Raw genomic sequence first — 57,671 nt, forward strand, 5'->3', positions numbered from 1 at the left:
GTTTTTGTGTGCTAAAGTTGAATAATCAACAACAGAATTACGGTTAATAAGGATTGAATTTAATATATTACTACTTTATTATAAATAGAGGAACTTTTCCCAATTCTTAAAGTGACCATACTGGAGAGGAGTATGTGATGCAAGGAGATATTTCTATTTGGCTTACAATTGTAGGCCTTGTGATAATTTTTTCGATTGTAGGGCTGTTAATTTCTAACAAAGTCAGCCCGATTGTAGGGATGATCATTATCCCGATTATAGGTGCCCTGATAGCAGGTTTCGGTTTTCAAGAAATAGCAGTTTTTTTGGAAAAAGGCTCTGCGCAAGTAATGGGCGTCGTTATTATGTTTATTTTTGCTATTCTTTATTTTGGCATTATGCAAGATATCGGGTTATTTAATCCTTTTATTCGGTTTATGATTGTCATTACACGTGGTAATGTAGTCATTGTTGCCATTGCTACTGCGCTTATTGGGATGATTGCCCAATTAGATGGAGCTGGTGCTTCCACCTTCCTTCTATGTATTCCTGCGCTGCTACCCTTGTATAAAGAGTTACATATGAGTCGTTATTTATTGCTTTTACTCGTCGCACTCAGTGCTGGAGTAATTAATATGATCCCATGGGGCGGGCCAACTGCTCGTGCTGCAACCGTTATCGAAGCAGATTTAATCGAGTATTATCTGCCGTTGATCCCGGTTCAGGCGATTGGGGCAGGGTTAATTATTTTGTTAGCAGTTCTGCTTGGCTTTCGTGAAAAGCGCCGGATCGCCAAACGAGCAGCGGCTGGTGAGATTCAATTAAGTAACAATGTCAATATCCACGCAATTGCTGATCAATTTATGCTCAGACAAAATGAAGAACGAGCACAAGCTAAGGAACAGCCACGATCTTATAAAGGTTTGAGCTGGATGAACTTAATCCTGACGATTGCTGTTCTAAGTACGATGATGTCTGGACTGCTTGCACCGCAATATGCCTTTATGATTGGAGTTGCTATCGCTCTTCCTTTAAACTATAAAGGGGTAGACAGTCAAATGGAACGAGTAAAGGCACATGCACCAAATGCCTTAATGATGGCAGCGGTTATTCTAGCGGCTGGTGTCTTCCTTGGCGTACTGAATGAATCGGATATGCTAAAACAAATTGCCTTAGCTGCTATTGCGATTATGCCTGGTTTTGTTGTTCCATATGTACATATTATTGTCGGAATATTCGGTGTACCGATGGATCTATTAACAAGTACCGATGCTTATTACTTTGCCTTACTGCCAATTGTAGAACAAATTGCCACTACACAAGGGGTTGCGGCTACTTCTACAGCATATGCCATGATGATTGGTAATATTATCGGAACATTTGTCAGTCCTTTTTCTCCCGCTCTTTGGTTAGGTATTGGACTAGCTTCTGCCAACATGGGGAAACATATCAAATACTCTTTCTTTTGGCTATGGGGATTCAGTATTGTATTGTTAGGGTTTGCTATTTTAATTGGTGTTATTTAAAAGATTCCATCAACTAGATAAAATAAACTTACGAAAAAGCCTCGGAGAGCAGACCTATCAATAGGTCTGCTCCCGAGGCTTTTCCGCTAGAATCCAAAGTTAAAGGTTATTCTTCTATCTTCAGAAACAATTATTTTTTGAACATCCTCTATAATGCAATATCTTTATTGATCGTCTGTTTGTCATGATAAGCCTTCACATTTAATTTTTTCATAAATTTCGATGTTAAGGTACCTGATACAATCGAGCCATTTACATTTAATGCAGTACGTCCCATGTCGATTAACGGTTCAACAGTGATCAGCAAACCAGCTAAGGCAACAGGCAGATTCATGGACGATAAAACAATCAATGCTGCGAAAGTAGCACCGCCGCCAACACCGGCAACACCAAAGGAACTAATCCCAATAATAACGACAAGGGATAATAGGAACCCTGGCGATAATGGATCAATACCTTGGGTAGGTGCAATCATCACAGCTAACATCGCTGGATAAATACCAGCACAGCCGTTTTGACCAATTGTGGCACCGAATGAAGCCGCCATATTCGCTGTACCATTATGCACCCCTAAGCTGTCACGTTGTACTTGAATCGTTAATGGGATCGTTCCTGCACTGGAACGTGATGTAAAGGCAAAACTTAATACCGGTAATACCTTCTGTACAAAGATAAACGGGTTTAGTTTAAACACAGCCAATAACAGCAAATGAATGATAAACATAACAATTAACGCCACATAAGAGGCACCGACAAATTTACCGAGTTCCACAATACCCGCAATATTTGTTTGTGCCACCGTATTTGCCATTAAAGCCAGAATACCATATGGTGCAATGCGCAGGATTAAGGTCACCAAACGCATAATAACGGTATAAAACGTATTGACGATATCAATAAATTTCTCTGCTTGCTCTGGCTGCTTTCGCTTCACCCCCAGTACTGCGATACCGACTAGAATAGAGAACAGCACGACAGCGATAACCGATGTAGCCCGTTCACCTGTCATATCTAAGAAAATATTAGACGGAATAAATTCCAATATCTGCTGAGGCATACTCATATCTTCGACAGTGCCTAGTCTATCTTCTAAATCAAGGGCTCGCTGTTGCTCAGCCTCCCCCATTTCAATCTGATCGGCATTTAAGTTAAAGACCGTCGCACTGGTTACTCCAACCAAGGCCGACACCATGGCAGTCGCCACGAGGATACCAATAATCCATGCCGACATTTTCCCCAGTTCAGCAGATTTCTCCAAATTAATAATAGATTGAATAATTGACACCATTACTAATGGGATAACAATCATCATAAGTAAACGAATATACCCGCTTCCGGCAATACTGTACCAATCCGTGGTAGAACTTACCACTTCTGAATCAGCGGAATAGGCTATTTGGAGAAAGGCACCCAGCAAAATACCTAACCCTAACCCTGCAAACACACGTTTACTAAAAGATACATGTTTTCGTTGCATTACGATTAAAATCCCAATAAATATAAGCATAATTGCCACATTAATAATAATAAACAAAGTATCCATTATACTCCTCCTTTTATAAAAAGTATTGGTTTATCATGACGCAAATTGTCTGAATTTCTAGTTTTTAGAATATCAAGGAAATAAAATGGCTGGCACATGTTAATGTCTTGATAGATTTAAAACGCTGGGGAAAATATCTCGTAAACATGATTTTCCATAGAGCCATTTCTTATCCCAAAATACAAGTATGCACATGACAATCCCGATAAAATCACTATGATTTATAGTACTACTATTCCATCTTACTGTCAATTATATGATTTGGATATCAAAAAGATAACGGTCTAATCCAGAACAGGCTTGATTTGTTTTCTTCAGCCAACCATTACGAGTGATAACTTAACTTTAGAATAAATTAAAAAAGAGCATCTATACGTAATAGATACCCTTTTCCCTACATTTCATACATGTTTTTTTACGGTACTAAGTCAGAAGCTTTTTAGGCGTCCTCTTCCCTGGCAATAGAAAGGTTAGCTTCTAACTCAATGTTTACGTTTCCCCTTAACGCCCTTGAAATCATACATGAAGCCTCTGCTTGATTGATAATTTTCTCTAATTGTCGTAATTGTCTAGTGGTTGCCTCTTGTTTCAAAATAACGACTGGTTGATGAATAATACGCTTATAGGTGAAGACACCTTTTGTTACATCCACTTCGCCAATCGAACGTAAGGAAATATGCTGTAATGGCAGATCTGCTCTTTCTATCATAGCAGCAGCCGAAATTAAGTAACAGGTTGCCGCAGCTCCCAGTAACATTTCATCAGGATTTGTCCCAATACCAGGTCCATCCATTTCAGGAGGGATAGAAATTGCTGTTTGCAGATTACTTGCTGTGATCGTGCCAACTTCATTTCTGCCGCCGGGCCAATCGGCCTCTAATGTGAATTGATGCAATGCCATTATTATCATCCTTTCTGTTTCTAATTATAACGGCCGCACCAATCAAATTAAACTGGATTCTCTTGTTTCTTTTTTGTTTTTCCTGACAGGAACCAGCCTGCTACAGCGATACCTACCAGCACGATATAGAAAGTAAGTTTCCAAGGTAAGGAATGAACAAATCCATGAGAAATGATTTGCAGATCTTCATGTCCTAACACACTCATAACTAATTTGACCCCTACCCAACCAACAATAACAAAGGCCGCTACTTCCAAACCTGGACGATCATGCAGCAAATTCACAAATACATTGGCTGCAAATCGCATAATAATCAATCCAATCATTCCTCCAGCTAAAACGACGAGAAATTGTCCCGTGTCCAAACTTCCAATTGTCCCAATTCCTGTTGCCGGAAGTGCTACTGCTAAGGCAACGGCTGCTAGAATCGAATCCACCGCAAAGGCTAAGTCTGCTAGTTCTACTTTAAGAACGGTCATCCAGAAGCCGCTTCCTTGCTTCTCTTCCGCCTTTTTAGCAGCATCTTTCTGTTTCTTTTTACTAAAGGTATCATACAAGTGTTTGATCGAAATAAACAACAAGTACGCAGCTCCAATTGCCTGCACTTGCCAAACATCGACCAAGAAGGAAATCACAAACAAGGAAGCAAATCGTAAGACAAATGCCCCGGCCAGTCCATAGAACAATGCCCTCTTCCGCTTCTCTTCCGGCAAATGCTTTACCATAATCGCCAATACGAGCGCATTGTCAGCAGCCAAAATCCCCTCTAAACCAATTAAAACAAGTAATACCCAACCATACTCTAAGAGTAACTCCACTTTGTCCCATCTCCTTTTTTGAGAAAAAAAAATGATCTCCACCATCACTGGTAAAGATCACAAAAAACGAGACCTTTACCATCAACAGTGGTAAAGGTCTCGCTAACAACGTCGAGTTGCCAATAATGCCGGAGATGTCTCTCGAAATGACGACATTTATTGTACAGCTACTCCCCTTTATTTATGTTCTAAATATAGTCCCTTTTGTGCCAGTTGTCAACAAAAATTTTCAAAAAGGGCTTTCCTCTAACCACCATTTATTAATATTCCAGCTGTAAAATACCGTAGGACTAGCTATTTATAACTTTTTTCAAACTTTAAAAAAATAATTGCCGCTTTTCTGTTTTCAAAGAAGAAAGGATGACCCAGTCTTCTTGTGGTCATCCTTAGTTTGGCAAGATTTACTTTTTTTATTCTCTATCAGCTGTTATTTGGTCATACCACGCCAGGGCATCGCTCTTCATTTGTTCCGCTAGCTCTGGCTGCTGGGCTGCCAAATTGATTCGCTCACCCGGATCCTGTTCCAAATCACTTAAAAAGATCGTGTCTTCCGCTACCTCTTCAAAGTCGAGCTTTCCATTTAAAACAAGTTTCCATTTCCCTTGCCTGACGGCTAGCTGATCATTATACTCCCAAAAAACTTGTTCATGGGGGCTCTCCGCTTGAGGGTTTGTCACCAGCTCGACCACACTCTCACCATCTATTTGCTGATTCGCAGGCGTCATATCAGCCAATTCGATAAAGGTTGGCAAGATATCCATCATCACTCCGACTTGATCGGAAACTTGTCCGGCAGGAATCTTCGCAGGATAACTCAAAATAGCTGGCTCACGGATTCCTCCTTCAAAAAGACTTCCCTTATGCCCGGTAAAAATCCCCGCATCTCCTCCATAATACTTATCAGCCGTACCATCCAGCCAGTTTCTGACCTCCACAGATGGCCCATTATCACTGGAGAAGAAAATCACGGTGTCTTGGTATTGTTCCGTACGTTTTAAGGCATTGATAATCTCGCCTACTCCATCATCTACTGCCGAGATCATGGCTGCCATCACCTGGCGATCCCAAGGCAGATGGCTAAAACGCTCCATATATTTCGCTGGCGCATGCATAGGATAATGAGGTGCATTATACGGCACATATAAGAAAAATGGCTGGTCGTCATCTTGACCTTGCTTTTGAATAAATTGGACCGCTTTTTCCGTAATTAATTCGGTCATATATTTGCCATTATTCCAGACTTCTTCTTCATTTTCCCATAAATCGTGGACTGGAAGGCCTTCCCAATAAAAGATATGCGAGAAATAATCAATACAGCCTGCATGAAAGCCAAAGAATTCATCAAGACCATGTGCATTTGGCCTTGTTTCTGGTGTTGTCCCTAAATGCCATTTCCCGAACATAGCTGTCCGATAACCATTCTCTTTCGCAATGGATGGTAAACTCTGATGATCACTGGATAACCCAGCCGCTCCCCTTTGTCCGCTTAAGATTTGGTCAACCTCTGTCCGCATCGGATATTTTCCAGTCAGCAAGGCAGCTCTAGATGGAGAACAAACTGGAGAGTTAGAATACCAATTGGTAAACCTTACTCCATCTGAAGCCAATTGATCAATGTTCGGTGTCTTTATCTCATCAGAACCATAGCAACCTAAGTCACCATAACCAAGATCATCACAATAAAAAATAATAAAATTTGGTTTCGGCAAATCATCCACTCCCTTTTATATGCTATTGTTATGCATTTATGCGTAAATCTTGATATTGCTCTAATGCATTATCTTTATGCTTTTCCATCCATTCCGCCAATAATACACGCAATTCTGCCAATGTCTGCTGATAGTCTGGATTGTCTACTTCATTGCTTAATTCATACGGATCTTGGGCCAAATCATATAATTCATCCGTATCCCCGCAGTTAAAGATATATTTAAATTGGCCATGACGAATCATCCGTTGTGTATAGAGAATACCTGCCAAGCCGTTACCTTCTGTTACGGCATATTCCGGCCAGTCCTGCACTGGCTGCTGATTGACAAGCGGTACAAATGAGCGGCCATCTCCTGTAATTTCCTGTTCCGGTATTCCAGCCCAATGTAACAAACTGGCATAGATATCACAAGTTCCGACGAAATTTGATTCACGTCTAGAATTAGCTAGTTGGCTTTGTGGTTTAACAATCAATGGTATATGACAGGTTTCCTCATACATGAAGAAGTTCTTGTCACACAAACCGCCATGAATGCCTAAAGATTCTCCATGATCTGCTGAGAAAATAATAATGGTATTATCATATAAGTCATGCTCTTTTAAATAATCAAATAATCGTCCGATTTGCTCATCAATCAAGCTGGTACTTGCAAAGTAATGTTTTATATAAGGTTCGAAGGTCTCCCAGTCTTGATGTTCCGCACGTTTGACATCATGAATGGCAGGTTTATTAGTAGATGGATCAACGAAATTCTCCCATGGCTCTAGTTTTAAATCCCGATACAAATCTAAATGTTTGGTGGTCGCCACATATGGTTCATGAGGTCCCCAGAAGTTCAACTGGAAATAGAACGGATTGTCCGCTTGACGAAATGTATCGATATATTGAATCGCCTGTTCTGTCAAAAAGTACTCCACAGTTGTCTCTACTGGAGAAGTTACTTCTGCTGCGTAATGTCCCTTGTAATGACCACTGATCTTGTTGGCATACGTGACTTCCAAATTATTATCCTTTAAATATTGATGATATTGCTCATACCCATGTCCGCCAGCACCATGGCCTGGGAAATCATCTCCTTGATAGCCCACTTCCGTAGGTCCCCACCCCAGATGCCATTTACCGGTATAACCAATGTTGTACTGTTGCTCCTTCAGTCGGTTACTAAGTAGTGTGTCTTTGTTTGGCAAGGCATCATACTTACAGCCAGGTTCCGATGTATTATTTCGCATTTCATGGTTATGCGGAAACAGGCCTGTCTGTATCGAAGCCCTTGCCGGTGTACAGACCGGACAGCTAGCATAAGCATTATCAAAAACGACACTTTCTTCTGTCAACTGATCGATATGAGGCGTTTGGCAAACGATTCCGCCATAGGCCTTCAGTGTATCAATACGCTGTTGATCTGTTAAAATAAAAAGTATGTTTGGTTGTTTCGTTGACATTATGTATTCCCCCTATTATATATACACCAGGAACAGGGCAATCGCCTTGCCTGTTCCTTTGTGTTTACTAACTAATTGGCCGCCCAACGATCGTAAGCTGCTTGATGAACCTCTACATATTTCCCAATATTCATATTCTCAATCGTTTCTACATAAGCATCCCATTTTGATAATGGTTCCACTCCCGTAATAAATTTTGCTTCCATTTGTTCTACATAGGATTGTAAGTCCACTTCAATGGAATTAATCTCTGCTTGTTCCTCGTTAGATAAATAGACTAAAGGAAAAGGCACTTCTGCATATGGTTCTACTTTTTCTGCTGTTTCTGCTTTAATAAATTTGTCAAAATCTGAATCCTCTTTTCCTGTTATTGGAACAACTAGGCCGGGAGCAGAAATACCATAGTTTGGTGTCAATGTACCACGATAGTCCTCCGTTGTTTCGTATCCTTCTGGTGCCTCGAACCATGTCTTGGTACCTTCTTCCTCATTATCCCATTCCCAGAGATAGCCCTCTGGTCCCTGTGCTAGAAAATCAAATCCTTCCTGCGAGTAAAAATAATCTATCCAACGAATGGCAGCCTCTGGGTTAGGATTGTCCTTCGTAATAGAGAAGGTCCCTCTGCCTATTGTCGTGTTACGTGGAATAACTGGTTCATCCGTTAAATCACTTACCAGCGGTTGGAACATCGGGTTATTCATGGCCTCTGCTTCGGATTGACCAGTTGTAAAGAAAGAGAACCAAGCTTGAAATACACCGACTTGATTATTTTGACCTTTGGCAGTTTTTTGCTCATTCGTTTGTGCAAAAGTTTCTGGATCTAATAATCCCTCATCATATAACTTATGCATATAAGCAAGATATTCACGGTAATTTTCGGTAATTGGAGTATATCTTACAGTGCCGTCTACTTCTTCAATTCCCCATTCCTTCAATCCAAAGGCTCCCATTAACCATAGACGTGTATGACGTTCTTGGGTATCTATTAATGGAATTTCATCGGCTTCTCCATTGCCATTCGGATCTTCCTCTTTAAAACGCTTTAATAATTCATAAAATTCATCTGTCGTTTTTGGCAATTCTTTCACACCTAAGGCATCTAACCACTCTCCATTGTACCACATTGGTCCCAGTGCCCATGCTGCAGTTGGTCCTCTGGAAACCCGGGGCAAAGAATAAATATGGCCATCAAGAGTTGTCACAGATTTCTTCACATCAGGATCCTCTTCAAACAGTTTCTGAATATTTGGTGCATGCTCCTCAATTAAATCCTCTAAAGGAAGCAATATACCCTGCTCGCCATAATCGACTTCCATTCCAGGTGTCAGGTTATCAGAACCAGCACCATAGATCACATCCTTCACATCACCACTGGCAAATGCCAAATTCAATTTTGTTTGAAAATCACTTAAAGGCGGTGTGTCAAATGTAAAATGAATATTAGTCATTTCCTGATATTCCTGCAGCACAGCCATGTCAGCCCATTCTGCCAAACCTGTACCTGGTCCCATCATCGTCATATCTAATGGTTCATCTACAATTGGAAAACCTGTTTCATTAATCGCTATATCTGATTCATCAGCTGAACCGGCTGATTCTTGATTATCACTATCCGCATTACAAGCAGTTAAAAAAATGATTCCTATTAAAATGATCCACACACTTGTGCTGATCTTTCTCTTCATCTCAACCTCTCCCTTATGAACATTCTAAATGAAAGCGCTTTTCACTTAATCCTCATTTTAGGAATAAGTTTGCTTGTAAGCAATATGTAAAATTTAATATAGGGAGCTTGTTTCCTTAAACAATCTACTGTATTCCTTATTCTTTTCTTGTGATCAGCTATGTGATATTTAATCAAGATATGTAGATTTTTATAGAACAGCTGTATTATAAACAACCTGCCTGCAGCAGTACGTTTTCCATTTATTGTTTGTTCAACTTCACTCACTTACAAATAGCACCATGCTCCTTCCGCTATATTTCAAATCTGCCGTTTCCCCATCTCGTTTTTAGTATTCGATTTTCATATCTCTTGAGATGAGGGGTTATGAACAATTAGTACCAATTCCATAACAGACAGATGTCCATTTACGTGCGTGTTCAATAAGTTAGATAAAAAGGACCATCATCGGTTAAGTTCGCAACATCGTGTTGCAACACCGATACTAGCACATCCTGTACATTGAAAGTTCAAGGCGGCGTACTTTGAGCAGACGATCTTACACGCCAGAAAAGCGACCTTCTTTTCCAAGGAACGAAGCGTATGCTTTTCATACGTGAGTAACGGACTTGCACAGGACGTGTTGACTTCTGCGTTGTCCACATGATGTGGACGTTCTTAGTAGAAGTTCCTCTACCGCCAACGCAGACATTCGATGCATCATTTTTATTGTACTTTTTGAACAACCTCTTTACTTTGTTAATTTTCGATATTGACCAGGAGTTGTTTGCTCTATTTGTTTAAACCTTCTGGTGAAATTCGCAACATCTTTATAGCCAATTTGTTCGACCATCGCTTTAATTGGCTGATTTGTATCTCTTAACAGTTTCTTCGCCTCCTTCATTCGTAAGTTCAAGACATATTGTGTGAAGGTTTCCCTTGTCTGTTCTTTAATAAATTTACTAAGGTACGGTACTGACAAATGAAAATGATCTGCCAAACGTTCTAAACTTAGATCAAACTCCTTATAATGCTGATGGATAAAAGCCAAAATTTCTTTGCGTAAATGCTCGCTGCGACTCTCCTTTTTTTCCTCAACTCGATGGCACATTTTTAAAATAATAGGCTGGAGTGAGTTTTTGAGCGATCCTATCGAGTCAAATTCACCTATTTCTCGGAAAATATCCATGTTATTGGTAACACCTAATTCCATGGCTGTTTTTATTACACTATTAATAATATCAAAACAAATATATCGCAACGCTTGTACAGACAGGTCTAACTGCAAGAGATTATCCAAAATAGTATCTAATGTTTCCATCGCCACAATAGCGTCGCCTTCTTTGATACTTTGAGCTAGCTTCAGCTGATCTTCTTGGGGATAACCAGATGCTCCTTGATGTACAGAACCCAACTCTTCAAAATAAAGAAGACTGCCTGGCGATACGGTCATTTTATACTCTAAGGCTGTAAGTGCCTCAATAAAGGATCGATTAATATACCTTTTTTCCTCACAATAATTACCGATGGCCATTACTTTTAGCGGCATAGCCAGTTCTTCCATCAATTTATGCTTAACATGAACAGCTATATCTCTGCGCTGCTGCTGTCTGTCCCCCTCTTCTTCCAAACTGATAATAAGAGCAAACATATCCGGTTCTAGTAATTCTACTTCGTTTATCGTCACATTGGTAATAAAGAATCCAAAAGGGAAGACATCCATGGATCTCGATCAGGTACATCTGACATCCATTCTATAATCATCACAAAATGAGGCCCTTGGTGCATCGACATATGCAGTGCCGCTAACAATTCATCAATGGTATCTTCATTAGAAAAATTCCCTTTCAACATATTATGTAACAGTTGGCCTTTGGCATAAGGCTCTTGTAAATCAATCGTCTCTGATAACTGTTGACGGTCTTCCATCATGTCGGCTATCGTTTGATGAATCGTCTCGATTTCATTCCTGTCACTCCAGTTAGCAGCAGGCTGATTATTTTTGGTAAGTTTTGCTAACCGTTCAATTGGCCGGTATTGATTCTGAGCCATCAGCACGGCAACCGTCACACCAATAATCAGCAAGATCATACACAATACACCCCATAACGTTTCCTGCTGTATAACTCGATCGGTAAATTGATCGGTATCCATAATGGTCACAAAGGTCCAGCCGCTGACTTCTGAGGTAACAGATGATATGGAATATTCTTTGTTGTCTAATTGGAGTGTATGGACACCTTTTTGCTGTAATACATCTTGTGCTAAATGCTCCCAAGCTAACCCGTCTCCATTGACAGCGGATACAATCGGCTGCTGATTTTCGTCTAAGATGTATGTACTTCCTTGAAAATCATTTAAAATATTTTCAATCAGATTGGTGAGCAAAGATTCCTGCACAAAAAACATAACCGCCCCATAAGGGTTCGGATTTCCAGGGGCAATGGGATAAATAAATGCCATTACCTGCTCTTGTGTCCCATTTCTAAAAGTAACTTTATCGGGTAATAAGACATTAGGTATCTTCTCATGCAGGGACTTTTTTAACATTTCTGCTGTCAGTGTCTCAAATTGATAGCTGTGTTGTAACAAGCTTTGGAACGTATATGGACCATTTGAAGAATATAGAAATGGATCCTGATCATAATAATAAACAAATACCTCACCAATAATCGAACTATTCTCTTTAAATGTCCGAAGTTCTTTTGTTGCCTCGCCTCCATAGTAACCATGCTTAACCATATATGGAGACAATCCTGGCGTATAAGCAATGCTTGAGGCCATCTTTTCCAGTTCATTAATTCGTTCATTTGTGATTGTTTCTACTTGTTCCAGTTTATTAACATTGGACTGCTCAATTTCTTTCTGGAGACTTGAAGCTGATTGATAGTAGATAAACAGGCTTAGACAAATGAAAGGAATTAAGAATACAAAGATGTAAGAAATAATATAGCGATACACGAGACGTGATCGAAACAGTTTACCCAAAATCATATGACTCTTCCTTTCTTTCTATTTCACCCAGAAAACCAACCACTGCGAGGACCACAGCGGTTATACCTATAATAAGCGTGCTTATCAGCTGCTGAATATTTCTAGTTTACCATGCTTTTATCCATGTTGGTCAAAAGTTATTTGAGAACGTATAACGAAAAGCGCAAAGCGCCCTTTTAAAAACGTAGAGATTGGAGCGTCACAACGGAGATAAAGGAAACACAACAACAGAAGAAGCCAATGTTCACTTATGGTAGGTCGTAACGTGAAATCTATAAAGTTTGGCGCTTGGAGCTGGACATGGCTATTCTTGAATATGAATGAACTCATGAAAAATTATATCCTTTCTGATCTTATTAAAAAGGACAAAGCTCCCCATAGATGAGCTTTGCCCTGATATGCACAGAATAATGACTACTTGATAATGGCCTCTATCCTTGCAGTCACTTCTGCTTGAATTTGTTCTAACAGCTGATTGCTCGCTTCCCGGCTGTCTGTTTTCACGCCAAAATAACTCTTCATCTTCGGCTCTGTTCCCGACGGCCGGAAACATACCCAAGTATCCTGCTCCAGCAGAAATTTAACTACATTTGCTGTTGGTAAATCGATGTGCTCCTCTTCACCAGCAGCAATTAACTGACGCTTACCGCTTTGAAAATCTTCTATTGCCAAAACAGCCAATCCGCCTAACTGTTGAAAAGGATGCTCACGAATATCTTCCAGAATCTTAGTAATCTGCGCTGCGCCTTCTTTTCCTTTCAATGTCAGTGAATCTAACCGCTCCATATAAAACCCATGGCGTTGATATAACTTTTCCAGTACAGTTAACAGTGTTTCTCCTTTTCTTTTCCAGAAATTCGCCATTTCACAGACTGCTACAGCAATCTGAACGGCGTCCTTGTCACGAACAAAATCACCAATTAAATAACCATAGCTCTCTTCATAACCTAATAGAAAATGTCGTTTCTCAGTCTCAAATTGTTTGATTTTTTCTCCGATATACTTAAAACCTGTAAGTGTATTCATTGTTTCTACTCGATAATAATCGGCAATGGCTCTGCCCAATTCTGTTGTTACGATTGTTTTGATAAATACACCATCTTTTCGCTGATCTTCACTGATTTGAGACAACGTATAATCCAAGAGCAAAGCACCTAACTGGTTACCTGATAAGATAGAAAACGAACCATCAGCTTGTCTTACCGCTACTCCCAGACGGTCAGCATCTGGATCTGTTCCAATCAGAATATCGGCACCAATAGCTGTACCTTGTTCTATCGCCAGCTCAAATGCTTGATGCTCCTCTGGATTTGGCGATACAACTGTTGAGAAATCCGGGTCAGGCTCTGCTTGTTCCTTTACCACATGGACCTGATCTATCCCCAGCTGTGTTAATCCTGCCAGCACTAAATCATGTGCTGTCCCATGAAGTGGTGTAAAGACAACTTGAAGCTGGTTGTCTTGTACTTGCTTTCTAATAGTGGTTACTTCCTTTAGATACGCTTGATCTACTTCCTGACCAATCCATTCTAATAATCTTGCTTGTTCTGCCTGCTGCTGGCTTAGCACAGGTATGGCCAACTCATCTTTGACTAGACTGACCTCATGGACAAGAGCAGCAGCCTCCTCTGATAGCATTTGGCCTCCATCTGCATTATAAACCTTAAAACCATTATATTCAGGCGGATTATGACTTGCTGTAATCATAATACCTGCCGCAGTATGTAAATAACGAACAGCGAATGATAGTAATGGTGTAGGACGTAATGATTCGAAAATATAGGTTTTAATCTGATGTACACCAAGCACGCGTGCTGCCTCGATCGCAAATTCTTGGGACATATAACGAGAATCATAGGCAATAACCACTCCAGCCTTTTGAGCTTTTTCTCCTTTTTTCTTGATATGGTTAGCCAATCCCTCCACAGCCTTGCGAACAGTATAGATATTCATCCGATTGGTCCCCGGACCTAATACCCCGCGCATTCCTGCCGTTCCAAACGATAAATTTGTGTAAAACGCATCTTCCAAGGTTGCTTCCTTATCTGCCATTTGCGCAAGTTCTTGTTGTAATGCTGGCTCTAAATCAGCAAATGTGTTCCATCTCCTCCAATTATCTTGCCAATTCATGCTGTATCCTCCTTCAACTTATTTCACTGTTAATAGTAGCATACTCTTGCCACCCTAGGAAACATACTCTATGTTACAATGTGCATATACTATCAGAAAGGCTGTGATAAGGTGTTTCAAAACAAGTGGAATAGGATGATATTTTCTCTTATTTTAATCTTTGCGTTAATTTATTTGATGTACTTAACTAAATTTATCTTCGAACCGATTGTAGACTATGTTACTGCCATTGCCGTTCCTATTATCGGGGCCGGGATTATTTATTACATAACCAATCCCGTCGTAAACTGGCTTGAGAAAAAGAAGATCACACGAATAGGTGGCACAGTCATCGTCTTCCTTATTATTATTGGAGCGATCACGATTAGCTTCATATTCATTGCACCAACCGTCCAAGTACAGTTCTCCAATATGATTGACAATATTCCAAAAATGGTTGATAATGCCCAAGGATTATGGCAGGATAATCAAAATATTATTCCAGAACAGTTCGAGGATACTATTGAAAACATCACCAACAACTTAGGTTCTTATGCAGAAAGTATTGCGACAAGCATTATAAGCACGCTTGGAACTGTGTTTAGTTTTATTTTTTCCTTCTTCTTGATTCCATTCTTCTTGTTCTTTATGTTAAAAGACGGGCATAAGTTTGTACCTTTTATTACTCAATTTATGAACTCTCATCGTGCGAAAAGCTTCAACAAGCTGACCGCAAGTGTAAATGCCACATTGGCTTCCTTTATTCAAGGTCAATTTATCGTAAGTGTCTGTGTAGGTGCCATGCTCTATCTTGGTTACGTACTTATTGGCTTGGATTACTCCCTTTCCTTGGCATTGTTCGGTTTGGTGATGAATTTCATCCCGTTTATCGGCCCTTTTTTATCAGCGGTACCCGCTGTTGTTGTTGGTTTCTTTCAAGAACCGATCATGGCCATTTGGGCAACACTGGTTATGGTTATTGCACAGCAAATTGAGAGCAGTGTCATCTCCCCAAATATAATGGGTAAAAAATTATCTATGCACCCATTAACGATTATCACGTTGATTTTGGCCGCAGGGGCAGTAATTGGTTTTCTCGGTGTACTCTTTGTTATTCCTGCCTATGCTGTTGTCAAAACAATGATTGCGCATTTTTATCATGAATGGAAAATAAAACACCCGGAAGAGGATCCGGATTTATTATAGAATGTAGAAGGTAAGGCTACTATGGCTTTTCGCCACCAGTTGGCGAAAGCCTAAGTTACCTTATTTACTAAAAAAGGAGTAGTCGAAGCAGCAGGATAAAAGGAATCATTGGACTTATATCCGATGAACATTTATTCTCCAGCCTCGTTTCATTTATTTCTGTTTGAAAGAAGCGTTATTTTAATTCTTTCACCATTACATAATTAGTTTGCTCTTCATCCCCAATGTAAATAGAATATGTGCCCCTTGCTTCAAATCCCATTTTTTTGTGAAAATCAATCGCATTCTTGTTCTTGCGCCATATACCCAGCCAGATCTCGTTTTTGTCACGCTCTTTCGCTAGTTCAATTCCGGTTTCTAATAAGCCCTTTCCTAAGCCGCGTCCATGGAAAAGACTTCTGACATAAATCCGCTCCACTTCCATTGCGCCATCACCTACATTGTATGTCTGTGCATCGCCTTCGTTTAGTTTCAAATAACCGGCTAAGACATCATCCACATATTGGAATATGAACGTAGAAGATGGATTAGATAATTCTTTCGTAAGCTGCTCTATGTTGAAGGCTTGTTCTAAATATTCATTCATATTTTCTGGTGTATTTAAATGGCTATACGTTTCATTGTACGTTTCCGTTCCGATTTGTTGAAGCAATTGCAAATCATCTAACGTACATTTCCTAATCGTCGTCTTCACTGCATCATCTCCTCCAAAAAAAATGTGATACTTCCTTCATTTTAGTATATTAATAGAATAGTAATTAGTCAATGAAAACGAATTCAGCTGTTGTCAAAGCTGGCAATGTTCGTATCATCTAGTGCTATGATAGTTTTTAAGCTGAGGTTCAGCAACATTCTCTGCATACGCAAGATAATTACCAATTGCAGCTGTATTTAGAACCACAAAAATAATTAGCAGCGTAATACGCAGTAACACCCACTTTGAGATATCTGAAAAGTGGGTGTTACTACATTTATTCTCCGGCAATATCGGCAATTTCTTGCTGGAGCTTATCAAAGATTTCCGGGTCAATACCTGATACTTCCTCGCGATAATATTGGTGTACCGGTTCTGCAACCTCTGTAAATTCTGCAATTTGGTCATCTGTTAACTCAATAACCTCAATTGGGTTGCGGTCATCATTTTCCATTGCTTCCAGTGCCGCTTGATTCTGTGTCAGCTGTTCGTCAAATACCCAATCTTGCATCTCTTCTACCGTTTCATCCAGTACTGCTTTTACATTGTCATCAAGATCATTATACCAACTTGTATTAACAGTTGTCATTGCTACATAGTTGTTATGATTTGAAATAGTAATCGTATCTTGTACTTCGTTAAAGCTTGCAGACTCAATATAAAATAGTGGGTTCTCCTGTGCATCAACGGTTCCGCGGTCTAATGCCGTATAGAGTTCACCTTGACTCATCGATTGCACAGTAGCACCATATGCTGCATATGACTCACGCATTAACGGTGATTCCTGCACCCTCATATTTAGTCCATTCCAGTCAGAAGGGGACTCAATACCAATATTACTCGTCCATGCCATCGCACCTTCTGTCCAGAAAGAAAGTGGTGTAATATTATGCTCTTCATATTTGGCACGCATATCCTGATTCAGTGCTTCACTTTCTGTTAATACCTGTTGTACCAGCTCTTGATCTGAAGGGAAGAAATAGTGCAGTGAGAAAATTTGCCCATCTGATACCTGTCCGCCTGTAAAACCAGGAGACATAACTGCCAATTCCACACCACCTTGCTGTAACAATTGTGACTGGTCTACCTCACTGCCTAGCGCACCAAATTCAAGCGGCTCAATAGTGATTGCACCATCTGTTTTCTCACTTATACGGTCAGCAAATTCTGCGGCATACTCATACTGTACTTCTCCTTGAACCTCTTCTGTTATAAATTGCCATGATTCTTCTGGGAAACTGCCGTCTCCAGAATCTCCACCATTATCTGATTCTGCATTACCGCCGTTGTCTCCACCACAGGCAGCTAGAATCAATGTCAATACCATTACAGCAACAAACATCCAACCAAACTTTTTACTAATAATAATAAATCCCCCCTATTTTTTACTACGATGCTAATCGTCCGTAAGCCTCGCCTCAAAAGCAAAGACATGGAGAAGCTGACGGCTGTTAACACCTTGATAGTTTCGCTCTCCACCAGCATAAGACTCTAATTTCCTGGCGACAGAAGCTTTACTTTATATAAAATGACTGCTAAGTCATTTTATTTAATTGATTAGTACTAACGATAGCTGCGGGAAGAAAATCAACAATACCCCGATAACTAGTAAAATTAAAATATATGGCGGTGTACTTCGGATTACTTCTAAATACGGTTTGTTAAATACAGCACTAGCTGTAAATATATCGACCCCAAACGGCGGTGTCGCTGACCCTAATGCAACCTGGAAGGTAATAATAACCCCTAAATGAATCAGGTCAACTCCTGCTGCTTCTGCTGCCGGAGCAAAAATCGGCGTTAAAATCAGAATAACAACAATCGGATCGACAAAAGAGCAACCGATAAAAAAGAAAATACTTACGATAATCAATACATAAATTGCACTTGGATCTGTCCCTAGTACAGCATCTGAGATTTGCTGTGGAATCCTCGCATAACCAATGACCCATGAGAATAACTGCCCGCCAGCAACCAATACGAATACGGCAGATGTAACTAAACCAGTGGACAAGGCAATACTTGGTAGTTTTTTCCACGGAATAGATCTAAAGATAAACATTTCGAGGATTAATGCATATAAAACAGAGATACCCGAAGCTTCAACAGGTGTGAACCATCCTAGATAAATACCACCAATAATTAATACAGGAAAGCCTAATGGTAATAAAGCCTTACGGAAATATTTAAATCTATCAGCCCAGCCAACTCGCTCAGCTAATGGAATATTTTTCGCCTTGGCATAAATAACACTATAAATGGAAAATGCAACAAAAATCATTAATCCTGGGATAATCCCAGCAATAAAAAGGTCTCCGATCGATACACCTGATCCTGCTGCTAAACCATAAATGATCATCCCGATACTAGGCGGAATCATCATTGCGATATCACTCGAGTTAATAATTAAAGCAATGGCACTAGAATCTTTATAGCCTGCTTTTAACATTCGTTCCCTCATTGGACGCCCTACTGCTACAACCGTTGCTTGTGTGGAACCAGAAATAGAGCCGAACAAAGAACAAGCTGCCGCAGTTGTCACTCCATATCCTCCCCGAATGTGACCAACAAAGGAACCAACAAAGTCTAGCAATCTTTGTGATGTCTTACCTGATGTCATAATATCTGCTGCAAAAATAAACAAAGGCACACACAGTAATACTGGTGACTCAATTCCCGTAATCAGCTGTTTCATTAATAGGTCCATGCTTAAGTTGGGATTGAATACGAGCATGACTACTAATGGAGCTAATATTAAAGGAATCATCATTGGAAAATTTAACAGCAATAAAATAATCATGATGGACAATAACGTTACAATCATTGTTTTATCCTTTCCCTACATTTTTTATGATACGAATTGTTATATTTTCATATCCTCTAATTTAACTTCTGTCTTTTCCTTGTCGTTATAATCTACGGCATCAATACCTAAATATACCTTATCCCTTGCTTTAGCGGTGAAATTGATATACGTATTACGTAAGTATTGAATGCCTGCAGTAAGGAATCCCAATGGCAAGAATACAGCCATGATATACCTAGGCATTTCTAGCGAAGTCGTAATCGCCCCCGTGTTATACTCAAACAAAACAAAGTGATAGGAGTAATACGCCATAACAAATAGTACAACTGCCGTGGCAAAGTTAATCACGATCATCATTACTTTACGCACCTTAAAAGGAGCAAAGTCATAAAAAGCCGACATACTGATATGCCTTCCTTTTCTTGCTGCATACGCAATCCCCATAAAGGTAGCTATCACGATAGCAAATTGGCTCACTTCATAGGCAAAGTAAAACATACCTGAGTGAAAGATTTCTCTTGCAATAACATTTCCAATAATCATGATTGAGATGATAATAATGGCAGAGCATAAGATAAACTCTTCCAACTTCATAACAGCTTTATCAATCAAACGAAAAAATTTCAATCTATTTTTCCTCCTCTATAAGGACTTATCTTGCTAAGTCATAATAAACATATTACAGAAATGTGTCATTGCACTCAAATGGACTATGACTTGATTAACTATTAATAAAAGACATATAATCGCATATACCAAAAATGACTGGAAGAGACTGCTATATCATATAAAATCCTCACAAATAATCTAAAATCCTCGCGAATTGCTAAGACACTCTGAAAAATAAAATAGCAAAACAGCTTTTTTGTTACTTGCTAAAAAAATTAGTTTCTATTACGCTTATAGTAATGAAAAACCTCCACCCCATATAAAGAGGCTTTCCTTTTATAAACGGTGTGATTAATCTATTGGAGTGATGGATAATGAACCGACGCGAAATAGAGTTAGAAATAGAAGATTTGAAGGCAGATCATGCCAGGTTATCAGCTGATTTAGAAAAATTGGTCTATGTTGGAGCTGGTACAAAAGGCAATGAAGAGGAGTTAGAACGAATCGAAGAACAAATTAAGAAACTTCGGCAGCAATTGCAGTCTGAGAATAAATAAAGAGCCACTTTCGCACCTCGAAAAACGGCATAGTGTCCATAGACACAAGTATTTGTAGTTACTTCCATTGACTTCTTGACAAAGAAAGCAACGCATGTTTCGCTACCGTACTTCATGTTAAGTTGTTTTAACGTATGGCAGGTATCGAGAGCAAAGCAACCGCTGCGGCTGACCGTTTCGCTTTCCGACGTACAGGACGTACTAGTGCAGGTGTTGCGGCAGGACGCCGCGGTTTTAACCTGCCGAGGGGCATGCTCTTCAGCTAACTTTTGCCAAGAAGATCACTTGACAAAAGTGGATCTTCAGATCATGTGAATCCCTCCGGAGTCGAAACGGTCGGCCTCCGCTACGGTTTGCTTTTACAACGCTGGGAGTCTTAACATGTCAGTACACCCTCTGCCAGTTCATATAGAAATGATAAGTAGATAACAGATGTTTGAAAAGTGGCAGGATGTGGATGGGGCTGTCAAGAGGCTTATTCTTTTAGGAATAACTAGGGAGCGTTGATTATAAAGTTTCCTCATCATTGGGGGCATAAGGGTGAAAAGCAACTTGAGTGTGATGTTGTCCTATTTTCTTTCATAAGAAGTCATCAGGTAAGCTGTTCTAGGGATCATACAATCATGATGCTATTTCTTGCATGAATTGTAGAACTATTTCCTAGCGGAGGTCAACCACGCAGACTTCTGTGGGAACAGCACGGGTTGAAGATCCGCTTGAAAAAGTGTTCTTCTTTTCAAGTTAGCTGAGACCGTGCCCACGAAAAGCGAAGTGGTTGACCGGAGCGAGTTTTTACATGCTTATTCAGTCAAAATAATGATAAGAGAGAATAGGTTTACGCTAATGATAGTAAGGTGCGCGCCTGTTTATATGTGCGAAAGTTGAATTATAATGAAGAAGCGTGGATCAGTAGTTTTTTGTATAGAACTATCTCTATAGGCTGTTCAGTAGATACTGTAACGGCCTTTGTTTTATTTCCATTCATAAGAAGTCAATAAGGAGTGATTATATATGAACCCATTACAGCTGCTGCAAACATATTATGGTTATGATCAATTTCGTGATGGGCAGAAACAGATTGTCGAGAACCTGTTACATAACCAATCGACATTAGCCATTATGCCGACCGGCGGCGGAAAATCCATTTGTTATCAAATACCGGGACTGGCGAAAAAGGGAACAGCCATTGTTATCTCTCCATTGATCTCTTTAATGAAAGATCAAGTTGACGCTCTGCTGGCCATCGGTGTTGAAGCTACCTATATTAACAGTTCGTTGACGCCAGAAGAACAAGCAACTCGTTTGGCAGCTATTCGTCGTGGACGTTATACATTTGTCTATGTGGCACCAGAGCGATTTGACTCCCCTTCCTTTTTTCGCGTAATTAATCAAATCGACCTCTCCTTGATCGCCTTTGACGAGGCACATTGTATTTCTCAATGGGGGCACGACTTTCGGCCGAGTTATCGTACAGTAATCGAGGCTGTCCAGCAGCTAGATCATGTCCCTGTACTAGTTGGTTTAACGGCAACAGCAACTTCCGCTGTCATTGAGGATTTACAACAGCTCTTGTCTGTCCCATCCGAATATGTCGTTAACACCGGCTTTGCCAGAAAAAACCTGACCTTTGAAATTATTAAAGGACAAGACCGGGAACACTATATTACGGATTTCTTAAACGTTCATAAAGAGGAGACCGGGATTATTTATGCAATCACTCGTAAACAAGTGGATCAGCTTTACGACTTTTTGACGAAAAAGGGGTTTTCTGTTAGCAAGTATCATGCCGGGCTTTCAGAAGAAACACGCAAACAAGCACAAAATGACTTTATCCATGATAACACTAAAATAATGATTGCCACGAATGCTTTTGGCATGGGGATTGATAAATCCAATGTTCGTTACGTCATCCACTACGCCCTGCCAAAGAATCTGGAAGGCTATTATCAAGAAGCTGGACGTGCTGGAAGGGATGGGGAGCCAAGTCAATGTGTGTTACTGTTCTCTGGTCAGGATATCCAGCTGCAGAAATATTTGATTGAACAATCAGACATGGAGGAAGCGAAACAGAATGAGGAATACCATAAACTTCAAGCGATGATTAATTACTGTCATACCGAACAGTGTCTGCAGCAGTATATCTTGCACTATTTTGATGATCGCGTATCAGCAACAGGACCATGCGGCCGTTGCTCTAACTGCAAGCAAGATACAGAGAAAGTAGATCGAACGAAAGAGGCACAGATGGTCTTGTCCTGTGTCAAACGCATGGATCAACGGTTTGGTGCCAGTATTGTAGCTAAAGTGTTAAAAGGCTCCAATGACAAAAAAGTAAAACAATTCCGATTCGATTCGTTAACAACATACGGTTTATTGAGCAGCTGGACCGAAAAACAGGTGACGTCATTCATCCAATTCTTAGTGGCAGAGAATTTCTTAAGTTCCATAGGCGGAAAATATCCGATTCTTAAATTAAACCAACAGGCTGTATCAGTTTTAACCGGCGAACAGCAGGTATTTGTTTATGAGGCAAAAGTAAAATCAGCAGAACGACAGGACTATGACCTCAGCCTGTTTGAACAACTGCGGAAACTTCGTAAACAGCTGGCCGACCAGCAAGGTGTCCCTCCTTATGTGGTCTTTTCTGATAAAAGCCTGCGAGAAATGGCAGCCGTGCAGCCAGCTTCCAAGTCAGAAATGCTTCAAATTCACGGCGTCGGGGAACGGAAATTCGAACAATTTGGAGAACGCTTTTTGGCCGAAATTAATACTTGAAGCAAAAATCCGATCTTCAGCAGAAGATCGGATTTTTCCATATGTTATCCTTCAAATGAAATAGCCCATGCACCTTGGCGGAAAACAGGTTCCAGCTGACCGTCCTCTGTTTCGCCGTCAATGTCTAAATCGGCTGAACCGATCATAAAATCAACATGTATTAGGCTGTCATTGACACCGTGCTTGTCTAATGCCTCATCATCCATCTCAGAACCGCCTTCCAAATTGGTTGGATAAGCTTTTCCTAAGGCAACATGACAAGAAGCATTCTCATCAAATAAAGTGCTGTAGAAAATTAAGCCTGACTGTGAAATAGGAGAGGCATGTGGTACAAGTGCCAGCTCCCCTAATCTTACCGCACCTTCATCCGTATCTAACAAATGCTTCAAGGTTTCATAGCCTTGCTCTGCTTCAAAATCTATGACCTTCCCTTCTTTAAAGGTTAAATGAAAGCCATCAATCATGTTTCCTCCATAAACAAGTGGTTTGGTGGCCGTTACCTTTCCATCCACTTGATATTTATCTGGTACTGTAAAAACTTCCTCAGTTGGCATATTTGGATTGAAGTGATTACCGTCAGGTGTTTTGGCTCCGCCACCTTTCCAAATATGCCCCTTCGGCAAACCAAAACGGATGTTGGTACCTTCTGATTTAAACACTAACGCTTGATACGCTTTTTTGTTTAAGTATTCACACGCCTGATTCAACGTTTGATTATGTTTTTCCCATGCGGCAATTGGATCCTCTTGATCGACCCGTACTATTCGGAAAATTTGCTCCCATAACTCTTCTACTGCTTCATCGGCTTGCTTATCTTGGAAAACCTTCTCCGCCCATACCTGACTTGGTATCGAAATAATCGACCATGGAATACGATCGTTCATAATATATTTGCGAAATTCCTTCATTGCTTCTCCACTAGCCTTGTTCGCTTTAGCAATTCTCGCTGGATCGACATCTTTTAATAAATCTGGGTTGGCTGAGGTAATCGATAATAAGGCAGCCCCATCTTCAGCAAAATATAACTGTTTAGCAATTTGCCATTCTGGGATATTAGTTAAGACTTCTTCTGGAGCATGTTGAAACTTCAATAAAGTTAACTGATCATCAGACCAGTTAATATGGACATTTTTCGCCCCTAATTCCCATGCCTTACGCGCAACAATTCGCGTAAATGCTGCCCCTTCGATTGAGGAATTAATCATTAAAGCTTGGTTTTTCTGCAGGTTCACACCTGTTTTTAAAGCAAGTGTTGCATATTTCTCCAATAATTGTTGTTGTACCATTAGGACTCCTCCTTCATGTCTTCTATTAAAAGGGATAAGGTTTCCCATCTTTCCATCTTTTGTTCTAATTCGGTTTCGAGTTCGTTCTGTCTGTCATATAATGGCTGAATTTTGTCAATATCACTGCCAGCCTCTTCTATCTCACTGATTACCTGTTCTAGTTCTTGTTCCAGTGCACTGATGTCTTCTTCAATTGTTTCCCATTCTTTTTGTTCATTGTAAGAGAGTTTCTTCTTTACCCGTTTTGGTTTTGCATGCTGTGGTTTCTCCTTTTCCTGCTTGTGCACTTCTTCACGGTATGCTGCGCGAAATTCAGAATAATTACCGTAAAAAGTTGTCAGTGTCTCCTGACCAGTAAAAGCAATTAATTGTTCTACTGTTTTGTCTAAGAAATAACGATCATGAGATACAGTAATCACAACGCCAGGGAACTGTTCCAAATAATCTTCCAGTACGGTTAATGTCTCTGTATCCAAATCATTGGTTGGCTCGTCCAATAACAGCACATTCGGCTCCTGCATTAATACCGTCAGTAAATATAATCGCCGCCGCTCCCCGCCGGACAGCTTACGCACATAAGTCCACTGCTGTGATCGCGGAAATAGGAAGCGCTCTAACATTTGTTCGGCAGTAATCACTTGTCCATCTGCGGTTCGGACTACGTCAGCCACTTCCCGCACCAGATCAATCACCTTAACCGATTCATTTAAAGCTGGATGGTCTTGGGTATAATAACCAATGGCTACCGTTTCTCCAATCTCTATTGTACCACTATCAGGTTCAACAAAACCAGCTATCATATGCAGTAACGTTGTCTTACCGCTTCCGTTTGCACCAACAATACCGAGACGATCACCGGGTTTGATTAAATAATCAAAATTCTCCAATAAAGTCTTACCTTGATAAGATTTACTGACTCCCTTTATTTCGATGACTTTCTTCCCTAACCGTTTGGAGCCCACTTGAAAATCAAATGACTGTTTATTCGTATCAAAGGATTTCTCCTTCATCGATTCCACACGGTCGATTCTTGCCTTTTGTTTCGTACCTCGTGCCTTTACACCGGCTCTCAGCCAAGCAATCTCTTTCTTCAAGATATTCTTATGCTTCTGCTCCGCTTGTAATTCCTGTTCTTCACGCAAAGCTTTTTGTTCAAGAAAGGTTTGGTAATTGCCTTGATACTGATATAGGTTGCCCTTATCCAACTCAAACATGCGGTTGGTTATACGGTTGAGAAAATAACGGTCATGTGTCACAAGTAAAATAGCCCCTTTGTAGGTCGGCAGGTACTCCTCTAACCACTCAATCGTATCATTATCCAGATGATTGGTTGGTTCATCCAGGATTAACAAGTCAGCGGGCTGAATCAATGCCTTAGCAATGGCGACTCGTTTGCGCTGCCCGCCTGAAAGATTGGCGATTTGCTGATGAAAGGCAGGCACACCTAGTTTGGTGAGAATTGTCTTGGCGACGGTCATGGCTTCCCAGGCCTCCAACTGATCCATCCGCTCCTGTCTGTTTAACAGCTGCTTCTGCAGTGACAGATTTTCTGGATCGCTTGCCAATTCCAGTAATGTGGTTTCATACGCTCTTAAAGCGACCATGATATCTGCGTCTCCGTAATAAATCTGTTCTAATACGGTCTCTCCCTCTGCCAAATATGGATCTTGATCCAAATATTCAATCTGATAATCATTAGGGTAATCTATCATTCCTGTCTCTGCCTCATCTAATCCGGCAATTACTTTTAGCAGAGTCGACTTCCCTGTCCCATTCACACCAATCAATCCCACTCGATCTTGATCTGAAATGGCAAAAGAAATGGCATGAAATAACTCTTTGTCACCATATGTCTTTGTCAAATCCTCTATTTTTATTGTTCGCATTACCTATCTCCCTTTCCTTCCCCAATCGAAAATCACAGCATGAAACTACCATACAGTGGGCTTTTTCATCCTCACTTTTTCAAGTATTCATTACCCCTGTCTATTATCTTGATCCTTCAAAAATGGAACGAGTAATTTTTCTATAGGTGATACCCTAAGCCATTTTCTCTATAAGTACGTGTTCAAAAAGTTCGATAAAAAGGACCATCATCGGTTAAGTCCGCAACATCATGTTGCAACACCGATACTAGCACATCGTGTGTGTAGGCAGGCTACTGACATGACGTCCTGTCATAACACCTGCACTAGTACGTCCTGTACGCCGAAGTTCAAGGCACACAGCCTTTGAGCAGATGGTCTTGCACGCAGAAAAAGCGACCCTCTTTTTCAAGGAGATGGTCTTGCACGCAGAAAAAGTGACTTCTTTTCCAAGAATCGGAACGTATGCTTTTCATACGTGAGTAACGAACTTGCACAGGATGTGTTGACTTTTACGTTGTCCACACGATGTGGACGACCTTAGTATAAGTTCCCCTATTGCCAACGCAGAAATTCGCCGTGTCATCTTGATTGGACTTGTTGAACAACCTCTATAAAATAGGTGAAATCAGTCTTGCAATAGCCTCTTTAAAACGGATAATCCTTGGGCGCTGCTGATACATCTCATAGGTTAACACTGTCGCATAATCCATGTCTTTCTCGAATTCATCCACCAGCATTTCTGCCAATGTTTCATTATATAGAAAGGCATTGACTTCAAAATTCAGACTAAAGCTTCTTACATCAATATTTGCTGTGCCGACAGAAGCAATTTTGCTGTCGACGACAATCATTTTGGCATGTAAGAAACCACGTTGATAAATATATACAGTTGCACCTGATTGCAGGAGCTCACCAATATAAGAATAAGTTGCCCAATAGACGAATGGATGATCCGGTTTGTTCGGAATCATTATTCGTACATCCACCCCTGATAAACAAGCGATCTTGACGGCATCAAGCAAACTTTCATCTGGAATAAAATAAGGAGTTTGAATAAAAACGTAATCTTTTGCCGACATGATCATCTTTATATAACCGTGTTTAATCTGTTCCCATTCTGAATCTGGTCCGCTGGAGACAATCTGCATACCAATTTTACCAGCTGGTTTCGCAGCGTAATATCTCTCATTATATTCAATATCATTACGTGAAGCTTGATTCCAGTCTAGAATAAATCTCGTTTGCAAGTGGTTGACTGCACTGCCGGTAATGCGCAAATGTGTATCACGCCAATAGCCGAACTTCTCCACCTCGCCCAAATATTCATCGCCAATATTAAAACCGCCGATATAACCAATTTCACCGTCAATCACCACAATCTTTCGATGGTTTCGGTGATTAATCTTCAAATTGACTTTTGGTATTAACGGTGGGAAGAAGCCCTCGACTTCTGCACCAGCATGCCTCATTTTTCGGATCAGTTTCTTACTAAACCTTCGTGATCCTAAATCATCATATAAGAAACGAACCTCAACCCCTTCTTGTGCCTTGCGTGCTAAAGCATCCGTCAATCGTTTGCTGAGATTATCAGATCGTACTATGTAGTACTGTAAATGAATATGATCGGTCGCTTGATCAATATCTTTCAATAAAGAGTCAAATTTACGATTACCATCTGTAAAGATATCGACATCATTATCATAGGAAAAAATGGCGTCATTATTACGCAAATGTAAATAATATAAATCCTTGTAATCATTCAAACGTTCATCTTCCAGTACAAAGGTACCGTTCTCTATTTCACGCATTTGATGCTGTACTGCTGTTTTTACGCCCAGTTTACTTTTCGTATCCCATGTAAAGATAGGCTTATTACTAATCTTTCGTCCAAAAATAAGATATAGAATAAATCCCGCTAATGGCAGGAAAGTTAAAACCAAAATCCATGCCCAAGAAGCCCTTGCATCCTTGCGTTCCAGAAAGACGATTGCCAAAGACAAAACGATGTTAAACACAAGAATAGCTGTAATAATCCATTGTGTAATGGGCATCTGCACTGCCTCCTCTCTGAAGTTAATGGCTCTATGTATATGCCCCAAAAAAGACTATTCCAAACAGGTTGCTGAGGCAAGGCTGATTCCCTGTCATCTCTTGTTGCCCAACTTTGTTGAACCGTTTTGACTTCTTAACTATAGCACAAATGGTAACTAAGCTGATAGCAATTGCTTCAGCTTAATTAATCTCAATCGAGCGGCCTTCTATTTGGACTTTATCACCTGTAATTTCCAGTACTCCGTGTTCGAATCTGGCCTTAATCGAACGCTTATCGATCGGGTAAGGCAGCTCTACTACTTTTTCCTTGCGCTGCTGACGTCTTTCCTTTTGATAATAATGATAGTCTTCATGATACGTTTCCTTATCTTCTTGGTGAATCACAATAATAGTGAGTTTACTTCCCAGTATTTTAAGCTGGATTTGATCCTTAGTTATACCTGGTAAATCGACTTTCACTATCCATTTCTTATCAGTCTCTGCAATATCTATGGGGATTTGTTTTGGCAGTTTGGCCTGTTCAAAAAAACGATCGATCGTTTCCATCACATTCCGTTTTGGTTTATCATATAGTAAAGAGTCCAGCTTACGTATAAAATCCTCACCCCATTCTGGCATGCCTTTTCCTTGTACCATAGCTTTCCCTCCGCTATAAAGTAGTTCACTTTAGCATATGCATGGTGGTAGAAAAAGTGTGCATGCACAAATGGAACAGCAGCAGAAGACATGACATCAATCCAAAAGCATACTAGAATATAGAGAGGCTGATCTTAATGAGTTAGTGAAACTTATCAAAGGGTTAGCTTCCCCATTTAGACTCCTTTGCATTCCCCAAGCCGAAAAATATGCAGCGGAATAAAAGGAGACACAGCCAAGCACCACGATGACCTCGTCCATACTTGTTATCAGCAAAAAGACACAGGACGTTTATGACTTAGACATATAAGGAGAATGAACAATGGAGATAAATAATATCTTTCATACACTAAAAGGAAGAACCCCTTCTTTAATGGGGTACCAATATTTTAAACGCTCCTCTATCATGATTCCTTTAGTAGATAAAGATGGCGAAACACACGTGCTTTTCGAAGTGCGCTCCATGAACTTACGCAGTCAGCCTGGTGATGTGTGTTTTCCTGGAGGTCGAATCGATCCAAGTGACAAGGATCCGCTTCACACCGCCGTTCGTGAAACTAGAGAGGAGCTTGGACTAACTGCAGACGATATATCCGATTTGATTCCACTAGATTACATCATCAATGACCTAGGCAGGATAATTTATCCCTTTGTCGGCAGGTTGAAGAGCTTAGCCAATATTGCACCTAACCCTGATGAAGTAGATTCTATCTTTACTGTACCCCTGGCTTTCTTCTTGAAAACAGAACCAGAACGTTACAAGGTTCATATCGACATGCAGCCTGAAAAGGACTTCCCTTTTCATTTAATTGTTGGGGGTGAAGATTATCAATGGCGGCTGCGAGCGATGGAAGAACATTTTTATCAGTATAACGGCCAAACAATTTGGGGATTAACTGCTCGAATTCTCACTCATTTTATCGAGCTAATCAAACAAAAGGAGAACCGCTAAATGTATAATACCGTATAGCGGTCTTTCCTGCCTGATTAAAAGGCACGCGATAAGTCTTACATTACGAATTATCCACTCTACATACGAATCCATCTAACATTTTGTTTCAAAAAATACAGTAATCGATAAAGGATGATGTAAATGAGGAGAAAAATGCGGATTATCGTGTTAATTATTGAGGGCGGTATTTCAGGTTATATTTTCTACGCAAAAAATAAGCTAGAGAATGATGTAATAGAACATGTCATGACTGAAAAAAACATCCCAAAAGAGAACATAGTATCTAGTGAAGTCTTCCTCTAGCTAATTTACCCGGATCAAGAAACTATATGGTTAGTATAAAAATAGAAAACGATACAAATACGTATTTTTATTATAAAAATACAGATGACGAAATAATTTTAGAATCTTATACTAATGAAAACGGAGAAGAAAATATACTAAATTAAAAAAATGTCAACTAGAAAGTTTAATTCATAGTTGACGACTAGTAATTAATCCTTTATACTAATAACAATTCAATAAATTGTACATGCTCTTATTTAGAGTGGCTGAGGGAATAGGCCCTGTGAAGCCCGGCAACCGTCAACCCAGACATGGTGCTAAATCCTACAGGTTCCAACCTGAAAGATAAGAGAGGATATGCGTTTTATCACACACGTCCTTCTTACCTTTACTAAGGTTAGAAGAGACGTTTTTTATTTTTTTAAACCAATACGCTACAAACATCTTATTATTTACAGGAGGTATGTAATTCATGACAAACCCATTTCAATTTCCAGGCAGTGAAACTAATCTATTACATGCAGGACAACAGGTAGACCCAGCTACTAACGCCCGTGCCGTTCCTATTTATCAAACAACATCCTATGTATTTAATAACACGGAACACGCGCAAAACCTATTTGCCTTAGCGGAACCAGGTAATATTTATTCACGGATTATGAACCCAACAGTAGATGCCTTTGAGAATCGAATTGCTGTACTCGAAGATGGAGTAGCTGCTGTGGCAACTGCTTCCGGAATGTCTGCCATTACACTGGCGATTTTAAATCTTGCCAACTCAGGTGATGAAATTCTAGCTGATAGCAACCTCTACGGCGGAACCTATAATCTATTTAACAAAACATTGCCTAAATACGGGATTGATGTCATCTTTGTAGATGGAACTGATCCAGAGAACTTCCGTCAGGCAATCACACCTAAAACCAAGGCCATCTTCGGCGAGGTGATCACGAACCCAAGCTTAAATGTCTTCGATATTGAGGCAGTTGCTGATATCGCCCATGAAAACGGGATTCCACTGATCATCGATAATACATTCGCCACACCATACGTATGTAAACCAATCAGCTGGGGTGCGGATATTGTCGTGCACTCTGCAACTAAATGGATTGGCGGACATGGCACGACCATTGGCGGTATTGTTGTTGACGGCGGACGTTTTAATTGGAATAGCGACAAATTCCCTGGATTTACAGAACCAGATGAAACATATCATGGCATTCGCTTTGGAATTGATCTTGGCGCACCTGCCTTTGCCTTGAAATTACGTGTACAATTATTACGTGACATGGGGCCGGCATTAAGTCCACAAAATGCCTTCTATTTCCTGCAGGGATTAGAGACCTTGCATTTACGCGTAGCCCGGCACCATGAAAATACACAGGCTGTTGCTCAATATTTGAATAATCATCCACAAGTAGAATGGGTTGCTTATCCTGGTCTGGAGGAGCATCCTTCCCATGAACTGGCTCACAAATATTTACGCCATCATTATGGCTCTGTGATTACTTTTGGAATTAAAGGCGGACGTGAAGCTGGCAGACAGTTGATTGACCATATCACACTCTGGTCACATGTTGCCAATGTGGGAGACGCTAAATCATTAATCATTCACCCTGCCTCTACTACACATCAACAGTTAAGTGCAGAGGATTTAAAGAAATCTGGTACTACAGAGGAGCTTGTTCGGTTATCGATCGGCTTAGAAACGGCAGACGATATTATTGCAGATCTAGATCAAGCCATTGCCAAGGCTACCAACAGCGAGCCTACCATTCAGGCAGATCAAGCACAAGCCATCGCTTGGGCACTATCTTCTCCTTTTGCACGAGAAAATGGCGCCATTCGTCCAAAAGTTATTGCAGTGGCTGGTGATATCGAGGGTTCTGCAGCTCTAAACCAATTACAAAAACTAGGTTTCAGCATTTCCCCAGCAGGACAAGCTGATGGGGAAATAGATATATTATTTATTACTGAGCAAGGCCATGCACAAGCAGCATACAGCGATCAAGCGAAAATCATCTGGTTTGCAGAAGGTCAAACAGATGTGAGCGTCAAAGAGAAGGCAGAGGCGAACCACCAAATAGTGGTGACAGATAAATGCCCATTCCAAGAGGCAGACCGTCTTCGCCGTGGAGAATAAAAATTTATCAGGTTGACATGTTTCTTTCTATCTAACAAAGGGAAACATATACTATGATAAAGAATGCTCCATTGATTATTGTTATTTATCTCCCCAAGATAAATATATAGGAAAAGCCATGACAAATTGTCGTGGCTTTTTCATTGATTACATACTTTCGCCATGATAGTAACTGGCTGTAACCTTCCACTCATATAAATCTCTTTTGTAAGCACAGAAGCCAAATATACAAAAAGGGAGCTTTACAAGAAGTACAAATTCATCATCAAAAATTCAGACTGATTTGAGGATGGCTATCAGTGACAAGCGGAACATAGTTGAATAAGCAAAGATGGGGATAAATCATTCAACAATATGAAGGTAAGTTGTTTAGTCTTTCAAAAAATACCTGCAATGATTGAAAATAATTATCATAAAAACCATTCAAAAGCAGTTCTTTCTAATAACAGCAACTGGGTTACTTGCAGACATTCTTCCTTTAAAAACTCTAACATTCCTCGATATGTTTAGATATTGGTGCCAACTAGATCTTCTGCCTCTACCGTATTTCTATAGATAATTTCACGGTAATGTGTCCATTCTGTCTAATTTAGCAACTCTTCTTCGGAAATCCTCATTTTCACTAAAATCAGCTTTAATAAATGCCTTTATTAAATCTTCTGCTAACCATTCAGAAACAATCTTGCCGCCAATACACAACATATTCACATTATCATGTTCCACAGATTGATGGGCAGAGTAGGTATCATGACATACAGCAGCTCGAATACCTTTCATTTTATTTCCTGCAATAGCTGCTCCAACACCTGTGCCACAAAAAACAATAGCCCGCTCATATTTCCCACTGGTTATATACTGGCCAGCATTTTGGATAATATCTGGGAAATCTACCGGATCTTCCGAAAAACAACCAATATCTTTCCAGTCCCATCCATTAGCTTCGATAAAAGAGATCATGCTATTTTTCAGAACATATCCACAATGGTCGCTAGCAATTACCAACTTCATGATTAATCCTCCTCTAGAATAACTTAGTCCGTGTTACTAGAAGACTCTCGAATAACTAATTCTGGCTGAAAAATAATATTCTTCACGGAATTAGTATCTTTTGATTTAATTTGCTCAATGAGAAGCTTTGCTGATTCTTTGCCTAAATCATAGGCTGGCTGCTTAATAGTTGTTAACGGCGGATGAATATGTTTTGCCCATATAGTATCATCATAACCTACAATTCCAATATCCTCAGGCACATGAAGATTTAATTTTTTTAAGACATCTACTAATTCTAAAGTCAACATATTATTAGTAGAAAAAATTCCATCAATTTGAGGATCTTTATCCAAGGCTTGCTCAATTGTCTTAAATGCTTTTTTCAAATGTTCAATTTCTAATACACAAAAAGATTCTTTATTATAGCCATTTGCCTTCAGTGCTTCTTTATAGCCTTGAACCCTTTCTTGCCAAGTACTTATATTCTCATTCTTGTAAGTAAGTGCCATAATCTTGGAACGCCCTGTCTCTATCAGGTGGTTTACAGCCAGATAACCACCTTTTACATTATCTACTACTACATTATTAGCATGCAGATCCGGAACCTTTCTATTAATAACAACCATCGGAAACTTATTTTCCACTAATTCTTGGTATAAAGTCTGATTTTGTACAGTGGGATTAATCACAATACCATCCACCTGACGCATTTGAAATTCTCTTATATATTGTTCTTCCAAGGTTGGATCACCATCAGAGTTACAAATCATCAGATTATAGCCCTCAGCATTACACGTGTCTTCTACCCCCTCCAGCACATGAAACCAGAATTCATTTTTAAAATTAGATAGTACAATACCTATCACATTTGTTTTCATTGATTTTAGGCCTTTTGCTAAAGCATTAGGACGGTATTCCAATTCTTTTACAGCTTGCAGAACATTTTCAATCGTTTCTGGTGTGTTATGTCTGTAGTTTCCATTCAAAATCCGAGAAACAGTTGTTTTTGAAACTCCTGCTCTTTTTGCCACATCGGCTATTGTGACTTTCATTTCTATCACCATTTTCCATATCATATTAGTATTAGTTGTTATATCTGGGTTTGTAACTTCGAGAGGAAAATATTGAGCATAGTCCTATCTTATCATATTTTTATTTATTAGGATATTTACCCTTTAAGCCCACCAGTTGTAATTCCTTCTATTAAATACCTTTGGAAGAAAACAAATACGATAAACAATGGAATCAGGGATAGTGTTGACATGGCGAACATAGGCCCCCAAGCACTTTCACCAGCTGAATCCAAGAACATTCTCAAACCTAATGCTACGGTAAACAATTTGAGATCACTAATATAAAGTAATTGTCCAAAAAAATCATTCCATGTCCAAATAAAGGTAAAAATCATAGTGGTTACTAAAGCTGGAACAGATAAAGGCAAAATCAAATACCAGTATGTCTTTATTCGCCCGCATCCATCTATTTCGGCTGCTTCCACTAATTCATTGGGAATTCCTTTCATAAATTGTACCATCAAGAAAACAAAAAAACCTTCTGTTGCAAAAAACTTAGGCAATATTAAAGGATAATACGTGTTAATCCAGTCTAAATAGTTAAACATGATATATTGTGGAATAACAGTGACATGAAAAGGAAGCATTAACGTAAGTAACATGAGTGCAAACATAACAGATTTAAACTTAAATTCCAATTTAGCGAAGGCATACGCAGCCATTGAACAGGCTATGATATTTCCTATGATGGCTAAAGTTACAATAATTAATGTATTAACGAAAAAAGAATCAAAAGTATACCCCGAAACTCCTGCCCAACCCTGTACATAATTATCTATCGTCCACTTAGAAGGGTAAAACGAAACAGAACTAAAAATTTCTGATGGATTTTTAAACGAACTAGCTACCATCCATAGAAGCGGATAAAGCATAACTATACCAAATAAGATTACAAAACCATGGATAAATACTTTCGATATTTTTTGCCGTTTCTTGCTTACCCGAACAATATGATTGTGTTTTGTACTTATTTCCATTTCACACTCCTCCTATCCTTGGTAATACACCCATTTTTTTGATGTAGCAAAAATGATTGCTGTAGCTATTGCTATTGCAAGTAATAAGAACCAGGCCATCGCTGAGGCATACCCCATTGAAAATTGTGTAAATCCTTTTTGGTACAGATACAGAGTATAAAATAAAGTGGAATTTAAAGGGCCGCCTGTACCACCACTGACAATATAAGCAGGCGTAAATGCTTGAAAGGCTCCAATAATCCCCATGACAAGATTAAAGAATACTACTGGTGTAATTAAGGGCAAGGTTATTTTTGAAAATTGTTTCCACGGAGAGGCACCATCCATTTTTGCTGATTCATATAATTCAATCGGAACCTGCTTTAAACCAGCTAAAAATATAACCATTGAAGCTCCAAATTGCCAAATCATCAGAACAATCAGTGTATATAATGCTGTATTCGGATTAGAAATCCAATTAGTACCTTCTATGCCGATGTTAGAAAGCAGATTATTAATCAGACCATTACCTCCAAATATTTGCCGCCATAAGATGGCAATTGCCACACTTCCACCAAACAAGGAAGGTACATAATAGATAGCCCTATACAAACTCAGTCCACTAATTCCTTTATTCAATAAAGTTGCAATAAACAAAGCGAATGTTAACTGCAATGGTACACCGATTAATACATAAATTAATGTAACCCTTACACTTTCCAACCATTTTTCGTCTGAAAATAGCTGAGTATAATTATCTAACCCTATCCAAGTCGGTGCTGAAAACATATCATAGTTGGTAAATGAGAAATAAAGTGACGCCCCCATTGGAATGGCAGTCAAAGTAACTAAGCCAATCATCCACGGTGCTAAAAACAGATAACCGATCCAATTATCTTTCCAGAAAGATTTAAATTTCCCCATTATTATCACTCCTTATCCATTTATAAAACAACAAAGAAATAAACTTTTTTCTGTAAGCTAATCATATTTATTAGAATTTATATCAACAATCGATTATGATTGATATATTCGAACACTTTACATAAATCAGATTCAATTAAGAGATCAATCCTCCCTTATACCTTGCTCTTAATTGAATCTGAAAACTACTGGATCAAACAAAAATGTTATCTATTCTGGCCAGATGCTTTTTGCTTCATTCATAAAATCCTCAACTGCTTGTTCTACCGTTTTTTGTCCGAATGCTATAGCCTCAGCGTTATCTGCGTATAATGTCTCTATTTGATTGATCCCTTCCGGTGCATAAGGTGCTGGTTCAGATATTTCTACCGTTTCTTGAATAAACTCGACTGCTCGTTGTTCAGGCGGGGTTAATTCTTCAATTACTAAATTAGATGCCTCTGTACCAGCTGGTGGTCCTTGTTCTGTTTTAAAAATCTTTACTGCCTCTTCATTAGTAGTAAAAAATTCAATGAATTTTGCTGCTTCTTCCTTATGTTGAGAAGCTTCCGTAATACTTAAATAAGCTCCTTCAACATATTCCCCTGTGCCTCCATTTTCAATATGCGGATGGCGTACGGCATGAATTTCCCCCTCACCCATTTGTTCTTCGTATAAATACATTTGATTAACTGGCAACTTAAGTAACGCAACTTTCTTGGTAGCAAACATATTTGCTTCCAGAGGCAGGCCTTCATATTCATTACTTGTTGCAGCATCTGGAATAACATCATCCTGACGTAATTGATCCCACATCTCCCACCAATCTGTTAACACTTGAGCGTCAAAACCTAATTTTCCGTCTTCTGTAAATACATCTTGCCCATTTTGACGCGCATAATATCGAAGATCATTTATCTGTCCGCCACTCAAATCACCAATTGCCCAACCATCGTCACCCATTGCCTCCTTAAGTTCATTGGCTTTATCAATAAAATTATCCCAAGTCCAGTTAAAATCTGGATACTCGACTCCTAATTCATCAAATACGGCAGTGTTGTATACAAAACCAGGCATGGTAATTCCTTTAGCTACCATATAGATGTTATCGTCAATTTTGCCACTATCTATTGCTGATTCTGGGAAATCCGATAAATCAAGTTCTCCTGATTCAACAAATTCATTTAAATTATGCAATGCTCCACGCCTTGCATAATCAGAAACATAAAATTGATGCATACTAACTACATCAGGTGCATTCCCACCAGAAACTTGTGTTGTCAGGCGATCCCAATAGTCATCCCAACCGCCAAACTGTCTATCCACTTTTATGTTAGGGTTTTCTGCTTCAAATAAGTCAATGATTTCATTATATTTGTCATGGCGTCCTGTATCTCCCCACCACGAAAAACTAATTTGCACTTCGCCAGCTTCCCCTTCACCACTGCTATCTTTTGATCCATTCGATTCTTCATTACCACCACAAGCAACCAACAATATTAGAGAAAAAAACAACAGCATGGAAATATAATTTTTTTTCATTTTTTTGATCTCCCCTTTACAGTGCTCTTAGATAAACACACCCTCTAATCTAATGGTTTAATTTTTTCAAATCACCTCCTTTATCTATCTGACTGTTTGGTTATGTTTACCTAATAATAGATTTACTTATAGCGGCGAAATCTAGCTGACCACTTTCCTGCTGTGCTGCTTTGTACAGTTGTAATGCTAAGGAAGCAATTGGTAAAACAGAAGACTTACCCTCATCTACGGCAATTTGAATATCTTTCTTCATTAAATCCAATTTGAAACCTGGATTGAAATCTTCCTTCACAATGGCATCCGTTTTATTTAATAACATCCACGAGGCACCTGAACTATTTCCGATTACCTCTTTTATCATCGCCATATCGACATTCAGTTCTTTTGCTAAACTAATAGCTTCAGATGACGCTATCATATGGATCCCTGCTAACATTTGATTAATAGCTTTTATAGCATTCCCAGCACCTACATCCCCTACTAAATAAACATGACGCGCCATTGCATGGATAACATCCCTTACTTCTTCTAATAAATCTGCCTTACCCCCAACCATAACAGTTAATGTACCCTGTTCCGCTCCGATTGTTCCTCCACTCACCGGTGCATCTAGTATCCTAATTTGTCTAGATTGATAAATTTCAGCTAGTTTTTTTATCTTATCCGGTGAACCAGAGGTCATTTCGACTAATATGGCGTTGTCTTGGAAAGCATTGATAACATTATCTGAAAGTAAAACTGCTTCCACTTCTTTATCTGTAGGCAATATACTAATGACAACATCACTATGAGCAACTACTTCTTCCGCATTTGCATAAACGTTTGCTCCTGCTTTTTTCAGGGATTCGATTGGTAATGGGTTTTTATGCTTTGCTATACAAAGTTCAAACCCCGCCTCCAATATATTTCTCGCCATCGGAAGGCCCATAGCTCCTAACCCAATAAATCCTATTTTTTGTTTGACCATCGTTTATTTATCCCTCCTTAGCTAAAATAAAGTGAAACTTCGTTCAGTGGGGGCGACGGCACAGAATATGCTAGTGCAGACGTTGTCACGAACTTAACCAGCTTCCTCTCCCCCACTGAACGTTAGTTGAACCAATCGGACCCGCTACTGGCTGTTGGATTTCCCGCTTAGACATAACCTGTTCCCTTATTGCTTGAAGTGGGAGTCCTACAGCCAGTTACACCTCGATAAATGAACCGGCAAGTACCTAACTACTTGACAGTATCATCTAAATCCCAACCAAGTTTTTCATATAAACGTCTCCGCCCTTGCTTATCTTTTGACAATTCTTGATGAGCATATTTTGCAACTTCTTTTGCATATTTATTTGGAACAACTACTACCCCATCACCATCTGCAACAATTACATCATTTGGATAAATAGCTACCCCTCCAATAGCCACCGGAATATCTTTTTCATAGTATCGAATTCTTGTCTGATCCATTCCTTGAGAAACGAATTTCGACCAAACGGGTATTTTTTGCATAATAACTTCATCCGTATCCCGAATTCCGCCGCCATTCGTTAGGTAGCCTTTAACACCTTTGTGTAGATGATCCAATGTATTGTTAGATCCCAGAATTCCAACATCAACCCCTGCAATATCCATGCAAATAAAATCGCCTTCTTCGATATCATTTGCCCACTCATCAGTACAAACCTCGCTATAATACCACTTTGCCCATTTGGTATACTCATCACCAGTTACATTAGGAACTGGGCCTTCAAATGGCAAATAACGTGCCGTTCTAGCAATCCCTACTACTTGTGTACGGAATAATGGACGAATACTATGATGCACGGTACCGTATCCATGTAATCCTACCCAATCCATACCGTCTCTCACATCTGTTACACGTAAATCTTTATACAGCTCTAATATTTCCTCTCTGTTAAATTCACTCATTCTCAAATCTCTCCTTTTTATTTTTAGTTTGCTAAATCAACAAGGAAAACCCTTACATTTTATTTAGAATGTAATCACCACCTTTATTTTCTAAAGATACATCTTTTCATATAGTGCTAATCTTGGTGTTGTATCATTAAGTCATCTTGCTATCCAAATTAATGACTTAATAGCAGTAAAATGAGATGCTTATCCAACCCTGTTCCTCTTAATTGACAATAGTCTGTATAGTAAATTGTTTTGGAAATCGTTACACTAATCAGGGCTAGTCGAAGTAAAAACGTCTACTCACACAATTCTGTATGGAGGCTGTCTTTTCTCTAAAACGCAAATTAAGTTTTCAGCAGCTAATTCAGCCATTTTATGCCGAGTTTGCACACTCGCACTTCCAATATGCGGTAAAGCAACTACATTAGGTAATGACACAAGGGGATGGGAAGCATTAATCGGCTCTTGCGCAAAAACATCCAGACCTGCTCCAAATATGTTGTGTTCCTTGAGAACTTGGTATAAAGCATGCTCATCTACTACTCCGCCCCGAGAAGTATTGATTAAAATACTTGTTCGTTTCATCATCTTTAATTCTCTTTCTGCAATTAAGTGATGGGTATGTTTTGTATATGGAACCATTACACAGACAAAGTCAGCTTCTCTAAGTAAGGTCTCTAAACTTACATAGGCAGCATGTAAATCTTCAACTGATCGCAAGTTTTTATTTCTATTATGAAATATAATATTCATATTAAATCCCAATGCCCGGCGAGCAACCGCTGTCCCTATTCTTCCCATTCCAATAATGCCAAGGGTTGCACCATGTATATCTCTACCCGTTAACTGCATAGGTGACCAAGTTCTCCACTGATCATTTTTTATATAATCTACAGCTTCGGGAATTCGACGAGCAGTTGCCATTAACAAAGCAAAAGTTAAATCTGCAGTTGTTTCGGTTAAAACATCTGGAGTGTTGGTCACTATGATTCCATTTGCTTTAGCTGCTGTAATATCAATATTATTAAATCCGACAGCCATGTTACTAATTACTTTTAACTGCTGTGCACTCTCTATCATCTGTTCGTCTATTTCATCTGTTAACAAACAGTAGAGACCATCAACTTCGCGTATTTTTTCCTGCAAAATATGTCTAGGAACGGGAGTATCTTCACTATTCCACATCGCTAATTCACAATTTTCTTCTAACTTTTTCACGATGTTATTTGGTATTTTTCGTGTGATAAATATTTTAGGCTTCATTTTACAACTCCTTTCATCTGAAAATAACACACCATTACAGCTGATTCCCCACTATCCTTTCTATTTAACTAACACTGTTATAAGCCTATATTTTTGATGTATTAATAACCAACATAGACTGTTTTTAAGTCTGTAAAAAAATCTAAGTTGGAATGACCAATAGAAAATGCGCCGGTTCCAGAGTTTTTCGTTCCACCAAAAGGCAAGTGAGCTGCACTAGCTGTACCGTGATTAATATGAACCATGCCTGAGTCAATTTTCTCTACATATTTATAGGCAGTCGCTAAATCCCTAGTAAATATAACAGCTGCCAAACCATAGTCAACATTATTCGCTACCGCTAATGCTTCTTCTAATGTTTCCACTTCGGTAACGGTAATGACAGGGCCGAAAATTTCCTCCTGAGCAATTTGCATAGATGGGTGTACGTTATCAAATAAAGCCGGGGTCATATATGCCCCACTTTCAAATTTACCTCCTGTTAAGATTTCACCACCGTATAAAAGTGCTGCCCCTTCCCGCTTACCAATTTCAATATACTTTTGAACTGTTTTAAGATGGTTTTGATTTACTAAGGGACCAATAGTAGCTTCTTCCTCCCATGAAGGGCCAACTCTGATTTGTTTTATCTTTTTTAAAAGTGCTGCTAACAATTCCGCCTTTTTTTCTTTTATTACAATAACCCTGCTAATGGATGTACAACGCTGGCCGCTGCATGTACAGGCTGCTTCCACAATCTGATTAGCTACTTCCTTCACATTGTCGTAATCTATCACAACAGCTGGATTTTTTCCGCCTAATTCAAGTTGTGTTTTAGCAAGTTTTCGAGCAGCCATTTCATTTATTTTTATGCCTAACGCGGTAGAACCTGTAAAACTTATCCCCTTTACCGCTGGGTGTTGTACTAAACAATCGCCGACTTCTGAACCACTGCCAATAACTAAATTAACCACACCATCAGGCACCCCGGCTTCCGCTAACAGCCCCATAATTCTTGCTGAAGTCCATGGTGTTGCTGTTGCAGGTTTATACACGACGGTACAGCCATATGCTAAAGCAGGTGCAATTTTGCGCATTGGTGTCACCATCGGGAAATTCCATGGTGCAATGGCTGCAATAACTCCAATTGGCTCACGAACCGTGGAGTTCCAAACGTTCCCCCTTTCTGCCGGAAGTGTCTGTCCCTCCATTCGAAAGGCTTCCCCCGCGCTAAAACGGGTTTCCTTCGCTGCCCTCAGTACTTCACCAATTGATTCCTTCAAAATCTTTCCTTGCTCAGCCGAAACAATAAACGCCAATTCGTCTGCATTTGCTTCTAATAAATCAGCTATTTTATATAAAATAGCTCCTCTTTCAGGACCTGGTAATTGAGACCAACTCTTAAATGCTTTATTTGCTGCACTTACAGCCATCTCTACATCTTCTTTATTTGACCTAGGAAACTCCGCCAATGCTTGCGTTTGATTCGAAGCATTATAAACAGTGTACGTTTCACCGGCAGATCCTTCTTTCCATTTTCCATCAATAAAATTGCCATATTTCACACATGTTAGTTCTTTTAAAAAGTGCTGCATGTCCTTTGCTGTTGCCATCACATATTCCACTCCTTTATGCATTCATTAAAGACCGGCAAATATTTTTAAAATCTTCTATTGTTGGTTTAACAGGATTTATCGGGGTATTACCTGATTCCATGGCTTCTCTTGCAATCGCTTCCAGATGATCTTCTCTAACTCCAAAGTCTGATAAATTTTGTGTAATGCCTATATCCATTTTTAATTGTTCAATGGCTATCACTGCTCTTTTTGCTGCTTCCTTTTCAGATAGATGTACTATGTTTTCTCCAAATACACTCGCAATTTGGGCAAACTTTTTTGTATTTCCAATTAAATTAAAGCGCATAACTTCTGGTAGTAAAATTGCATTTACAACACCATGCGGAATGTTAAATCTTGCTCCCAATGGAATAGCTAATGAATGCGCTAATCCTAATCTAGTTGTGTTAAAAGCCATTGCTGCCATCGTACTAGCTAGCAGCATATCCTTTCTTGCCTCCATATTCTCTCCTTGAACTACTGCCAGCCTAAGACTTCTTGCTACCAGCTTCATAGCTTGTAAGGAAAGTGCCTCAGAGATTGGTTGTGTTACTTTATTAACATAAGATTCTAATGCGTGCGTTAAAGCATCCATTCCTGTTGAAGCTGTAATATGCGGTGGCAAAGTAATTGTTAATTCAGGATCGCATAATGCAATAGTTGGACAATTAAACATGCTTCCTACACTCAGTTTAGCTTTAGCTTGTTTATCCGAAAGCACTGAAAAACGGGTAATCTCACTCCCGGTTCCTGCTGTAGTTGGAATAGCTATCACAGGAAAACCGGGTGACTGAACCTTGTCAAGCCCGACATAATCACGAATATCCCCTCCATTTCCAAGTAACATCCCTACAGACTTTGCGGTATCAAGCGAACTGCCACCTCCAACCCCTATGATTACATTACAATTTTTTTCTTTTGCTATTTTATAGGCATGATCAACAGATTCAATGGTTGCTTCAGCTCCAATATCTGAAAAGATTTCATAGGGAACTTTTCCTTCTATTAGTGGTTTTTCTACTTTTTCTACTATACCTGCCTCAACAACACCTGGGTCACCGATAACTAATGCTTTGTTTCCTTTTACTTCTTCCACATATCGTTTTAATTGGTTAACATATCCTGCTCCAAATTCAATTTTGGTAGGTATTTCATATCGAAAATGACTGCTCACTAGCATGTTATACACCTTCACTTTCCTTTACATTTTGTATGGAGGCTTTACTTATATCTAAGTCATACTTGAGTCCTAGATTTCTTAGTTCTTCCTCAACTTTAAAAGGTAATTCAATACCTTCCTTTTTTCTCTTTTCAGACAACCTCTTCTCAATCTCTCCTGGAATTAATATTTCGTGAACTCCGTCTGCTCTAGGTTCTGATTTTATATCATCCATATACATATCCATGCGCTCTTTAAAAATTTGAATGTCCATAAAGCGATTGACATCTATCGTGATGAAAAAATGACCGACATTTTGTGGGAATTCCCAATCCTCATACATATTTCTTACATATTTTCCAAAACCTGCACCAGTTAAAACGCCTGATAAAATATCTATAAACATAGAAATTCCATAACCTTTAGCCCCGCCTAAAGGCAATACAGCCCCTTCCAGTGCTTCTTTTGCGCTAGTAGTTGGTTTCCCGTGTCGATCAACCGCCCAACCTAAAGGTATTTTTTCTTCTTTTTGATCGGCCACAATAATTTTCCCTCTTGCTACAACACTAGTCGCCATATCTAAGATAAATGGATCATATTTTCCACATGGTACACCTACAGCTAATGGATTGGTTCCAAGGAACGGTCTAACTCCTCCAGTAGGTGGCATAGTTTGTGATGCATTTGACATAACCAAGATAATCAACTCTTCTTTCACTGCACGCAAAGCATAATATGCGCCTGTCCCAAAGTGATTAGAGTGTTTCGCACCAACAATACCAATTCCAGTTGCCTTTGCTTTTTGCATAGATACTCTTAAAGCTTTATCACCAACCAGTGCTCCAAAGTTATTACCTCCATTTACAACAGCAATTGACTCCGCTTCATTCTCCACAGAGATCATTGCATTTGGATCAATCATCTTCTCTTCTATTCTCTTTAGATAAATACTTGTTCTAACTACGCCATGTGAATCTACTCCTCGTAAATCAGCCTCAACTAGTGATTGTGCTACTATTTTTGCTTTTTCTAAATGAACACCAGCTCGATTAAACATAGTTTCACAAAATTCTGCCAATTTTTTATAATGATATTTATTTGGAGATTTCATCAATCTCACATCCTTTAGTTTTCAACGTCTCATCTATCCATCTTCTATCAATTGTGCCGTTTTTTATTTCCTCAAATGTTTGATACTCTTTCTTCTCTTGCTCTTTAACCTTTATCAGCACTTGCTCTGCCTCATGAGCAGGAATAGCAACAACCCCGTCCTCATCCCCAATAATTAAATCCCCCGGTTCAATGATCATTCCGCCTATGGAAACAGGAACATTAATTTCCCCAGGGCCATCTTTATAGGGTCCTCGATGAGTAACACCTTTTGCATACATTGGAAAGTCACCTGATAAAAAAGCTGAAGAGTCACGAATGGCCCCATTCACTATACAGCCTCGAATCCCCTTTTTCTTTGATAACTCCAGCATTATTTCACCCATGATAGCATTCGTTGTCTCCCCTCCCGCATCTACCACTAATACATCGCCTGGTTCTGCCAAATCTATTGCTTTGTGGACCATTAAATTATCTCCTGGTCGTGTTCTGATCGTTAAAGCTACACCTATTAATTTCCCTTGTTTAAAGTAGGGTCTTAATTCAGAACCGGCAGAAAACATTCTATTCATGTTGTCACTTACATGGGGAGTGACAACATTTCTAAATTGATCAATCATTTGCCTGCTAATCTTTCTTTCTCTTTGTAAAATTCTAAAACCAATATCTTTCAAAATAATCACACCTTTGCATTTTATAGAAATCGATTTCCAAAACAAATAAATAAAAAAGGCTATAAATAATTTAATTACCCCGCTAATAATAAGAGGATTGAGACTGCAATTTTATAAACATGCACATAATTATAAACCGTTTTCCGAAAACCCTTACATTTTTAAGTTATAAATACTGATATTACAGTATTTTATACATAAAAACCACTAGGTTTTGCGTTTCAAGATTAGTGTAACGATTTCTAAAAAGAGAATAGCAAATTATTTAAAAAGCGTCAACTTATTTTTTTAGAAAAATAGACAAAACACCCATTAACCAATCTTGTAGAATATCCTCTGCCGCTTGATTGACTTGTGTTAGAGGTTATAAAAAAAAATCTGATAAATAATAATTTTTTTCATCCCTATCGCTAGTTGATAATTCTTTCAATATGATATTTACAGACATAAGGGCATAGCGAATCAGAATATTATGGTATATGTATAACACCATGTTAATATTGATAAAATGAAGGGTATAAAATAAATATGAAATATTGTATTGTAGGTGTATGTAGATGAGCAAAAAAAGATTCATCATGCTATTCTCTTTCATCATGGTGATTGGAGTAGCTGTCTTTCTTTTTTTACAACCAGATAAAGAGCAAACACAACCGGTGCCAAGTGATCCTTCTGAACAAGAAACGGAAGAAGAAGCGACAGTGGAAAAGCCGGAAGAAGAGGAATCACTGATTCAAACAGTTAGAGAAAGAATGGTTGGAGTCTTTACCTTTTTACAGAATGATACACACATTACCGCTATTGGTGATTCTTTAACACAAGGTGTCGGAGATGAATTCGATAACGGGGGATATGTTGGCATTCTGGAAGACCAGCTTGAAGCTGGTAATGTCCGTGTTACCATCGATAATTTTGGCGTGCGCGGGAATCGTACCGACCATTTATTAGAACGGTTAGAGGAAAAACCAGAAATTAATGAATCACTGGAAGAGGCTGACATTGTGTTAATAACAATTGGCGCCAATGATATTATGCAGATTACGAAGGACAATTTCATGAATCTAACCGAAGAACCATTTATCAATGAGCGTGAGCCATACAGCGAACGATTAACAAATATTTTGGAACATATGACTGAAATCCAGCCTGAGGCACGAATCTATCTATTAGGAATCTTTAACCCATTTGAAATGTATTTTGGTGAAATTGAAGAATTGGATCGAATTGTTACTCAATGGAATAACACCAGCCTTCAAGTCACTAATCAATTTGAACAAGCGCGATTCATTCCCATGCAAGATATATTTCAACATACAAATGGTGATGTATTCGCTGAGGATAACTTCCACCCTAATCATAGCGGCTATCAATTAATGGCCGACAGAGTGATTACTTATTTACAGAACGATATCCAAGAAGCCCAAAATTAAAGGATGACAACTATGAGAGAGAGAAAATTAACAGATTGGAAAAGACTTTTCCTTACTTTATTATCTATTAATGCGGTCATTTTTTTGGCTGTTCTGATATTTATTTTTTGGCCGGTACCAGGGGCTGAACCGCCAAATAAACAATTTATCGAAGATGAAGCTGGCGCTGAATTTACCATTCGCTCAAGTAAAGATAATTTGAACGAACTCGTCAACGCCTATATCGATAAATTGCCGAAACAAGAAAATATTCAATATGCCATTAAATTTGACCAGGAAGTCCATCTATTGGGGTCTATCGAGGTATTCTCCTCAGAAGTACCCGTGAATATTACTTTTGAACCGATCGTTCAAGAAAACGGTGATATTCTCTTGCAAGCAACCGGTATGTCACTTGGACTATTGAGACTCCCTGAAGACAGGATCTTGCAATATGTAAACAGCCGGATCAAAACTCCAGAGTGGATCACCATTAATCCAAAAGAGGAATCCATTTATATTGCCCTAACCCAAATGGAACTCAAAAGTAACTTTCACGTCAAGGCACAGCAAATTAATTTAGAGGATGATAACATCAGTTTTCGTATTAAGATACCGAATAAAACACTTGGCCTATAAATGCGTGTTCAAAAAGGTCGAGAAAAAGGACCAAGAAGTTCAAGGCAGTGCAGCTTTGAGTAGCGGAATGTATGCTATTAATACATGAGCAACGGAAAAGTAAGCTAACGAAGAAATTCGATGCGTCATTTTTGTTGGCCTTTTTGAACATCTTATAATGTTTAATCTTGCTGAATCAAATCATTCTGGTAAGCATAAACAGCTGCTTGAGTCCGGTCTTGCACCTCTAATTTGCTCAGGATATTGCTGACATGCACCTTCGTTGTCTTCAAGGCAATGAATAATTCGTCAGCGATCTCCTGATTGGTTTTGCCTTGGGCAATCAGCAAAAGAATCTCCATCTCACGTTTGGTAAGACTATCATGAAGTGATTCTTTATTCTTTCCAGAGAACTTCTGCATCACCTTAGCGGTCACTTCTTTTTCCAGCACTGTTTCACCATTATAGGTATTACGAATCGCATTGGCAATCACATCTGCCTTAGAAGTTTTCAATAAATAACTAGTTGCACCAGCTTCCAGCGCCGGATATACCTTATCATCATCAATAAAACTAGTGACAATCAACACCTTCGCTTCCGGCCAAGCCGTTGTAATATGGCGCGTTGCTTCAATGCCATCCATTTCATCCATGACTAAATCCATTAAAATAATATCCGGCTTTAACTCTAATGCTAAATCAACCGCTTTTTTTCCGTTATCTGCTTCAGCAATGACTTCAATATCTGGTTGTGTAGATAAGTATGCACTCACACCAATTCTTACCATTTCGTGATCGTCCACAAATAGAACTCGTATCATTCCTGCTCACCTCCATCACTAATTAACGGCACACGTACTTCCACTTTTGTTCCTTGATCTTTAATACTTACAATTTTCAAGTTGGCTCCAACTTCTGCTGCTCGTTCATACATATTTGTTAGACCATAGGAGCGGTCTTGCTTCTCTTGTACATTAAAACCAACACCATCATCGGTAATTCGTAAAATAATCAAATCTTCACGTTCCATCAGCAGGACAGAAACTTTACTTGCTTTGGCATGGCGCAAGGCGTTAGAAATAGTCTCCTGCAAAATTCGAAAGAGCTGGTCTTCTATCCCTTTATTGACGGTTATTTCTTCTAATTTCCATTCGATATCCATCGGCACTTTGGCAGCAAGCTCTGCCAGCAGCTGTTCAATACCTTCGTTTAATGTCTTATTCTTTAACTGCACAGGCCGCAAGTGCAACAGCAAGGCACGCATCTCCAATTGTGACTGCTGGATCATCGTCTCAATCTGTTGCAGTTGTTTCGTCAATGTTTCATTTTCATTATTATTAGCGGCAATGACCGCCGAAACTAACATCGATGCAGCAAATAATTCTTGGCTTACGGAGTCATGTAATTCTCTTGCCAAGCGATTACGTTCTTCAGAGATTACTTGGTTGATCGTCTCTTCCTGATCGCTGGCCCTTTCTTCAATCAATTTCTGTGCTCGTTTCGTCTGATCTTGGATATATTGCTGTACTTCTTTTAGTCGATCAAGCACATCCTGCATTTCTTCATAGGATACCGGATCAGAAAATGTTTGATTTTTCAGGATACTTGTAAGACTAGTCTCCATGTACTGAATCCGGCGCTGCCAAAAACTCGTCATGACCATCCCGACAACTGCCCCAAATAAGATCGTAATTGTCGGCAGGATTACAATAAAGGGTACTTCAAATACTTTTTTTGTCCATAAAACTGACCAATTATCGATTGGAAAGGCGATATAATAGATAGCTCCCATAATTAACAAAAGCAGAAAAGCTAGCAATGAGGTTAAGGAAATCATTCGTGTATATAGCTTCATCCTCTTTTCACCTCAAGCTTTCCGGCAATCATTTGCGTAAAAATCTTGACTCTTTGATCAGAGGCATAATAGTCTTTTGTCTGTAGTTGAATATGTCGATTAAAGGCATTGGCTTCACTGTGATCAAATACATGAATATCGCCAAACACGACGGTATGATCCAAAATGATTTCTACATCATACGGCACAATGATCGTCACCTTACCGGCCAATTGGCGGATGATGATTACAGCTTCTTCAGGTGGCAGCATCGTATCATTTAAATCAATTACTACATCCCCTACAGCCGATTGAAAATTCAAATCCTGCCAGATAAAGCCTTCATCTGTCGTATGATATTTACCAAACCATTTGTTTTGAATGACATGATCTTCATAAGGAACTTCATCTGCCGCATTAACATATTTCGGCTTTTGTTCTGTTTCCTGCTGTCGCTGTTGATACCAATGCCAAATAAGATATACTACTGCTGCACCAATTACAATACGTAAAATAAATGTATTTAAAACAGCGATAAAAATAAAGAATGCCCCACCCCAGAAGATCGTTTTACCTGTTATCGTGTGAAAGGACTTTCTGCCCAGATAGATTCCTACTGCCCCTAAGGCAATTAAAAAAAGGAGGCCTGGATCCATAAAAATAATTTCTAATAATAAAAACACAGCACCAATGATCAACAATAGCTGTAATAGATCATGGTTACCTTTTTTAAACATATAGATCGCCTCCTTTTTTCTATTTCTGTCTAATAACTGCACTTTTGCTATGTTGATATCTTGATCTAAAAAATTCAAAGACGTGCTGCCTGATCCATTTCTTAGCTGGCACAGGACGCTGAATTTGCTTTAGGGTTCAAAGAATGTGTCAAAATGTATATTTTATCTCTTCCAACCAGCCACAATGGTAACCACAATACTGCAAATGCTAATAATAGTCCCTATAATCCCCACCATACCTACGCTGACACCATCCTGAACAAAGAAGCCGATTGGTATAAGTCCTAGAAATGCTATCACGATAAACCCTTGGTATACAGCTGATATTATTTTGACCACCATATTATTAAAGAGCGATAAAAACAAAGGTGGCAAAAAGAGGACGACTATCATTCCAATTGACAGCCACAAACCTAATGGCTCGTCATAGGAAACTGTGTTCGGCCCTGTTGGATTTTTAGCCGCTAATAAAACAGCAACAATTGCTGTAATCAAAGTCAATAACACCATTAAAAACCTTTTGAACATAAAGAAACTCCTTTTTCGTACACTTCTTGAACAACCTCTAATGTAAAAGTATAGAAAAGGTGCAGAGCATATCCTGCACCCTCTTTGTATTTTTGTTTGTATATCACATACTATTTATTTGGTCATTAGTGAACTGCTCTGCTTCCTGATAAGTTTCGCTAACCATCAGTGGGAAGATCACCCACTGATGGAAGTCTCACTTTATCACGGCCGCTCTTTTTTTAATATGACTTATTCTTTTTTCTGATAATCACTAGTATTACGGAAGAGCGAGTCATCTGCTCTGCTTCCTGATAAGTTTCGCTAACCATCAGTGGGAAGATCACCCACTGATGGAAGTCTCACTTTATAGAATAACATGTTTTTAGTTAGATTTTGTAGCTTTTTTTTCTAACTCTTGAAAACGGGCATCTAGGGTATGCAGACGGTATTCGGAATGAACACGTTGTTCGATTCGCTCGATATAGCTTTCTAGTTCGGCAAATTTAGAAGCGCTCTTCGTCACAAGTTCTGCCTCTAATACCTTATTCATGCCTTGCTGCGTGCGGGCAACATTCTCACGGCTGCGCAGTTCTAGGCGTTTGACATACAGGTCTTTTAGCTTTTGTTTCATTTGGATATACTTAGTTTCCAGCGTTTCCAAGTCTTTGATTGCTTTATCAGACATCTCATTTAGATGAGCTACTCGTGCTTCATATTGTTCTAGTTCCGTTTTGGCTTCTTCTACTAATTCGATTTCCTGCATATCTTCTGCCAATTGAACCTGGCGCTTGCGTTTTTCCACCATCATTTTAGCTTGGTTGCGCTCGCGGTCAATATCATGCTTGATTTCATACTGCTTATCCATAAGATGCTTGATCTTCTTGACCTCTTGCTCACATTCACGGATATATTGGTTGACATGAGCAATCGGGTTCTTTTCTTCCTTTCGATCCATGGCTTCGTGTAAGTCGGCCATAATAGTATCTTTAATACGGGTAAATAGGTTTGACATAGTAATTCCTCCTTGATTTGATTAGATTAGATTAGATTTGATCCCAATCCAGGGTTTCTGTTGTTTCTTTTTCTTGTTGGTATTTTTTATAGGCGTAATACAGCACTACTAATGCAACTACACCGATCAGTGCGGGGATATTAGACAGTGACATCGATATACCGATCAAAATCACAATCGCCCAGCCGACTTTTCCGCCTGTTGTTTCCGCTAGGATGAAATGTTTTACTCCGAAATAGGCGATGACTAAGCTGATAGCTAACATAATCATCGGGCCTAAATTGGCCAATAGAACGATACCAGCGATGATCGCTAAACTGACGATCAAGAATGTTTTCATATGCTTCATCCTCCTTCCATACCTATATGATAGTGGTTTTCGTGCTTTATCAGAACGGGCTGGGGATATATTTTGGAGTAGGTCCTGAGGCGTAGAGGAACTAAGCCAAAGGAATTTTTCTATAAACTTTTATGCTTTTTAAAAATACAAAACGGCTTGCCGTGTTTGTTCTCACACAGCAAGCCGTTAAAATAACTTATATTATTATTGTCTCGCTTTTACTTCCTCTAATGTTGGGATGGAGTCATGTCCGCCTGTACGGGATACTTTAATACCGGAAGCAATACTGGCAAATTTCGCTGCGGCTACCAAATCATTTGTATTAAGAAACTCACAAGCAACTGCCCCAGCAAAACAATCACCCGCACCAATTGTATCTACTGCATTTACTTGCAATGCCTCTACAAATGTAGTCTCTCCTTCTTGATATACTAGACTGCCGTCTGCTCCCATCTTTACAATGACATTAGGTATGCCCAGCTCATGTATCTTTCCCGCTGCTTGTAAAGCCGTTGCTTGGTCTATTACCTTAACACCTGTAATACGCTCGGTCTCTTGATTATTTGGCAACACTAAATCGGCATAAGAAAAAGCCTCTTCGAAGATTCCATCAGCTGGAGCTGGATCAAGGATAACAAACATCCCTCTTTCTTTAGCGATCTTCATGGCTGCAAGAATTGATTCCCTACTCGTCTCCATTTGAACAAGTAAAATTTCCGCTTCAATATCAGAGAAAACTTTTTCAATATCTGCGGTAGTAATAGCATCATTTGCCCCTTTGGTCCCCATCATGGTGTTCTCACCTGTCTGGTCAATGGTTGCCACAAATGTACCCGTACCTTCCTGTTCAATTCTTAATACATGTTCTGTATCAACATGCTGTTTCTCAAGATTCTTAATTAATTGATCCCCCGCACTGTCCTGACCAACCGCACCAACCATGGCCACCTGTTTACCCAAACGCCCTACGGTAACTGCTTGATTAGCACCTTTGCCACCGGGAATCATTTTTATCGAATTACAAAATACAGTATCTCCATACTCTGGGTATTTTGGTACGTCTACTACCACATCCATATTAATACTTCCCAATAGTATTACATCATATTTCATTATTTAAACCTCCGCACCTTTATCAAATAGTTTTCTGGTATTTGCTACATTTTGCTGTAAAGTGTTATCACTACGGAATACAGCACTTGTACCCAAAACATACATATCGGCACCATTGTTCAAGCAGCCAGGTATCGTCTCCGCACCAATATTTCCGTCTACTTGAATTTCAATCGGTCGGCCATAGGCAGTAATCTTTTCCTTTAATTCCTTAATCTTATCGTACATAGACGGAATAAATTTCTGACCAGCAAAGCCAGGATTTACCGTCATTACTACCACATAATCTGTTACATCATATATATAATCTAAAAATTCTAACGAGGTTGCAGGATTAACTGCTACTCCCGCTTTTATTCCTTTATTCCTGATCAAATTTAACACCCGCTGCAGATTTTTCGTCGATTCTTGATGGACAGAAATCATATCGGCGCCTGCTTCAATAAACAGATCGATATAACGTTCTGGCTCTTCAATCATCAAGTGAACATCAAGCGGTGTAGATGTCAATCCTTTTACGGCACTCACAAAATCAGGGCCTAATGTAAAGTTAGGAACAAACTTTCCATCCATAATGTCAATATGATAAAAATCAACTTTTGCCTCTTCGAGCGCTCTTATATCTCGTTCCATATTTACTAAATCGGCACACATCAATGATGGTCCTAGTTTATACATGATAAAACTCCTTTTGCTATTTTTCGATTTATTATTTACTGTCTAAGAAGTTCTGCGGGGAATTAATACCGGTTTTAAACGGTATTGTTTCGGCTTCGCCTGTTCATCATTAAGTAAACGGATGAGCTCATCCACTGCTTTTGCTCCTATGTCTTGTTTATGTTGATCAACAGTAGATAAAGGCGGCTGTACAAAAGACGCCATTTGAATATTATCGTACCCCACAATGCTCACATCTTCTGGTATCTTCAGTCCATATTCATAACAGGCACGCATGGCGCCTATCGCCATTGCATCATTAGAACTAAAAATACTATCAAATGTTTCACTTTGTTTTAAAAGTCTTTTAATTGCTTCGTATCCGTCATCCACGCTAAAATCACTGTAAACAATCTTTGTTTCTGTCTTTTCCTCTAATTTTTCTAAAGCTGAATAAAACCCGGCCAATCGATCTTGAGAACTTTTTTCATGTTTTGGCCCGGAAATAAATACGATCTTTTTTCTATTTTTTTTATTCATTAAATGGGAAACAGCGATCTGCCCCCCAAATTGATGATCTACTATAATGTTAGAATAAGGATGTTCAAAGTTAGCACGATCTATTGTAATAGTTCTTATACCACGTTCTTCTAAAGAATCCAAATCTTTTTTCCCGACATGTAAAGAGTTGATGATAGCCCCACTCACATAGTGGTCAATCATAGAGTTCAGGTAATATTCAACCTTATCCCTATCATCATCACTATTGCATAAAAAAATGCGATAACCTTGTCTATTCGCTTCCATTTCTATCTCTCGAACTAATTCAGGAAAAAACGGGTTGCTTAAGGTAGGTACTAAAAGAGCAATCAAATTAGACTTTCTTTCCGAAAGACTTTTGGCAATCGCATTTGGTTTATAGTTCAATTCTTCTATTACTTGATTTACTCTAGCTATGGTTTCTGTCCCGGCTTTCCCCTTTCCATTCATAATCCTTGAAACGGTTGCAACAGAAACCCCTGCTTTTTTTGCGACATCTCTCATTGTGATCATGTTTTATCATCCTTTTAAAGTAACCGATTACCCCCATTTTAATTGCATATCACCTTTAAGTCAACTATATTTTTATGGTTGATTTTCTTTTTCTTATCTGATAAACTCAATTTTGTTGTCCTTTTCCGGTAACCGGTTACCTTATGTGATTAGGAGGATTAAACATGATAGATAAAATAAATGCTGTATTTAACTTTTTTATAGATTTAGGGGGACCAGCGATTATGTTGGTCGTTATCACACTGCTTTCTTTACTTGTCGGTGTATCTATTTCTAAATCGATTGAGGGCGGCTTAAGGATGGCGGTCGCCTTAACGGGGATGAGTGCAGTTATCTCCCTATTAACCAGTGCATTCGGCCCTGCCTTAGAAGCATTCGTAGAATCAACAGGGATTGCCCTTTCCGTTACTGATTTAGGTTGGGCACCACTTGCAGTTATTACATGGGGATCGGTCTATACCTTGTACTTTGCCTTGATTTCCTTTGTAGTCAATTTTATTATGATTATTACAAAGCAAACCAATACATTAAATGTTGATTTGTTCAACATTTGGAATTATTCTGTAATTGGCTTGTTATTAATGTATTATTCTAATGATAATCTATTATTAGCTTCATTGTTTATCGCAGTGCTTTATGCATTAATGTTGATTAATGCCGACTTAATGAAGCCGACTATTAATGAACTGTTAGACTATGATGAGAAAAATATTACAACTACCGCACACCCTTCTTTATTAATCACACCATTTGTTATGGTTATCAATAAATTAATTGATGTGGTACTCCCGTTTATTGATAAATTTGACTTTAATGCAGAGGTTTTAAATAAGAAAATCGGCTTCTGGGGAAGTAAATTTGCCATTGGTGCTTATTTAGGAGTATTTATTGGATTATTAGGGCAGCAATCTACTGCTGAAATCTTGACTCTTGCCTTTACAGGCGGAGTTGCACTTGAATTATTTGGTTTAGTCGGTGGATGGTTTGGACCTGCTATTGAACCATTATCCAGTGGAATTACCAATATTATGAGCAAACGATTCAAAGGCCGGAAACTCTTAATAGGAATTGACTGGCCAATTCTAGCGACTAGAGCAGAATTATGGGCAGTAGCCAATATTCTGGCACCTATTTTATTAGTTATTGCCATCTTCCTCCCTGGTAATGCTGTGTTACCGTTAGGCGGGATTATCTTAACAGTCTTAGCACCGGCATTGTTAATTGTTACAAGGGCGAAGGTATTGCGTATGACAATTATTGGTATTATACTAATTCCACTATTCTTATGGGGAGCAACCTTTATCGCTGAATTTGTAACAGAAACATCTATTGCGATGAATAATTTCCCGGCAGGTTTACCAGAGAATGCCCTGATTTCCTCCGTGGATTCCGATCCTATTGAGAAAATGCTGGCCATTCTCATTGGACAAGCTGCTACTACACTTAATTGGTTGTCTATTCTGTATGCTGTTGTAGCTTTTGCTGGGTATTTATTATTATTCTTCTGGTACTTCAAACAGATGAAAAAACAAAATAGTGTGATCGCTCAAGCCGCTAAAAAAGATAAAACGGCTTAATATAAAATCAGCCTAATCCTTATAATACGAGGGTTAGGCTGATCTATTTTAAATTTCTTGAATATTGAAAGAAACCACTCTGTCTGTGGTTGGATTGTAAATAACCGTACCACGGATGGTTAACTGCTCTTGAGCTCCTTGTAATACAAAGTCATATACTTCTTTTACCTGATTGGCGGCAGGCTGACTGCGTTCCACCAATGCATAATCAGTGACTCGGAGATGTGGATAAGCTACTTGGGTTACCTCCAGTAAATATTTTCCCCACTTTTCTTCTTCTAAATGTGGTGAAGGTTCGAATTGAATTGGAATAACTCCAACCGCTGGGTTTACCCCTAAAGCTTCAAAAGCCTTTCGATGTAAGTTGATTCTTGTTGCTGGTGCATTTGGAACAGCGTCCACCACCGTGACAATCACTTCCCTGCCATTCTGTGGATAAATCACCTTAATCAGCTGTCCACATTGATAAGGAGACTGACTGCTAACGGCCGCTGTCATATATTGATTATGTGACCACGGCAAATTACATTGTGTCGTCGCCCCGCCTTCTGTCCATGTTGCCTGCCCGTTTATCAAATTTTGCCGTATATCATACGTATAATCAGGATTTCCTGTATAATGATATGGATTATAATACATCATATACCACCTTTCCATAGATTCATTCATGGCATTATATGAAAGAATAGGCGAATGGTGCGGGGGTAAGGATTAAGCCTTAAGGAATTTCTCTCGGCGCCATCTAGATTTCCAGATCAAAAGAAATTTCAAGAAAGTTAAGCGGAGATAACGAATGCTAGCCCCGGTAAGTCTTCCTTGATTGATTCCCTTCTACTTCCTTTTCCAAAAATATGAATATCTTTTGCTAGTATACCAAAGTTTAGTGGCTTATTTGATTCTGACAGGCAAATGGACAAGCCCCCTCTCCTGCTCTGTCCGTCATTTTGGGTCTGACGGACAACACAAACTGTGCGTGCATCTGTCAAGTAGACAATCCTATTTGTCCGTCAATTTTTCTTTCTTGCCATGAGGATACCTATGCCGTTTATCCGCCATCCTTGTCAGCTATTTGGGTTTGTGGTGGTGAAA

At 39.2% G+C, this 57,671-nt stretch carries 49 protein-coding genes and 1 riboswitch; of the genes, 10 read left to right on the top strand and 39 right to left on the bottom strand.

The annotated features are described in order from the left end of the window. Window positions 1-137 precede the first annotated feature (137 nt). On the top strand, window positions 138-1,505 hold the full coding sequence (locus tag JOD18_RS11295) for a CitMHS family transporter (RefSeq protein ID WP_204669138.1): 1,368 nt from the start codon (window positions 138-140) through the stop codon (window positions 1,503-1,505). Window positions 1,506-1,653: 148 nt separating this feature from the next. Here JOD18_RS11295 and JOD18_RS11300 read toward each other — a convergent pair whose 3' ends face one another. From JOD18_RS11300 to JOD18_RS11340, 9 genes are all read right to left on the bottom strand, one after another. Next, a complete protein-coding gene (locus tag JOD18_RS11300) occupies window positions 1,654-3,048 on the bottom strand; it encodes an L-cystine transporter (protein ID WP_204669139.1) in 1,395 nt (464 codons plus the stop codon). A 439-nt stretch (window positions 3,049-3,487) separates the two neighbouring features. Then, window positions 3,488-3,949: an OsmC family protein gene (locus tag JOD18_RS11305; RefSeq protein WP_204669140.1), complete on the bottom strand. Its 462-nt coding sequence runs from the start codon at window positions 3,947-3,949 to the stop codon at window positions 3,488-3,490. 47 nt (window positions 3,950-3,996) lie between these two features. Then, window positions 3,997-4,812: a TerC family protein gene (locus JOD18_RS11310; protein WP_204669141.1), complete on the bottom strand. Its 816-nt coding sequence runs from the start codon at window positions 4,810-4,812 to the stop codon at window positions 3,997-3,999. Between the two features lie 365 nt (window positions 4,813-5,177). Beyond that, window positions 5,178-6,485 (bottom strand): sulfatase-like hydrolase/transferase, encoded by a 1,308-nt coding sequence (locus JOD18_RS11315; protein ID WP_338029531.1) that lies wholly within the window; start codon window positions 6,483-6,485, stop codon window positions 5,178-5,180. A gap of 19 nt (window positions 6,486-6,504) precedes the next feature. Continuing rightward, a complete protein-coding gene (locus JOD18_RS11320; RefSeq protein WP_204669143.1) occupies window positions 6,505-7,920 on the bottom strand; it encodes a sulfatase family protein in 1,416 nt (471 codons plus the stop codon). Between the two features lie 71 nt (window positions 7,921-7,991). Beyond that, window positions 7,992-9,605, bottom strand: a complete 1,614-nt coding sequence (locus tag JOD18_RS11325; RefSeq protein WP_204669144.1) for an extracellular solute-binding protein — start codon at window positions 9,603-9,605, stop codon at window positions 7,992-7,994. A gap of 729 nt (window positions 9,606-10,334) precedes the next feature. Then, a complete protein-coding gene (locus JOD18_RS11330; RefSeq protein ID WP_204669145.1) occupies window positions 10,335-11,306 on the bottom strand; it encodes a helix-turn-helix domain-containing protein in 972 nt (323 codons plus the stop codon). Then, window positions 11,267-12,577: a cache domain-containing protein gene (locus JOD18_RS11335; RefSeq protein WP_204669146.1), complete on the bottom strand. Its 1,311-nt coding sequence runs from the start codon at window positions 12,575-12,577 to the stop codon at window positions 11,267-11,269. The genes JOD18_RS11330 and JOD18_RS11335 overlap by 40 nt, the downstream gene beginning before the upstream one ends. A 414-nt stretch (window positions 12,578-12,991) precedes the next feature. Further along, entirely contained in the window at window positions 12,992-14,707 is a 1,716-nt protein-coding gene (locus JOD18_RS11340) for a phospho-sugar mutase (RefSeq protein ID WP_204669147.1), read from the bottom strand. A 135-nt stretch (window positions 14,708-14,842) separates the two neighbouring features. Here JOD18_RS11340 and JOD18_RS11345 point away from each other — a divergent pair, with 135 nt between their 5' ends. Next, window positions 14,843-15,892 carry an AI-2E family transporter gene (locus JOD18_RS11345; protein ID WP_239588074.1) on the top strand — a complete coding sequence of 350 codons (1,050 nt, stop codon included), beginning with the start codon at window positions 14,843-14,845 and terminating at the stop codon, window positions 15,890-15,892. A gap of 175 nt (window positions 15,893-16,067) precedes the next feature. Here the strand turns inward: JOD18_RS11345 and JOD18_RS11350 are convergent, their stop codons facing one another. The 4 genes from JOD18_RS11350 to JOD18_RS11365 form a co-directional block, all read right to left on the bottom strand. Continuing rightward, window positions 16,068-16,586 carry a GNAT family N-acetyltransferase gene (locus tag JOD18_RS11350; protein ID WP_204669149.1) on the bottom strand — a complete coding sequence of 173 codons (519 nt, stop codon included), beginning with the start codon at window positions 16,584-16,586 and terminating at the stop codon, window positions 16,068-16,070. A 277-nt stretch (window positions 16,587-16,863) separates the two neighbouring features. Then, a complete protein-coding gene (gene dctP / locus JOD18_RS11355; RefSeq protein ID WP_239588075.1) occupies window positions 16,864-17,928 on the bottom strand; it encodes a TRAP transporter substrate-binding protein DctP in 1,065 nt (354 codons plus the stop codon). Window positions 17,929-18,135: 207 nt separating this feature from the next. Next, on the bottom strand, window positions 18,136-19,410 hold the full coding sequence (locus JOD18_RS11360; protein ID WP_204669150.1) for a TRAP transporter large permease: 1,275 nt from the start codon (window positions 19,408-19,410) through the stop codon (window positions 18,136-18,138). 39 nt (window positions 19,411-19,449) lie between these two features. Next, window positions 19,450-20,019: a TRAP transporter small permease gene (locus JOD18_RS11365; protein ID WP_204669151.1), complete on the bottom strand. Its 570-nt coding sequence runs from the start codon at window positions 20,017-20,019 to the stop codon at window positions 19,450-19,452. A gap of 356 nt (window positions 20,020-20,375) precedes the next feature. Here JOD18_RS11365 and JOD18_RS11370 point away from each other — a divergent pair, with 356 nt between their 5' ends. Both JOD18_RS11370 and recQ read left to right on the top strand, forming a co-directional pair. After that, window positions 20,376-20,558: an SE1832 family protein gene (locus tag JOD18_RS11370; protein ID WP_204669152.1), complete on the top strand. Its 183-nt coding sequence runs from the start codon at window positions 20,376-20,378 to the stop codon at window positions 20,556-20,558. A 1,011-nt stretch (window positions 20,559-21,569) separates the two neighbouring features. Beyond that, window positions 21,570-23,333, top strand: a complete 1,764-nt coding sequence (recQ, locus tag JOD18_RS11375) for a DNA helicase RecQ (RefSeq protein WP_204669153.1) — start codon at window positions 21,570-21,572, stop codon at window positions 23,331-23,333. A 44-nt stretch (window positions 23,334-23,377) separates the two neighbouring features. Here the strand turns inward: recQ and JOD18_RS11380 are convergent, their stop codons facing one another. The 4 genes from JOD18_RS11380 to JOD18_RS11395 form a co-directional block, all read right to left on the bottom strand. Continuing rightward, on the bottom strand, window positions 23,378-24,619 hold the full coding sequence (locus JOD18_RS11380) for an aminopeptidase (RefSeq protein WP_204669154.1): 1,242 nt from the start codon (window positions 24,617-24,619) through the stop codon (window positions 23,378-23,380). Further along, the gene (locus tag JOD18_RS11385; RefSeq protein WP_204669155.1) at window positions 24,619-26,505 is read right to left on the bottom strand and encodes an ABC-F family ATP-binding cassette domain-containing protein; all 1,887 of its coding nucleotides are present in this window, start codon (window positions 26,503-26,505) and stop codon (window positions 24,619-24,621) included. Before JOD18_RS11385 ends, JOD18_RS11380 begins: the two co-directional genes overlap by 1 nt. Before the next feature lie 590 nt (window positions 26,506-27,095). Then, on the bottom strand, window positions 27,096-28,538 hold the full coding sequence (gene cls, locus JOD18_RS11390; protein ID WP_204669156.1) for a cardiolipin synthase: 1,443 nt from the start codon (window positions 28,536-28,538) through the stop codon (window positions 27,096-27,098). A 181-nt stretch (window positions 28,539-28,719) separates the two neighbouring features. Then, window positions 28,720-29,175 carry an Hsp20/alpha crystallin family protein gene (locus tag JOD18_RS11395; RefSeq protein WP_204669157.1) on the bottom strand — a complete coding sequence of 152 codons (456 nt, stop codon included), beginning with the start codon at window positions 29,173-29,175 and terminating at the stop codon, window positions 28,720-28,722. A 322-nt stretch (window positions 29,176-29,497) separates the two neighbouring features. On the opposite strand from JOD18_RS11395, the gene JOD18_RS11400 reads away from it, so the two are divergent. From JOD18_RS11400 to JOD18_RS11410, 3 genes are all read left to right on the top strand, one after another. Continuing rightward, entirely contained in the window at window positions 29,498-30,127 is a 630-nt protein-coding gene (locus JOD18_RS11400) for an NUDIX hydrolase (protein WP_204669158.1), read from the top strand. A gap of 141 nt (window positions 30,128-30,268) precedes the next feature. Then, window positions 30,269-30,430 (top strand): hypothetical protein, encoded by a 162-nt coding sequence (locus JOD18_RS11405; protein WP_204669159.1) that lies wholly within the window; start codon window positions 30,269-30,271, stop codon window positions 30,428-30,430. 232 nt (window positions 30,431-30,662) lie between these two features. Next, a riboswitch (SAM riboswitch) is annotated at window positions 30,663-30,764 on the top strand. 120 nt (window positions 30,765-30,884) lie between these two features. After that, the gene (locus JOD18_RS11410) at window positions 30,885-32,555 is read left to right on the top strand and encodes an O-acetylhomoserine aminocarboxypropyltransferase/cysteine synthase family protein (protein WP_204669160.1); all 1,671 of its coding nucleotides are present in this window, start codon (window positions 30,885-30,887) and stop codon (window positions 32,553-32,555) included. Between the two features lie 561 nt (window positions 32,556-33,116). Here JOD18_RS11410 and JOD18_RS11415 read toward each other — a convergent pair. The 12 genes from JOD18_RS11415 to JOD18_RS11470 all read right to left on the bottom strand — a co-directional run bounded on the left by JOD18_RS11415 (window position 33,117) and on the right by JOD18_RS11470 (window position 45,722). Beyond that, window positions 33,117-33,563 carry an RpiB/LacA/LacB family sugar-phosphate isomerase gene (locus JOD18_RS11415; protein ID WP_204669161.1) on the bottom strand — a complete coding sequence of 149 codons (447 nt, stop codon included), beginning with the start codon at window positions 33,561-33,563 and terminating at the stop codon, window positions 33,117-33,119. Window positions 33,564-33,586: 23 nt separating this feature from the next. Beyond that, entirely contained in the window at window positions 33,587-34,606 is a 1,020-nt protein-coding gene (locus JOD18_RS11420) for a LacI family DNA-binding transcriptional regulator (protein ID WP_338029532.1), read from the bottom strand. 107 nt (window positions 34,607-34,713) lie between these two features. Next, window positions 34,714-35,595 carry a carbohydrate ABC transporter permease gene (locus tag JOD18_RS11425; RefSeq protein WP_204669162.1) on the bottom strand — a complete coding sequence of 294 codons (882 nt, stop codon included), beginning with the start codon at window positions 35,593-35,595 and terminating at the stop codon, window positions 34,714-34,716. 12 nt (window positions 35,596-35,607) lie between these two features. Then, entirely contained in the window at window positions 35,608-36,498 is an 891-nt protein-coding gene (locus JOD18_RS11430) for a carbohydrate ABC transporter permease (RefSeq protein WP_204669163.1), read from the bottom strand. A gap of 210 nt (window positions 36,499-36,708) precedes the next feature. Continuing rightward, window positions 36,709-38,019, bottom strand: a complete 1,311-nt coding sequence (locus tag JOD18_RS11435; protein WP_204669164.1) for an ABC transporter substrate-binding protein — start codon at window positions 38,017-38,019, stop codon at window positions 36,709-36,711. A 106-nt stretch (window positions 38,020-38,125) separates the two neighbouring features. Continuing rightward, a complete protein-coding gene (locus JOD18_RS11440) occupies window positions 38,126-38,986 on the bottom strand; it encodes an NAD(P)-dependent oxidoreductase (RefSeq protein WP_204669165.1) in 861 nt (286 codons plus the stop codon). A gap of 251 nt (window positions 38,987-39,237) precedes the next feature. After that, window positions 39,238-39,933, bottom strand: a complete 696-nt coding sequence (locus JOD18_RS11445; RefSeq protein WP_204669166.1) for an RraA family protein — start codon at window positions 39,931-39,933, stop codon at window positions 39,238-39,240. A 288-nt stretch (window positions 39,934-40,221) separates the two neighbouring features. Next, entirely contained in the window at window positions 40,222-41,184 is a 963-nt protein-coding gene (locus JOD18_RS11450; protein ID WP_204669167.1) for a 2-hydroxyacid dehydrogenase, read from the bottom strand. A 101-nt stretch (window positions 41,185-41,285) separates the two neighbouring features. After that, on the bottom strand, window positions 41,286-42,776 hold the full coding sequence (locus JOD18_RS11455) for an aldehyde dehydrogenase family protein (protein ID WP_204669168.1): 1,491 nt from the start codon (window positions 42,774-42,776) through the stop codon (window positions 41,286-41,288). A gap of 16 nt (window positions 42,777-42,792) precedes the next feature. Then, a complete protein-coding gene (locus JOD18_RS11460; protein ID WP_204669191.1) occupies window positions 42,793-43,959 on the bottom strand; it encodes an iron-containing alcohol dehydrogenase in 1,167 nt (388 codons plus the stop codon). Between the two features lies 1 nt (window position 43,960). After that, window positions 43,961-45,049, bottom strand: coding sequence for an Ldh family oxidoreductase (locus tag JOD18_RS11465; protein WP_204669169.1), 1,089 nt, complete (start codon window positions 45,047-45,049; stop codon window positions 43,961-43,963). Next, complete coding sequence (locus JOD18_RS11470; protein ID WP_204669170.1) at window positions 45,033-45,722, bottom strand: RraA family protein; 690 nt, start codon at window positions 45,720-45,722, stop codon at window positions 45,033-45,035. Before JOD18_RS11470 ends, JOD18_RS11465 begins: the two co-directional genes overlap by 17 nt. 557 nt (window positions 45,723-46,279) lie before the next feature. On the opposite strand from JOD18_RS11470, the gene JOD18_RS11475 reads away from it, so the two are divergent. Beyond that, complete coding sequence (locus tag JOD18_RS11475) at window positions 46,280-47,152, top strand: SGNH/GDSL hydrolase family protein (protein ID WP_204669171.1); 873 nt, start codon at window positions 46,280-46,282, stop codon at window positions 47,150-47,152. A gap of 12 nt (window positions 47,153-47,164) precedes the next feature. After that, window positions 47,165-47,770, top strand: coding sequence for a YpmS family protein (locus JOD18_RS11480; RefSeq protein WP_204669172.1), 606 nt, complete (start codon window positions 47,165-47,167; stop codon window positions 47,768-47,770). A gap of 161 nt (window positions 47,771-47,931) precedes the next feature. Here JOD18_RS11480 and JOD18_RS11485 read toward each other — a convergent pair whose 3' ends face one another. From JOD18_RS11485 to JOD18_RS11525, 9 genes are all read right to left on the bottom strand, one after another. Next, on the bottom strand, window positions 47,932-48,570 hold the full coding sequence (locus tag JOD18_RS11485; protein WP_204669173.1) for a response regulator: 639 nt from the start codon (window positions 48,568-48,570) through the stop codon (window positions 47,932-47,934). Beyond that, the gene (locus tag JOD18_RS11490) at window positions 48,567-49,604 is read right to left on the bottom strand and encodes a sensor histidine kinase (protein ID WP_204669174.1); all 1,038 of its coding nucleotides are present in this window, start codon (window positions 49,602-49,604) and stop codon (window positions 48,567-48,569) included. The genes JOD18_RS11485 and JOD18_RS11490 overlap by 4 nt, the downstream gene beginning before the upstream one ends. Beyond that, entirely contained in the window at window positions 49,601-50,320 is a 720-nt protein-coding gene (gene liaF / locus JOD18_RS11495; RefSeq protein WP_204669175.1) for a cell wall-active antibiotics response protein LiaF, read from the bottom strand. Before liaF ends, JOD18_RS11490 begins: the two co-directional genes overlap by 4 nt. Window positions 50,321-50,482: 162 nt before the next feature. Next, complete coding sequence (locus JOD18_RS11500) at window positions 50,483-50,848, bottom strand: hypothetical protein (RefSeq protein WP_204669176.1); 366 nt, start codon at window positions 50,846-50,848, stop codon at window positions 50,483-50,485. A gap of 364 nt (window positions 50,849-51,212) precedes the next feature. Continuing rightward, window positions 51,213-51,842: a PspA/IM30 family protein gene (locus JOD18_RS11505; protein ID WP_204669177.1), complete on the bottom strand. Its 630-nt coding sequence runs from the start codon at window positions 51,840-51,842 to the stop codon at window positions 51,213-51,215. Window positions 51,843-51,873: 31 nt separating this feature from the next. Next, window positions 51,874-52,182 (bottom strand): lmo0954 family membrane protein, encoded by a 309-nt coding sequence (locus JOD18_RS11510; protein ID WP_204669178.1) that lies wholly within the window; start codon window positions 52,180-52,182, stop codon window positions 51,874-51,876. Window positions 52,183-52,386: 204 nt separating this feature from the next. Further along, entirely contained in the window at window positions 52,387-53,295 is a 909-nt protein-coding gene (locus JOD18_RS11515; protein WP_204669179.1) for a ribokinase, read from the bottom strand. Window positions 53,296-53,298: 3 nt separating this feature from the next. Further along, the gene (gene rpe, locus JOD18_RS11520) at window positions 53,299-53,973 is read right to left on the bottom strand and encodes a ribulose-phosphate 3-epimerase (RefSeq protein WP_204669180.1); all 675 of its coding nucleotides are present in this window, start codon (window positions 53,971-53,973) and stop codon (window positions 53,299-53,301) included. A gap of 42 nt (window positions 53,974-54,015) precedes the next feature. Beyond that, window positions 54,016-55,005 (bottom strand): LacI family DNA-binding transcriptional regulator, encoded by a 990-nt coding sequence (locus JOD18_RS11525; RefSeq protein ID WP_204669181.1) that lies wholly within the window; start codon window positions 55,003-55,005, stop codon window positions 54,016-54,018. Between the two features lie 164 nt (window positions 55,006-55,169). Between JOD18_RS11525 and JOD18_RS11530 the strand changes: the two genes are divergently transcribed. After that, the gene (locus JOD18_RS11530; protein ID WP_204669182.1) at window positions 55,170-56,582 is read left to right on the top strand and encodes a PTS transporter subunit IIC; all 1,413 of its coding nucleotides are present in this window, start codon (window positions 55,170-55,172) and stop codon (window positions 56,580-56,582) included. Window positions 56,583-56,630: 48 nt separating this feature from the next. Here JOD18_RS11530 and JOD18_RS11535 read toward each other — a convergent pair whose 3' ends face one another. Next, a complete protein-coding gene (locus tag JOD18_RS11535) occupies window positions 56,631-57,221 on the bottom strand; it encodes a DUF3889 domain-containing protein (RefSeq protein ID WP_204669183.1) in 591 nt (196 codons plus the stop codon). Between the last annotated feature and the right edge of the window lie 450 nt (window positions 57,222-57,671).

Origin of the sequence: Gracilibacillus alcaliphilus, from assembly GCF_016909015.1 — a bacterium.
Classification (GTDB): Bacteria; Bacillota; Bacilli; order Bacillales; family Amphibacillaceae; genus Gracilibacillus; species Gracilibacillus alcaliphilus.

Excerpts from the sequence above, each read along its gene's own strand:
- JOD18_RS11295 (WP_204669138.1), top strand. The coding sequence starts at position 138 with ATGCAAGGAGATATTTCTATTTGGCTTACAATTGTAGGCCTTGTGATA.
- JOD18_RS11300 (WP_204669139.1), bottom strand. The coding sequence starts at position 3,048 with ATGGATACTTTGTTTATTATTATTAATGTGGCAATTATGCTTATATTT.
- JOD18_RS11305 (WP_204669140.1), bottom strand. The coding sequence starts at position 3,949 with ATGGCATTGCATCAATTCACATTAGAGGCCGATTGGCCCGGCGGCAGA.
- JOD18_RS11310 (WP_204669141.1), bottom strand. The coding sequence starts at position 4,812 with ATGGTGGAGATCATTTTTTTTTCTCAAAAAAGGAGATGGGACAAAGTG.
- JOD18_RS11320 (WP_204669143.1), bottom strand. The coding sequence starts at position 7,920 with ATGTCAACGAAACAACCAAACATACTTTTTATTTTAACAGATCAACAG.
- JOD18_RS11325 (WP_204669144.1), bottom strand. The coding sequence starts at position 9,605 with ATGAAGAGAAAGATCAGCACAAGTGTGTGGATCATTTTAATAGGAATC.
- JOD18_RS11330 (WP_204669145.1), bottom strand. The coding sequence starts at position 11,306 with ATGGATGTCTTCCCTTTTGGATTCTTTATTACCAATGTGACGATAAAC.
- JOD18_RS11335 (WP_204669146.1), bottom strand. The coding sequence starts at position 12,577 with ATGATTTTGGGTAAACTGTTTCGATCACGTCTCGTGTATCGCTATATT.
- JOD18_RS11340 (WP_204669147.1), bottom strand. The coding sequence starts at position 14,707 with ATGAATTGGCAAGATAATTGGAGGAGATGGAACACATTTGCTGATTTA.
- JOD18_RS11345 (WP_239588074.1), top strand. The coding sequence starts at position 14,843 with ATGATATTTTCTCTTATTTTAATCTTTGCGTTAATTTATTTGATGTAC.
- dctP (WP_239588075.1), bottom strand. The coding sequence starts at position 17,928 with ATGTTTGTTGCTGTAATGGTATTGACATTGATTCTAGCTGCCTGTGGT.
- JOD18_RS11360 (WP_204669150.1), bottom strand. The coding sequence starts at position 19,410 with ATGATTGTAACGTTATTGTCCATCATGATTATTTTATTGCTGTTAAAT.
- JOD18_RS11370 (WP_204669152.1), top strand. The coding sequence starts at position 20,376 with ATGAACCGACGCGAAATAGAGTTAGAAATAGAAGATTTGAAGGCAGAT.
- recQ (WP_204669153.1), top strand. The coding sequence starts at position 21,570 with ATGAACCCATTACAGCTGCTGCAAACATATTATGGTTATGATCAATTT.
- JOD18_RS11380 (WP_204669154.1), bottom strand. The coding sequence starts at position 24,619 with ATGGTACAACAACAATTATTGGAGAAATATGCAACACTTGCTTTAAAA.
- JOD18_RS11385 (WP_204669155.1), bottom strand. The coding sequence starts at position 26,505 with ATGCGAACAATAAAAATAGAGGATTTGACAAAGACATATGGTGACAAA.
- cls (WP_204669156.1), bottom strand. The coding sequence starts at position 28,538 with ATGCCCATTACACAATGGATTATTACAGCTATTCTTGTGTTTAACATC.
- JOD18_RS11395 (WP_204669157.1), bottom strand. The coding sequence starts at position 29,175 with ATGGTACAAGGAAAAGGCATGCCAGAATGGGGTGAGGATTTTATACGT.
- JOD18_RS11400 (WP_204669158.1), top strand. The coding sequence starts at position 29,498 with ATGGAGATAAATAATATCTTTCATACACTAAAAGGAAGAACCCCTTCT.
- JOD18_RS11405 (WP_204669159.1), top strand. The coding sequence starts at position 30,269 with ATGAGGAGAAAAATGCGGATTATCGTGTTAATTATTGAGGGCGGTATT.
- JOD18_RS11410 (WP_204669160.1), top strand. The coding sequence starts at position 30,885 with ATGACAAACCCATTTCAATTTCCAGGCAGTGAAACTAATCTATTACAT.
- JOD18_RS11415 (WP_204669161.1), bottom strand. The coding sequence starts at position 33,563 with ATGAAGTTGGTAATTGCTAGCGACCATTGTGGATATGTTCTGAAAAAT.
- JOD18_RS11425 (WP_204669162.1), bottom strand. The coding sequence starts at position 35,595 with ATGGAAATAAGTACAAAACACAATCATATTGTTCGGGTAAGCAAGAAA.
- JOD18_RS11430 (WP_204669163.1), bottom strand. The coding sequence starts at position 36,498 with ATGGGGAAATTTAAATCTTTCTGGAAAGATAATTGGATCGGTTATCTG.
- JOD18_RS11435 (WP_204669164.1), bottom strand. The coding sequence starts at position 38,019 with ATGAAAAAAAATTATATTTCCATGCTGTTGTTTTTTTCTCTAATATTG.
- JOD18_RS11440 (WP_204669165.1), bottom strand. The coding sequence starts at position 38,986 with ATGGTCAAACAAAAAATAGGATTTATTGGGTTAGGAGCTATGGGCCTT.
- JOD18_RS11445 (WP_204669166.1), bottom strand. The coding sequence starts at position 39,933 with ATGAGTGAATTTAACAGAGAGGAAATATTAGAGCTGTATAAAGATTTA.
- JOD18_RS11450 (WP_204669167.1), bottom strand. The coding sequence starts at position 41,184 with ATGAAGCCTAAAATATTTATCACACGAAAAATACCAAATAACATCGTG.
- JOD18_RS11455 (WP_204669168.1), bottom strand. The coding sequence starts at position 42,776 with ATGGCAACAGCAAAGGACATGCAGCACTTTTTAAAAGAACTAACATGT.
- JOD18_RS11460 (WP_204669191.1), bottom strand. The coding sequence starts at position 43,959 with ATGCTAGTGAGCAGTCATTTTCGATATGAAATACCTACCAAAATTGAA.
- JOD18_RS11465 (WP_204669169.1), bottom strand. The coding sequence starts at position 45,049 with ATGAAATCTCCAAATAAATATCATTATAAAAAATTGGCAGAATTTTGT.
- JOD18_RS11475 (WP_204669171.1), top strand. The coding sequence starts at position 46,280 with ATGAGCAAAAAAAGATTCATCATGCTATTCTCTTTCATCATGGTGATT.
- JOD18_RS11480 (WP_204669172.1), top strand. The coding sequence starts at position 47,165 with ATGAGAGAGAGAAAATTAACAGATTGGAAAAGACTTTTCCTTACTTTA.
- JOD18_RS11485 (WP_204669173.1), bottom strand. The coding sequence starts at position 48,570 with ATGATACGAGTTCTATTTGTGGACGATCACGAAATGGTAAGAATTGGT.
- JOD18_RS11490 (WP_204669174.1), bottom strand. The coding sequence starts at position 49,604 with ATGAAGCTATATACACGAATGATTTCCTTAACCTCATTGCTAGCTTTT.
- liaF (WP_204669175.1), bottom strand. The coding sequence starts at position 50,320 with ATGTTTAAAAAAGGTAACCATGATCTATTACAGCTATTGTTGATCATT.
- JOD18_RS11500 (WP_204669176.1), bottom strand. The coding sequence starts at position 50,848 with ATGTTCAAAAGGTTTTTAATGGTGTTATTGACTTTGATTACAGCAATT.
- JOD18_RS11505 (WP_204669177.1), bottom strand. The coding sequence starts at position 51,842 with ATGTCAAACCTATTTACCCGTATTAAAGATACTATTATGGCCGACTTA.
- JOD18_RS11510 (WP_204669178.1), bottom strand. The coding sequence starts at position 52,182 with ATGAAAACATTCTTGATCGTCAGTTTAGCGATCATCGCTGGTATCGTT.
- JOD18_RS11515 (WP_204669179.1), bottom strand. The coding sequence starts at position 53,295 with ATGAAATATGATGTAATACTATTGGGAAGTATTAATATGGATGTGGTA.
- rpe (WP_204669180.1), bottom strand. The coding sequence starts at position 53,973 with ATGTATAAACTAGGACCATCATTGATGTGTGCCGATTTAGTAAATATG.
- JOD18_RS11525 (WP_204669181.1), bottom strand. The coding sequence starts at position 55,005 with ATGATCACAATGAGAGATGTCGCAAAAAAAGCAGGGGTTTCTGTTGCA.
- JOD18_RS11530 (WP_204669182.1), top strand. The coding sequence starts at position 55,170 with ATGATAGATAAAATAAATGCTGTATTTAACTTTTTTATAGATTTAGGG.
- JOD18_RS11535 (WP_204669183.1), bottom strand. The coding sequence starts at position 57,221 with ATGTATTATAATCCATATCATTATACAGGAAATCCTGATTATACGTAT.